The organism is Corynebacterium sp. CCUG 61414 (assembly GCF_024453945.1).
In the GTDB taxonomy this organism is placed as follows: Bacteria; Actinomycetota; Actinomycetes; order Mycobacteriales; family Mycobacteriaceae; genus Corynebacterium; species Corynebacterium pseudogenitalium.
In genome coordinates this window covers 1-57,671 of the sequence record NZ_JAGPYU010000010.1, presented here as the reverse complement: position 1 = coordinate 57,671, position 57,671 = coordinate 1, and the positions used below count along the sequence as shown (strand labels likewise).

The following is a 57,671-nucleotide window of genomic DNA, read 5'->3' as shown; positions in this document are numbered from 1 at the left end:
CAACAAAATGGGCTGGATGGACGCATGGAAGCTAGCCAAGCTCACTTACTACGTGCAGGCATGGAGTCTAGGCTGGTTTGGAAAACCGCTGTTCGCGGAAGAATTTCAGGCCTGGGCAGACGGTCCAGTTGAGCCAAAGCTTCATGCCGAGAACCGGTATTGCCGACGTGGGATTACAGACACGCAACTTCCGTCGGCGGACGTGTCAAGGCTCACTGCACAAGACATCGAAACCATCGATGCAGTGCTGGATTTTTACGGTGGCTTCACAAAAGAAGAGCTTATTAATCGCACGCATTCAGAAATGCCATGGCTTAAGGCCAGGGCCGGTCTTGCGGCTGGTGAGCGGAGCCGCAATCCTGTATCTCAGTCCTCTATGCGTAGGTTCTATGCCGATCAGGAGCTCAAGAAGGTCGATGGTCCTTGCCGCCCCAGAATGCTGGTTCACGGTAATCATGACCAAACTCGTGCACAGTTCCGCGGAGCAGTAGAACGATGGGAAACTGCACTTACGATTCTGGCTACTCGATGAACCAGTACTGTTTGGATGTAGCAGCAGTAATCGATTTGAATCGATCGCTAATTCGCCAGCACTTCAATGTCATTGACCAGTACAAGTTGGAAGGTGCCCTTGCCGCACCGCTTCGAACTTGGGCTGGTCAGTATTTGTACCAATCGCCGGTTGAACGAGCTGCGATACTCCTAGAGCGGTTGACAAACGCGCATGCCTTCTTAGACGGCAACAAACGCACTGCCTGGATTTGCGGAGCCGTATACCTCGAGCAGTGTGGATTCGTCCTGGAAGACGTGGCGGATGAAGAAATCGTGGAGTTTATGATCGAAGTGGCAGAAAACACCCTAGGAACAGAAGCCATTGCAGATTGGCTGATAGATCACCTGGCCTAGCCTCTGCCCACCCCCTGAAATACCTACGCATCCCCATGTCGTGAAATCGAGAGGTCAACCATGAGTTACACCACCCAGCCGCAATCGCAACGGTCTTCTTCGAAAACCAAAACAGTGTTCGCTTGGATCGCGATAGCGGTCGGCATCATCCTGTTGTTTTCAGGCGAAATTGGTGGCATCCTGCTCGCGGCGGCATTCATTGTGCCGGGTGCCTGGTGGATGTGGTGCGAGGCCCAAGATAAAAAGCACTACAACGAGACTCAAGAAGCCGCCGCGAATCACGAGCAGTTGCGCAAGCTACTCGATCCCCAGCGCGATTCGTTGGTCCTCAACAGCATGGGCGCTGCGCCGCAGTTCACCCCAGTAAACCGCAGGTGGCCTATTGTTTGGCTGACAGCACTGGTGCTGTTTATTGCCGGTGGTAGCCTCATTCCCGAATCTGGATCCACCACAAACACGGAGCCCACTCGGGCCAGCATGGACCCGACGACAACCACGTCTGCCACGAGTGAATCCACCTCAGCAGCAACCACTACAACACACACGTCGACGACCAGCTCTACTCACAACAGTTCTTCCCCGAGCAGTGTTACAACCGAGGAGACCACGGCAAGCATCGCCAAATTCGCCGACATCCCAGCCGAAGAACCTGCACAGGCTCCTGCACCCGAGCCCGTAATTGAACAACCAGTGCCAGCTGCGCCTGCCCCAGCGCCAGCCCGTGTTTACTACGCCAACTGCTCCGAAGCACGAGCAGCCGGAGCAGCACCTATTTACGAGGGACAACCCGGCTACAGCAGGAAGCTCGATCGCGACGGCGACGGAATCGCTTGCGAATAGTGGGCAAAGCCCGCTGACCAGCAGCCGCTTCCGACAATCATCCGCAGCTGCTCACGAAGGAATTTGACATGCAATTCGACTACTGGACGGTTCGAGCAGTCCCCCAGCCGATGGGAATCACCACCATCGGTGTGGGCGTAGTCGTGCTTGACCCTCGCACGGGAGAATCGCAATTCAAGTTCAAGGATGCCCACCGAACGCTCACTGATTCTGATAATCGAGACGCGATCAAACATGCGCTGCAAAATTTTAAGAACGAACTAGAGCAGCTTTCCGCTCCAACAGAACCTCTTTATCTTGGGGATCGCTATTCACTTCGTGGCTACTTAACTTTTGTCAGTAGCCATTGGATGAACATAATCCGGGTTGACCAGGTCAAAAGCATGGATGCAGCAAACATTTCCGAGGCAACCCAATTGCTTTTTGACACTTTGATTGGCGGCCAAGCGCAAAGCGATGTCAAGCCGGGAGTACGCCAGTTGAAGAGGGAAATCCGCACTGTGTACCGCTCATTCCCGGAACTCGGGAAAGCCACAGTACCGGATGCCGATGTCTCCGTTGCCAGGCGCGAGCTCGACCTCAACCTCGCCGTCGTGCGAGACGACACTGTCTTGGAACTGAATCAGGCTTTCAATTTCCAAGTAGATAACCCTGCTAAAACACGGTCCCACATCGATGCGTGGACGCTGAAGATCGATAAGCTGCGCCAGGAAGGAGGCAAGCTTAAGTACAACGACTCCTCACTTGAGATTGGCAAGGACCACCTTTCGGTCACTGCGGTCGCCCTTGACCCGGTTACAACTGCCCAGCGAAAGAATTACGCACTGTTCAGGGACTTTTGCCATGATCTCAACGTAATGCTCATTAGTAGCAGCCGAGTGGGAGAGCATGCCGAGAGTCTCAATCGCCAACTCAGTTCGTGACCGAAAACCATTGCGGCCGACGGCGTATGGCAGCGACTACTGTTGCTCCTCCTTACCCCTCCTGCAACAGCGCGTTCACGCGGCAAAACTCATCGTAAATAGCGCGCTCCTGTAACGTGAAGGAACCCGAGTCTGCAAGAAATCGTAGCCACCCCGGAGTGAGCCGGTGCTCTCCCAACTCCTCCCCGAGCCGAGTCATCAGGGTGTGCTTCCGCTCCAGAAGCTCAGCATCATTCGTGCGACGTAGCTCCAGTTGCATCTTGAACGCCTCCCTCCGCGCCGCAAATCAGCATACCGTCGCCCTACTCGCCCGCCCCAGTTACGCTGACCTCATCGATCCACCTGAACAACCGGAGCCGACCATTTCAAACGCAAATAACCTCAAGGCCCGCGTACAGCTCCTGGAGCGTGCGCTCGCGAAGCCCCCTAGCACCGATGATTTCGAAGCATTCCCCACCGAATGTCGATTTGAAGTGTCCTGCGTGTGCATGTATAACCACCAATCCATGGTGATGTGCTTCCAGCAGGTTTCTAGGCATTTTGTGTAGCGAGAGTTATTTTGAGCCCTAGGGCTTTCATGATTTTCGTGATAGCCGCAAAGGACGGGTTACCGTCTTTTGACAGTGACTTGTAAAGGGATTCACGGTTGAGTTGAGTTTCTTTAGCGAGCTGGCTCATGCCGTGTGCCCTGGCAATGTCACGCAACACCACCTGTGCGGTTTTCGTATCGCCGTCTTCGAGTGCGATAGCCAGGTAATCGTTCATTGCTTCTTGGCTATCGAGATATTTGCTTGCGTCGAACGCTGAAAACGTTACTTCCTTCACGACTGTTCCTCCCTTACCTGTTGTGCGAGCTGTTGAGCGGTTCGAATATCTTTAGCCTGGCTGGATTTATCTCCTCCGGCCAGTAGGAAAACCGTTACTGCGCCTAGTTGGGTGTAGTACACCCGATAGCCGGGTCCGAAATGAAATCTCATCTCGTCCACTTTCTCGCCAACGGGTTTGATGTCTCCAATCATTCTTCCGTGCGCTTCGCATCGAGCTACCGCGTACAAAATGCGCCGTTGAGCATGTTTGTCTTTCAGCTCAACTGGAAATAATTTACACACACCCAAGTGTAGCCTACAAGCTACAAAGGTCAAGGGGAGAAACCCCTCTCATGGCTGACTCCTCTTTCGGTTTGAGGGTTGGTTTGGAGGGTGAGCGGGAGTTTAAGCGAGCTATCACCGACACCAACCGCGAGACGCGGGTACTCGGGCCGACTCGCTCATGGTCAATGGCGCCCAACTCGCCCCGCCCCAGATACACTGACCCCATCGATCCCCCGAAAACCGGAGTCCGCCCATGCCAAACGCAGACGACCTCGAGGCCCGCGTACAGCTCTTGGAGCGTGCCCTCGCGAAGTTCCTTGGCACCGATGATTTCGAGGCATTCCTCACCGAAACCGAAACCGAAACCGAGCAGACCCGGCCCAAACCCACAAGGCCACCGCAACCACCGCAAGTATCACAAGCAACAGCACCCGAAGACCTCACCGCAGTCACCAACTCCTCCTCCCCCGACGCCAAGCTGCGCTTGTTCGCCGACTACTTCCGCGGCCGCAAGGACGTGTACGCCACCGCATGGCACAACGGCGAAAAGAAGGGCTGGTCGCCGGCATCCTACGGTCGTTACGACCGCAACAACCCAAACCTGAAGCCTCTCACCCCGCAAGTCCTTGAGCAGCACCTCCGCCGCGACAACAACCTCCACGTTGGGCTCTACCCGCTGTGCAAGGGCGACACCTGCTTCCTCCTCGCCTGCGATTTCGACGACGCCGACTTCCGCACCGCCGCCCGCCTGTACGCCAATACCTGTCGCGAGTACGGCCTCGACCCCCTCATCGAAGTCTCTCGCTCCGGCACTGGCGCTCACGTGTGGATCTTCTTCAGCGAGCCCGTCCCTGCTGCCCTCGCGCGTACCGTAGGAACGGGCCTGCTCGCCAAGGCCAGTCCGAAACAGTTCTTCACCAGCTTCGATCGCTTCTTTCCCTCCCAAGACACGCTGCCCGGCAAACGCCGCGGCTTCGGCAATCTCATCGCACTCCCGCTCGCGGGGCAACATCGCGCCGAGCACCGCACCATCTTTGTCGACGCCTCCTTCGAGCCCATCGAGGATCAATTCGCCACGCTCGCATCCACCGCCAAAGCGTCCAAATCCCAGCTCAAAAAGATTGCTGCTCGCCTGCAGCCAGATCCGGAGACCCAGCTTCCCCAACCACCGACCAAGGCCGAGCTCAAGGCGCTCAAACGAACCGGCAAGGCACTCGTCACACACGATTCCCGAGTGCACATCTCACTCGAAGGCGTCGACGGCACCACAGCCACCGCGCTTCGCCACCTCGGCGCGATCCCCAACCCACAGTTCTACATCCGCCAGGCCCAGCGCCTCTCCACTTTCCAAACGCCCCGCCTCATCATCCGCTTCGACGAGCACGACAACACCCTCACCCTTGATCGCGGCACGCTTGATCAGGCCATCACTATCCTCAAAACCGCCGGTTACACCGTGAGTCGCCGTGGCAAAACACCAAAGCCGCGCTCTATGCAGGCCGAATTCACCGGCGAGCTGCGCCCCAGGCAGCGCAAAGCCGTCGCAGCCATGCGAAAACACCCCACGGGTATACTCGTCGCTCCTCCTGGTGCTGGCAAAACTGTGATGGCCTGCGCGCTGATCGCACACCGCCAAGTACCAACCGCAATCATCGTTCCCAACGTAGAGCTCGCCACGCAGTGGCGCGAAGCTCTCACCAAGTTTCTCGACGGCCCCACCATCGGCCAATACGGCGGCAACTCCAAGAAACTCAGCGGAGACATCGACATCGTCACGGCCCAGTCGATCAGCCGAGCCGACTCGCGCACCGATTTCCTCGCCAACTACGGCTACATCATCATCGACGAATGCCACCGTGTCGGCGCCGCCGGCCTCACCCGTGTCCTTGCAGACCTCAATGTCCGATTCATCAACGGCCTTACCGCGACTCCGTACCGCTCCGACGGCCTCGACGCCCTCCTTCCTCTGATCTGCGGACCTATCCGCCACACGATGGAACTCGAGCATGCGGGTCCCAAGCATTACGTTGTGCAGACCACGGAGTTCACCTACGACGAGCCCCATCTCTACTGGCCAGACCTCGACAATGCCCTCGCCGCCGATAGCGACCGCAACGCACTCATCGCCGAGACCATCGCCCGCGCCACCGCCGATGGAACCAACGTTCTTGTGTTGGCCAAGCGCCGCGAGCACATCAGCGCTCTCGAAACCCTTCTTACGCGCGATCACCCCGACCTCCCCGTGCTGGTATTTACGCTCCACGGCGCGCAGAGCACCAGAGACCGCAGAGCCACCCGAAAGGCCCTCGACAGCACACCACAGTTCATCCTTATCGCCATGTCTCAGATCGCAGGCGAAGGAGTGGACCTTCCTACTCTCGGCGTCCTCGTCCTCGCAGCCCCAGTCGCGTTCAAAGGAAACGTCATCCAGCAGATCGGCCGCGTTACCCGTGGCACTGAGACTACTGCCACGGTTTACGATTTCCACGACCACCATGTCCCTGTACTCACCGCCGCGTTCCGCAAACGCAGCTCGGTCATTCGCAAGCAGGGCTTTCTTACTTTAGTTTGAGACTACGAAATCAAACGTTCTAATCAGTCGACTTCTGCGAATTGACTAGAGAAGTAATCAGGTTTGGAACTTCCTGCCAGAAACGCAAATCAAATCTCTGCACGACGGACTCTTGCAAAACACTCGATACCATATACCCTTAGAGTTCCGAACAATTTCAATATTACCGTAAGGATGGAACAGCCATGCGAGCATTCAACGAGAAGCACTACGTGCCCGCTTTATTTACAAAACGCGCTGAACTTACAGCGTTGTCAAAACTTGATATCGGACTTAAGTCCGATATTTCCCCTCTGTTTGTTATTCCACCCCTGGAAATTGACCACGAGACCGGAGAGCAAAGAAAGTCTACAGATCGTCACATAGAGAATGTTGCTACGGAGCTCACACAGAAGTGGGGTAAGAATCCAGCTTTCATCGACACACAGTACCTTGAAGATTCTATGCTCGCGAATGGTGAACATCCGCTCCAAGCGATTATCACTGAGGCCAAAGAACTTGAGCTTCAACTCGTACCTGTGGTTCCCGACAAACCCACTGCGCCCTTACTCAAGGCCTTGACAAATCTCAAGCCTGAAGAGATTTGCTTACGTGTCAACATCTCGGATTGGCTTGATTTCAAATCGGAGCCACTTTTGGAAGAACTCGGTGTCGAAAAAGATAGGGTACACCTCATTATCGACAGAAGCGACGACCAATCCGACCTCGCCCGCAAAATCACACGGACGATTGTTGAACAGTTACAATCTCCAACTGAGTGGAAAACTGTAACAGTTCTAGGAACTTCTATGCCCGATCCGCTCCCGAACGATAGTCTACTATTCGAGGTCGAACGTACTGAAGTAATCGACCATGACAGATTTCTAAACGGGGAAATACAGGTCCCCCGAAAGCCAAGTTACGGTGATTACACAATCACCGCCCCCACACCGTTCACCGTCGTCGATCCCCGCTTGATTCAAATTAGCGCCAAGTTCAAATATGCCTCTGACACCGCGTGGGTTATCGCTCGTGGAGACCTTTTCAAAGGACACGGTGGGAGAAGTAAAGGCGCCTCCGCATTTCTCCCAGTCGCAGAAAAGATTCTGCGACATCCAGCTTTTGACAATGAACCCGTCGGGCCCGACGAATGGCTTAGGGCGGCTGCAGCCGACCCTTCCAAAGGGGGAAGCCCCGAAGTTTGGGTCCGTGTAGGTGTTTGGCGCCACATCCTGAAAACTATAGAGCATTTGATGTGATTGGCTTTTGTCGCCAACCTGTACGATACTTGAGAGTGCAGCGTATGGCGCCTCGAAGTTCGTCCAATGACATCGTCTCAACTAAAACCCGCCCGATCATCTGGCGGGTTTTGCTTTTCATCCCTTTTGCAGCCCCCAACTTCTCCAGAATTTCGAGGGCTTCAGATTTCCAAAGCACTTGCGTCATGAGATAAGGGTCCAGAATTGGACTCATAGACGGTTGCTTTTGTGAAACTACCTCCAGCTTGCCATTCCTGTAGCCTACAACTTGGTATCCCCACCACGCAGGGAGCATTTCCAACGACTTCTCGAAATGACGTTCTGCAACAACCAAGTTTGAAAAATCAAGTACTTTCGAATACGTTGCGACCTGTTTTGGTAGACGCGCTAATGAGTCCGACTCACTTTTTAACTCAAACCCAGTTAGGTAGCCGTTAATTACTACTACATCGACTCGAGCTTTTCCGCATATCCCAAATTCATCCACCACGAATGTGGAATCCAAATCCTGCGAGTGCTTAGAAGCTAAACGCTCATGAAGTAAGAGCCTCACATCAACGTCACGCATTCCCGCCAAAGCTAGCAAGCCTCCAAAGTGCAGTAAACGTCATTTCACTGGAATCCTACTTGATTGAGGACCTCCGACCCAAACACAGCACGACTTGAGAGCTACCAGGGAGCAAAAGTTAATGAAGAAGACTTACCTAGCCAGTCGGAGCTAAGCAATCGTCGCAAGAATAAGTGAAAACCGGCCAAGGCCAGTTCACTAACGGCAGGACTTCTCAAAGCGAAAAGATCTAAGCAAGACACTTCAAGAAGCGCAGGGTTTCCCCTCAACCTTGTGGGGCCAGCGGGGCTCGAACCCGCGACCAGCGGATTATGAGTCCGCGGCTCTAACCGACTGAGCTATAGCCCCTTCTTTGAACAGGGCTGAATTGCACCAGTTCCGGAAACACATTACAACATGCTCAAAGCAATTTGAAACGGCCCCCACAGTTGCTACCATCAAACAGTTAAGGTATCAGCAAATTCAGCAGTTTCTAGAGCCAGATAAGGAATCCAGATGACCCCTGCAAAGATCATGGTTGTCTACGGTACACGCCCGGAGGCCATCAAGCTTGCACCGGTCATCAAGGAACTGCGCGCTCGCGATGAGTTTGAAACGCTGGTCGTCTCCACTGGGCAGCATCGCGAAATGCTCGCCCAAGTGACAGAGCTTTTCGGTTTTCAGCCAGACATAGATCTCGGTCTCATGCACAGAAAACAGCCACTGAACCGGATTATGTCGCGAGCACTCAAGCGCCTCGATAAGGTTCTAAAAGAATTTAAACCTGACGCACTTATCGTTCAGGGAGACACCTCAACCGCAGCATCTGCGGCTATTGCAGGTTTTAACCGCGAAGCCAAGATCGTTCACATCGAAGCAGGTCTCCGCTCATTCGATTTGAGCTCTCCATTCCCAGAAGAGGCGAATCGCAAGATCATTTCCGCGATCGCATCTTTGCATCTCACGCCAACAAACCGTGCGAAAAACAATCTCATTTCCGAGGGCATTTCGGAAGACGCGATTGTTGTAACCGGGAACACCGTTATTGACGCTTTACTTGAGACTGCAGCGAAAGAAAGCCACTTTACTAACGCCTCAGTTGAAAATGCTCTCCGTAACTTCGACCGCCGAGTCATCTTCACTTCTCACAGGCGAGAAAATCTTGATTCGCTCGCCAAGATCGGAATCGCGCTCGGAAATCTGGCAGAGCGCTACAGCGACACAGCTTTCTTCGTACCCATGCATTTGAATCCTCGGATTCGGGAACGTCTCCTCCCGGGCGTTGAACATCTCCCAAACGTAGTGGCCACCGGCCCACTCCCCTACGACGAATTCATTCACCTGATGAAGCAGTCTGACCTCATTATCACCGATTCTGGCGGAGTGCAGGAAGAGGCACCAGCGCTCGGACTACCAGCACTACTAATCCGAGACACAACGGAGCGCCCAGAGGCCATTGAAGCCGGCGTTGTGAAGATGATTGGCCCTGACCCTGACACCATCATTTCGGAAGCCACGGAACTCCTCGACAACCCGGATGCCCATGCCGCTATGAGAAACGCAGTGAATCCTTACGGTGACGGCCACGCAGCTGAGCGCACCGTGAAGGCTCTCGGTGACCTATTCAGCCTCACAATCGATTCTCAGGCCGCTGAGCTTCACTCATCGTTCTAGCCTCTTGTAGACTCGGCAGGCAAACACGCTAAACTATCAACGGCATCACCCCACAATCCAGTTGAGGAGCACCATGACCGTTGATCTACGCGACCACTTCGACATTGCCGTAATCGGTCTCGGATATATCGGGCTTCCGACTGCCGCGTTTTTCGCATCCACAGGCCTGCAGGTCTTCGGGTACGACATCAACGCGGATCGAGTAGCGACAATCGCGAAAGGCGAGGTCCCTTTTATTGAGCCCGGCTTCGATGAGCTACTCAAGAGCGTTGTCTTGTCTGAATCTTTATCCGTAGGAACAGAACTTATGTCTGCGGATGTCTATATCATTTCTGTCCCGACTCCACTCTCCTCAGACAAGTCGGTCGATCCCTCCTATGTTTTCGATGCAGCAAAATCGATTGCTCCACTGCTCCAGGGTGATGAACTTGTCATTCTGGAATCGACGAGCCCTCCCGGACTAACTGAAAAAGTGGCAGATCTTCTAGTGTCTGAGCGCGCAGATCTTACGATGGCCCCTGATCAGACGAACAGCATCTATGTTGCGCATGCGCCAGAGCGCGTACTCCCGGGCAAGATCATGGAAGAAATGACGAGCAACGCTCGAATTGTGGGCGGTATTAACGAGCCATCTTCAAAGCGGGCGAGAAAACTCTACGAGCGGTTCTGCCAAAACGATGTGCTCACCACCGATGCGCGCACTGCAGAGATGGCGAAACTCACGGAGAACGCTTTCCGAGATGTCAACATTGCTTTCGCAAATGAGCTTTCATTGATCTGCGATGAACTGGATATTGATGTTTGGGAGCTGATCTCGCTCGCAAATCGGCACCCGCGTGTAAATGTACTCCAACCGGGTCCTGGCGTCGGCGGGCACTGCATTGCGGTTGACCCATGGTTCATTGTTCATTCTGCACCGGAGCAAGCACAACTCATCAAAACCAGCAGACTGGTCAACGATTCCAAACCTGAATTTGTGCTGTCCAAAATTGATGACGCACTAGCTGAATTCGACTATAAATCCGAACACCCTCATATCGGCATACTTGGAATTACGTTCAAGCCAGATATTGACGATATACGGGAATCTCCAGCACTTCGCATAGCTGAGCAAATCGCGTTGAGGCATCCTCAGGCCTTTGTGGATATCGTGGAGCCCAACCTAAGCCATTTACCTCAAACCTTGAATTCCTTGGCCAACGTTCGCCGCGTAGACCTTGCAGAGACCTTAAAACAAGCAGACGTTCTTATCGTGTTAGTCGACCATTATCAATTTCACTTGAATGCTAAGGAGATCTCCGAACACCCATGTGTCATTGATACACGGGGGCTATGCATAAAGTAGCATTAATAGTTTTTGACTCCTGTTTTATGCGCCTCGAATCCGGAGACTTCGGTAACTAACCTCCATAGTTTCGAAGCAAACTTCACTCGGCAAAACACATAGATGTACCATCAACCACCTGCTAACAGTTTTCGAAGGCCCCTGCACCCAGCGTCTCCTCAATGCCCCAAGCGCTCATCTTTCCAGATTCATTTCTATGCCTAAACCTGGCCGTAAATACCAATAGCGATCCTAAAACAATTGGTATTTACGACCAGGCTTCGCAATTGTCATATCAATCGTCACGCTTACGATCGCCACCAGGTAGCGGCAATCGCTCAGTTAACACCTAATTCCTCAAATAGCTGGCGCCAAAGCTGCACAAAGTCATTCGGCCTATATTCACCGTTTTTCTCCATGCAAGCTTCAGACATATTCATCCTCAGCCTATTATCGATCAATAACAAGGCAACGGCATCCGCCAACTCTGCATAGTTGTCAAGATCGACCACGAATCCATTTTCTCCATCTTCTATGCCACTTCTCGCACCATACTTAAAGTCAAATGCGACCGGTACGCAGCCGTGCGCAATCGATTCAAAAAGTGACAGTGGCTGCCCCTCTCTTTGTGATGGAAAAACCGCTACTTGCGCGCTGGAATACACACCACCGGAATTCGGAACTGTGCCTTTAAGAGTCACATATTGCTCTAGACTATGTTCTTTTATGACACGAGCGATCTTGTCATGCTCTGGGCCGGAACCGTAGATTTCAAATCTTGGCTCAACGATGCCTGTACATTTTTCGATAACTCGAGCAAAGAACGGAACGAATTTTGCAATTCCTTTTACTTCACGAAGCTGTGACACTGACACTACGAGCCCAGGTTCTCGGGCAGACAGCTTCTGCTCAGGGATTTCCATGACATGGGGGATTACAGAAATATTACTGAGGGTGGGTTGACGCTTTTGCAAGTCAAACTTCTGCTGTTTTGTCAAAACCACGCATGAACTCATTGAAGGTATTTTTTCAACGGTTTCTTGATAGAAAGGTACTATGTAGTCTTGGTATCTTGGAGAGGTTGTCAAGATATGAGATCCATGAAAAACATAGATGTCACGGAAGTTTAGTTGCACCTTTGCTTCCTGCACTGCCTTGATCTGATAAGTCCATTCACTGATCAAGCAGTTATTCCGTAATATGTCTTCGTTGCAGGTCACAAGCCAATAAGCAATGAGCGCATCTAGATCGACAAATGCACGTTCCGTACCATTCCTATCGAAAGCCCTAAAAAAGTCAATTTCGCCATTTAAGTAAGTAACGGACAAATAGATTTGTCCCTGTTCGTTAAAGTATTGATCTTCTAGAACTTTCCCGTCACTGGAAAATAAGCGAGCACGGATCACTGAGTTGTTTTGCCTGATCCATAAGGTTTTATACTTCTTGCCACCATTAATCAGATTAACAACAGGAACAAATGATCCGTCACCCCAATTGGCGTACGCACGATAATTACCGTCTACGTCGTAGTATCTCGAGATAGACTCCTTTTCGGAATCCTTTACTTCACGAAAACCATCTAAATCCAAGCGAGCTCCAGGGTCTGTGCTCCCGGATTTATCGTCCCTAAGCCTCGCCAAATCTGTATACAGGCTACGCACTTTGGTACCCGACGAAAGTTCTCCTGTTGCTCTCAATTTCTCAATCTCACGATCGAACGCTGCATGAAATGCATGCACAAGCACTACAGGCTCAGCAAAGCCTAGTTCATCAAAGTACCGAGCTCTTGCAAGTGCAGAGCGCGTAACGCCGCTGAGTTTGGATGATAGGCTCCCGCTCATGAGCATAGGTATAACTGGCATAATTTTCCCCTTCCAGCGTTATAGATCGAGGGCAGATGCGAATTGATTGGTAGCTGTGGCTTGATAGTCTTCCGCAGAAAAGGCCTTTACATCCCAGTCGTCGCCTTTAACAAACGCAGCCATAGCTTCGGCCAGCCCTGATGCAGAGAGTTCTACTAATTTACCACCTCCGTGAGCCAATACCGATTTAACCCCCACAACGTTGCACCCGATTGCAGGAAGCCCTAACACAAGGCCTTCCACGAGGGCTAGGCCTTGGCCCTCGTAGCGCGAAGGAAACACGTAGCAATCATATTTTGTCACCAAGGCAAGTGGGTTTTCGAGATAACCAGGCAATAAAATTCGATCTTGCAGCCCAGCTCTGGCGACCTTAATACGGTATTCTTCCATTAACGGACCATCACCGATAATAACTAAGTATGATTTTTCGCACGAGTCAGCTATTTGACAAAAAGCGTCGATCAACAAATCATGACCTTTTTCTCTTGTGAGTCGGCCTGCGGTCACAAAAACTGTTGCATCCGCAGGAATATCAAGTTCTACGTCAGGAATCAGGTTAGCTTTCTCGCGGATGCTGTCGGCGTCGATGGCATTTTGCACGGTAACAAACTGCGACGGCTTGGCAAATTGTCGCTCTACTGCAAGTTCTGTACAGTTCAGGTCATTAACCGAAGGGCTTACAGATGCAAGCTTTCCGTAGTGGGAGTACAGTGCAAAAATCGCAGACAAATACGCAAAGCGATGTTCACGCTCTCTCTCCATATCGCTGTGTAGGTAAATCAACTTATGGTCTTGACTGACGGGAGCTGCAGCAAGCAAAGCTGCCCAGAAACGTGCATACCCCTCAAAGCAAACAACTCGGTCGAACTTTGCGTCGCCGAACATTCGCCTAAACTCGCGTCTAAACGCATGTAAGTAAATGTCACGGTGCATTTGAGACGAAAATTCAAAGTTCTTATTAAACTGGCTAATTAGCCACTCTTCCTCTGGAGTTTGGGCCATCCCACCGACTCGGCCAATAGCGCGAACTGAATCGTCCAGCTGCTCAAATTTTTCAAATCGATCCTCATGATTCCAGACTGCCTCAGGCTGCAAGACGACAGTTTGGCGAATTTGACTATTCTCCGCAAGCGTTTGGCTGAGATTGAGGAAAGAACTCGTTATCCCATTAGGGATAAAGGATCCTTGGAAAAAGAGAATCTCTTTGCTATTGGTACACGATACTGGCACCGTCCACTCATCGTTATCGTTAAAGAAAAACTCCAACGCCCTGTGGGTCGCCATACCGTCATCGAGCGGGGAAAAGTCGGATCGTGCAAGTTCTCCTTCTCGGACAGTGAATTCTTCCGCCTCAAGAATTCTCTGGATCTCAAGAATGAGCGAATCAATATTTTGGACTAAAATCCCCGGTAAATCTGCCATGTTGAAATAAGCACCGCGCTCAGCAAAGTACTCATCCTGGTCATATGCATACAACAGCACAGGTCGACCCGTCGAATAGAAGTCGAAGAAAACTGACGAATAGTCAGTGACTAGGACGTCCGTGAACCCCAGTAGGAAATTGGTATCTATACTTTCCGGCACAATTCTGACAGGTAGATCGAGATCTCTGATCTGATCTTCCATCAGAGGGTGCGGTCGAAACAAGATGGTTGCATCAAGCTCAGATAAGCGAGCAAGATCTTGCATTAACTTTCGAGTATCGAATTTCTTTTCGGCTAGCGTTCCCCTCCACGTTGGAGCATACAGCACTGTTGGTTTTCCCCCAGAACCAAGATCAAATTTACTGGAGTCGTTGCACCATTTGTCTGGATCCAAAGTGAGGTCGATGCGGGGGTATCCCGTGATCGCTGCCTTCCCAGCGAAGATTCCTTCAACATCGTAACGGTTCAATAGTACATGGCGAGTATGTTCATTCGGGAAAAGCATGTGGGTCGCCTGAAGAAAATTCCGGGCTGCATTTTTATGGTCCATGAGGCCAGACCGAATGTCTTTTCCTAGAGTTTTCAATGGCGTCCCATGCCAGGTATTCAGGTACTTCTGCTCTGGCCGCCTTATAAAATACGGGGCAAAGGTATTATTGTTGATTAGCCAACCTGCGGTAGCCAGATGAAGCGCATAACTATACTTATCCCGCTCAACCGTGACTACATTATCGTAACCCTTAAATTCATCCGGAAGCGAGCCACCTGAGTTTAAAACAACTACATGCATTTGGCTTTTCCCTCGTTCAGTAGAAAGGTTCTGACGAAGCAGCGGATAAATGTTACAAGTGATTTTCCCGCCATGATTGCTTTCGTAGAGGACCTTCGTCTCATCTACAGGCAACTCCTGGCTTAGCTCTGTATAAACCATGGGGATATAATCCCGTCGTTGGCCATATTTTGAGGTGTCTAGACCATGTGCTGAGCGAAAATCACGGGTCCCAAGGTAGTATTCTCGCGCCACATCTAGTTCACCCTCTAAAACAGAAATGTATGCAAGCAGCCGGTAATCCTCGGGCTCAAGCATCGACGCTGTATTGACAAGCCATTCAAGGTGTTCACCAGCAGCACCTAATTCACTAGTTGCGATCAGTCGCTTGGCCTCAGCTCGGACAACATCCCTGTAACGGTTCAGCTTTGCGTATCGAATGATCTCTGGGTCTGCCAACCGTTCAGGAACATCACTAACAAATTTCTGGTCATAGCGATTTCTTAAATAAATCGATAATTGCTCTGTCGCTCGAGTTTCCCCCACAACGAATCGTTCGACGTATAGTGCACGATACAGATGATAGGGAGCATCAGACATCAGGTATGCTGTCAGGTATGCGTTCAACGCAGCTTCGAAGTTGGCTAGTTTTTCCTCGCAGAAACCCAAATGATACATCCAAATCGGCTTGGATTCTGCGTCCGCAATGGCCTTTCTCAAATAAAATTTTGCATCCTCAAAACGGTAGCTTCGCATCAACGCAAATCCGGCCGCATGGTAATCGTTGCTAGCACTTTTTGCTGTCAACCGGTGCATTTTTGTTTGAGCAACGTTCTTCCATGCACCTTTTCGAAGCAGAACGCTTTCGAGGCCTTTCTCCTTGGCTCCCGCCCCCAACACACTAGCGTTTTTCTGGATACACTGCTCTGCAGAAGCAACGCCTTCAGTATGGAATAAAGCTTCAGCTAATTTCAGTGTCGTAGACTCGGTAGGTTTCTCAGAATTCAGTGTGGTAAGTAACTCTACAGCTTCAGGGAAGCGCTGCATCCGCATACGATAGTCTGCTAACTGAGTGAGCCACTTATCAGTCTTAATCCCCTCGGAGTACCCTTCCTCCAGGATTTCCAAGCGCCGCCAAACAGGTTCCTGAGAGTTAGCGTCCAAGAGCCCCTGCCAATACCGTGTATTACCGCTCTCTAACGCGACGGCACGAGCGGAAAACTTCTTGGCAGTCTTATAGTCTCCCAAGAGCTTGGCATTTCTCGCCAGCTGATAGTTAATCTCAGGATTATCTTTGAGTTCCCCAATTTCCAAAGCTTTTGCCAACGTAGCAGTAGCAGCAACATAGTCTTTTTGTTTTGATTGCAGATACGCCGTGTACGTATAAGCTTCTTTTGAGCTTGTTAACGCTAGGTTGGATTCCATCAGCCTGCGAGCAGAAACTTCATCCCCACTCTTGGAAAGCACCTTAGCGAGATTAAGCAACTGTCCTTGCGGCATGCGATTCGATTTGGCAAGTTCCACCAATTGCGCTGTTGGAATCCTGTCTACAACGTTTACAAGCGCTTTCTTGGCCACTTTTTTGAGTTCGACAGGGACTGGTTGCTTCATGTCATTCCTTTCAATGAAAGTTATGGGAAATCTCGCAGAGGCGCAAACTATTTGGTCAAATCAGTCTTGATTTGGGTTGTTGAGATTTCGGGAGTTCGCTTCAAATAAACGATCTCACAAAGTGAGCCGAGTTGCTGGTCAAACTTCCCTTCCCAATCGTCACCCATCACAAAGACGTCGACGTCATATCTTTCAATATCTTGCGGTTTCTGTTCCCATGATTCTTCAGGAATGACCATATCGACATAGCGGATAGCCTCTAGCATCCTTTTACGGTCGCTATAGGAAAAATATGCTCTCTTCCCTTTAAGTGCGTTAAACTCGTCAGCGGATAAAGCGACAATCAGATAATCTCCTAGAGCCTTCGCCCGCTTAAGCAACTCAATGTGGCCATAATGCAAAAGATCAAATGTCCCGTAGGTAATAACTCGACGCAAGGTGCACCTCTTAACTCGACAGGCAATTAGTTTGTATCTCTACGAATATTACGTCTTTTCCTGACCAGACGTAATATCGACGAGGTATAGGCTACTCAATCCTGGTGGTTTTTAGAAAGTGATCGGTCCGGGACAGGTGCCATTACGTAAAACGACTCGAACCCGCGATTTTACTTAGTGCTTTGAAAGCGCTTGCCCCCAAGTTCAACTGAAAGTATAACACCGGATTCATGGATAGATTAGGAAGATGGATGCCTGTTCACTCGGAAAACGATTCCGCTGTTCTACAGGCCAACCAAACATTCCTGAATGAATCAATCGCTATGCATTATTCTATTGCCAAGACTTTGAAAAGACTCAAGGATTAACGTCCGCCCTCGCAATGAAGACAAATAGTGAAAATGAATTTGAGCAACTCCCTACGCACACAGCTAAAACGGCTCCATACTGCCAGTGAGCAAATTAGACGTGGGAACACGGATTACGTTCGGGCCAAGATTATTGAAGAGATCGGTAATCAGAGCAGCAACCTGCCACGATTTGTAACACCCAAATTGCCGCGCTGCGTAATTGATTCATTGCTCCAACCACAAAAATTCGACCCAAAACAAAGCCCTGTGCTTCGGTGCTTGATTCCTGCGACCCCTAGTGGAGTCACGGTTGCAGTGATACTCGATGACTTCTCGTTGTTCTGCTGGCGTAGCGAGTTCCAAGTAGTCAACCCAACACCAGACAATTGGCAGCAAGTGTTTGAAGGCACTAGCATCGATTTTCTATTTGTGGAATCTGCCCACGCCGGCAACAGTGGCGCGTGGCGAAGCAGACTAAACAAGACTGATTCAGCAGATCCAGCTCTGAGTGAAATGCTGGACTGGTGCAAAGAGAATAACGTTCCCACCGTCTTCTGGAACAAAGAGGACCCTGCACATTTTGATGACTTCATTACCACCGCGTCGCTGTTCGATTACATCTTCACCACCGATTCGGACATGGTTGAACGGTACCGTGAGATCGCGCCGGATGCTGTCGTAGGAGTCATGCCGTTTGCTGCTCAACCTGCAATTCATAACCCTGCTCGTAACCAGCCAAATATGCCAGGTATCCGGGATAAGCGTTGGCAACGTGGTGATATTGCTTTTGCGGGAACTTACTTCAATCACAAATATCCGGAGCGCCGCCAACAGCTCGATCTCCTCCTTGAGGCAGCTGCCACCGCGGCGTCAAAGAACGGGTTCAACTTCTGCATCTTCTCTCGGCTTGGAAACGTGGACAAACGGTACCGTTTCCCGAAACAGATGCGCCGATACATCGTAGGGAGCTTGCCACCGGAGCGAATGCTCTCCGCGAACAAGGAACACAAAGTGTTCTTGAACGTGAACTCAGTGGTCACTAGCCCTTCGATGTGTGCCCGGCGGTTGTTTGAGCTTCCAGCTAGTGGTGCCGCAGTCGTCACTACCCCGAGCCCAGCAACAACGAATTTTTTCTCTCCCGATGCTTTGGCAGAGGTGCAGTCTGTGGAAGAAGCTACTGCAACAATCACTACACTAATTAATTCTCCCGAGTACCGCGAAAAAATGGTACACCGTGCCCAACGAACCATCTGGAACCAGCACTGTTATCGTCACCGTGCAGAGCAGCTTTTCACTGCAATTGGGCTTCAAACTCCCTCTCGGTCGTCCGGCCTCGTATCAGTCATTTGTTCATCCAACCGGCCAAAGAATGTGATCCATGCCCTGGCCCAATTCGCACGGCAGTCAATACAAGAGCGAGAACTCATCCTCATAACACATGGCTATGAACTGAAGCAGGCGCAGCTACACGAACTATGCCTCGACCTAGGCATCGACCCTTCCACAGTGACAATGTTGGAAGCGCCTCAAGCTTGGTCGCTCGGCAGCTGCTTGAATACTGCAGTTTCTCAGTCGAGCGGAGACTTCATAGCTAAGTTCGACGACGACGACTATTACCTGCCGCACTACCTCGAGGACATGCGCAATGCAGTGATGTACAGCGGCGCTAATCTCGTTGGGAAACAAGCAGCATATGCCTTTGTAGAAGGATCAAATGTCCTGGTTCTACGTCGACCTGACCAAGAACACTTGTGGACCAATTTCGTTGCAGGCCCAACGCTGTTCGGACCGCGCGAAACTTTTGAGCAACACCCATTTGAAGATAGAACCACCGGGGAGGATACTGCCTTCCTCAAGTCGATACTCGCAGCCAATGGACACATCTACTCCACAGACCGGTTTAACTTCATCCAGGTGCGTGGCAACAACCACACTTGGAAACTCTCCGATGCAGAGTTCATCGCCCAAGGTGAAGTTCGATCATTTGGTTTGAATGAAGCGCATGTAGAAGCCTAGGACTTCAACATTTGAATTATCCAGGTTTCTATCTGCTCAAGATTCTCAAGCACAGATTTTTGAATCGCAGCTTGCTGAGCTGATTCATCAGATTTGAACTGCGTGGTTTGCCTCAGCACCATCGCAATTTCTGATTCAAGCTCCTTGGTGGTGAGTGCAACTGGTCGCCCAGAGTCATAAGGCCAATCGCTATAGAACCCGCGCTCTTGAGTCTTGTACGCCTCTAAATCCGGTGCATACACAATCGATGGCTTACCAGTGAGCGCGTAGTCAAAGAAGATTGAAGAGTAGTCCGAAACTAGTAGATCTGCAATGGCAAGAAGCTCCTCCACACACGGGTAGGAGCTGACATTTTTCACGTTCTCGCCCTTTTTGTGCACTGCCTTCATATGATGGCCACGAACAAGCACTACCGCATCATTATCTTTCGCAATCCTATCCGCTGGAAAAGCTAAATCCTCACCTAAATAACGCCATGTAGGAGCCCATAAAATCACTCGCTTGCCCGGAGGAATCCCCAGCTTCGCCTTGATGCTTGCTGTTTTTTGCATCGCCCGAGCTAGAGCAAGGTTCCTCGGGTACTCTCCTTTCAGTACCGGGCCTGTGTAATACGCAGAACCTGCAATTCGTTGAGCTGCTTCAGCGGACTGTGCAAGCAACAAGTCCCAGTCACTTGCCTGGCGCTTCATCAAACGCCTATATGAAAGACCAACAAAATTAGGGTGTGCGTCAAAGAGCAGCCGCTTGATAGGCCAACCATGCCACGTTTGCAACCAATACTGACCCGGTCGCTTCCGAAACCACAGTGGGAAGTTGTCGTTTCCGACAATAACTTTGGCTCGAGTAAGTTTGTCGTACCACGCATCACTGCCAGTGATCACAGGAATAGCGCCGTCGGGGACCACAACCCTGTCATCGCGTACGGACACCCAAATCGGAAAGTCAGAATTCACGGAAAGCAGGTATTCGCATATAGCGCCCGGATTATCGGCAGTGTTTTTCCCGCTGAATGATTCGAAGAATAGTCCGGCCAACAATGGCTTAGTTTGTTCTGGAATGCCTTGATACGTTTCCCATGATGTTGAATGCGCAAGCGTAGTCGGAGGGAGAAAGTAGACCGCTGTAGTACCATTCTCGCGTGGTTCGATACGTATTGAGCGCACAGAACCATTCAGGAATGTGTTGCTTCTCAATTCGCCTGCTTCGATAGCGAAACGTGACGATCGATTTTTCGGTACGAGTGAAAACCTGAGAAAATATGCTCGATCCCGGGCATCTTGTACCTTGAATTGAGTCCTGAATTTATTATGTTTCCAAGTTGTCGTTCCCAGAAGTACGTCTCGAGACGAGCGAAGCCAAATAGTGGGTTTTATTGAAGTTGGAGTGCACCGACCTTCAACTATCAATACTCCATCATGCAGACTTGCAGAATCAGCAACGACTCGGATTAGTTTCTGATCAATGTATGCATGCCCATCCGGCGTCGAGCGAATAACAGTGCCGGTAAAGTCATCTGCTTTGTCTTCGGGTATAGATACATACTCAGTAGTCCGCCCTCCAATCTGTAATGGCGTCCTTTTCGACCACCCCAACAGGGCACGATAACCGATTGGTCTCAAAAAACGTACAAAATCAGTCGCTTCCGAACTAGCAGTCCCGAAGCCTGTGGTCGCCCCATGAAGCGCTAAAAGACTTACACGCCACTTCTTAAGCAGCAGTGCATCAGGTTGTACTTGGCGACGACACAGTTCAAATCGTGGTCCTCCGGGTGCACGCTCAGACTGGACATACCACCGTTCTTGGTTTCCAACTGGTCCAGCGCCCCTTGTAGCTGGTTCTCTACTCTGCTTTACATAATCAATTGAAACAATTCCATTCCATCGGGCAACCACTACGATTCCAAGATGTTGGTGCTGCCGAAGATCTAGAGAAAACTCAAACGAATCGCGTTCCCGATCAAACCAAGGGTCTTGGGTTTCAGCATTGTTACGGGTATCGGCAGTTCGCCGAGTATCCAGTCGTATCGCTCCGTCCAAATCCTCAATCCGCGGAACGGGAGGTAACTCTCCTTTGTTTTCGAGCGCATAAATGGCAATCTCTGTTTCCGCGCTGTCAACACCCGCCATGAAAGCTCTGATCTGAACCGACACGTCGTATGGCCCTGTCCAGCGCAATTCTTGGACTACAGCATGTACCGGTACATCTATCGGTTCTGCCTGGAGCAATTCCTTAGGAAGACCCTCAATGTCTGGAGTACAGGATGAAAGTAATGCCCCATCTGGACCGAATGCATACCTGTGTTTGAGATCCAGACGCAAACCTAACTCTTCAATGACATCCGCATCCGTTCCGTGAGCCAAAGCCCAGAACAGTGTGCGCCGCTGTATGGGGATTCGACTAAACACTCCGGAAAAGTCCCGGGACCACCCATCCATCTCGCTGGTTAAGTTTCGCATGACTTCTCTGTACGGATCCCCAGGAGCTTTGTGTGGCAGATGAACAGCGAACAAATACATGTCCCGTGCGATAAACCGCTCCAACATGAACTCTAGGAGCTCACCAGGCGCTCCTAGCTGAAAAGCCTCAACCCACATTTGCCGAGTAACAATCGCTCTATCCTCAATATCTTGGAGAGAAGCCTTGGCGTTAGAGCGTGATGTACCTACTTCAGACATCCTCCACGAATACACATCCCGCTTCAGCACATCAAATGAAGTTGCTGCACAGATCGCTCGCAGCACTGGAGGTTGGTCCTCATAATTCACATCCTCGGGAATTGGTCCGACGCGTGTATTCCAGAAGTCGGTGCGGAAAATCTTGTTCCACAGCACTGGTTCCTCAAACACCTGAGGAAATGTTTTCGCAGTCACCCTTGGTAGGTCTTCTCGGTGCGTCGCCTCAACAATCTGGGGGCGCGAAACCGAGCTGCCCTTATGGCGGACGTACCCACCAAAGACAAAGTCACTTCCTGTTGTTTTCAACGAATCAAGCATTGAAGAGTACGCACCTGGAAGCACGACGTCATCAGCATCGGCGAAAGTGAGAAACTCTCCCTGTGCTTGCTGTATCGCGAGATTGCGAGCCGCACCGGGGCCCCGCCCTTCACCATCGATGATCTTGATCCGCTTGTCGAGCAGCGCAAGCGAATTCAAGATAGCTCTGGAAGCATCGGTCGATGCATCATCGACTACCAAGATTTCTAGTTCATCGATGCCCTGGGACTGAATTGAGTGCACCAAGGTTGCAATCCAGCGAGCAGCATTGTGACAAGGGATAACCACGCTGAGGATCGGAGCCTTTGCCGCCTTCGTATGCACCCAAGTACCCGCGTGGCGAGCTTGCTTCAGCCACGCGCGCGCATCATGCGCATACGAAAGCGCTGTCCGGATGTTTCCCAATCCCACTCGTGTTCTCCGCTACTTAAAAACAATGTTGGGGCTAGAATATCCCAACCGAACCTGTTCGATAACTTCGTCCGCGGCAGCGAAATCATTCGCCCCCTTCAGCTTGACCCACTCTTGGTACTTTGCCGAAACCCCCTCCACGTCACCATCAGCAATGATCTTTCCTTCGTGAATCCACACTCCCCGATCACACATTGTCTCCAGCTGTTTCGGTGAATGCGAAACAAGCAAGACGGTGCCGGCACTATCGATCAGTGACTGCATTTTGGCTTCTGCGCGTTGTGCGAACGCCGCATCGCCAGTAGAAAGTGTCTCATCAACGATGAGAATTTCGGGGTTCGTTGCAAGTCCAATCGAGAATCCAAGGCGTGCTCCCTGTCCAGAGGAATACGTGTTCATTGGTCGGTCGATCGCATCTCCGATATCAGCAAGCTCGATGATCCCAGGGAATGCAGCCTCGGTTTCTTCAGGCGTCATCCCCATTGCAAGGCAGCCGATCCGAATGTTCTTTGCACCCGACAGGCGAGGCTGCAGCGCAGCACGCACGCCCATGAGCGTCGGTTGAGATTTCACACGTACTTCACCGCTCGACGGCCGCTCAGCCCCAGCGATGATCCGCATCATGGTCGACTTCCCAGAGCCGTTTTGGCCGAAGAATCCAACCGACTGACCTTCATACATCACGAGGTTGATGCCATCGAGTGCGCGAACTGTGTCCCAACCGAAACGCTTTTCCTCAGACTTCACTGGGTAGTCCATGGTGATGTTCTGAAGCACGATCGACGGAACCATCGCGCTGTCATTGCTATTTGACTGTGACATAGCGCTCTTCCGCCCTCCAGAAGAAAAGGAATCCAACCGCGAAGGTAGCAAACGACCATATAATGATCGGCCCCCAGAGATCCATCGACGGCACTTGACCATACATGACGCAATTGCGAGCGGCCATCAGGAACTGGTACCCAGGATTATTTTCCATGACTTCTTTCAGCACCGGTTGGTGGACAAAACGTTCAACGGAGAAGAACACACCGGAACTGTAGAACCAGAAACGCTGACCCAGGCGGAAGATAATTTCTGCGTCCGGATAAAAGGCGGTGACACGTGCAACGATGAACATGATGCCCGTACCGAAAATGTGCGCCAGGAAGAAAAGCGGAATGAGAAAGATGATCGTCCAGTGCAGCGGCTCATGGATCTGCGTTAGCAAGGTAAAGACCGTCGCAACTCCCACAGGTAGCATCGTCGAATAGAAAAGCCGCAAGCTCTGCGAAAGCACCAGCGCCGCACGTGGAAACATGAACGACTTGATCAGATTCTGCTGCTTCTTCACCAAATCATTACCGTCAGTGATGTACTTCTGGAAAATCTGGAAAACCGTGACCCCAAGCACCACATACCCAGGGAAATTCTGAATACCGTTACTCGTGCGAATGATTAAACCGAAAATTACGGCGTACATCATCGCGTCAATCAACGGCGAAATGATAAGCCAGACTTTGCCCATCCAGACGTCACGCGGCGTGCGAAACGCCTTCGCGGTGGCATCTGCGTGCAGGAAGTAGCGTCGCTGCCAGATCTCAGCAATGTACTGCCCGATAGGCGGCCGTGCTGAGAGCTTTTTCAACGACGACGTATCTACAACGACAGTGTTGGAAGGCTGGTGATTCTCTTCGTCACTGTTCGTATCAAGACTCATCAACAATCCTTCCACTGGCGGTGCAACAACTCTCCGTCATTCAAAGCCTAACTGTTACAGCTTAGTAAGCACGCAGTAGCAACGCTATTTTGTTCACTACCTGTATAGCGCGGCGTATTCCTGCGCTACAGCGGACCACGCCCTCGTTCGCGCCCATAATGTACGCCTTTCGTCATGTTCGAGGCTTGCCGCGACGCGGATTCCCTCCGCCAACGACATCGTATTCTCCGGTTCCACGTACGTTTCTATGCCACCTGTTACTTCGCGGAGCGCGGGTAGATCAGAAGCAACAACAGGAATGTCGAGTGCTTGTGCCATCACCGATTTAATAGGAGTCACGTTCCTACACACGACAGTGTCCTTGCGCGGCACTACGAATACGTCGAGCGCCCCGTACCATTTGTGAATGCTGCTCGCAGGCTGTCGGCCGACGAAACGCACTCGCTGTTCAATGCCTAGCGCTTGAGCCTGTTCCTTCAGCCCCTCCAGCGCTACCCCATCTCCCACTACGACACCAAAGAAAGACTCATCGAGCTTTGTGAGTGCCTCGAGGAAGTACTCCAGGCCTTCGTAGTCGACAACTGCGGTGATGGCTCCCACAAGCGTCTTGCCCTCGGGAAGATGAAGCTCCCGGCGTAGTTCAAGCTTCGAATCAAACTGTTGGAACGCATCATCGGGCACACCATTCGGCGCGACGACAATCTTTTCGGCACTAATTCCGTACTCAATCAGAGACCGTTTTGTAATCTCGCTCAGTACCACCACTGCAGCTGCCTGACGAGCCGCCTCGAGTTCCTGGCGGTGTGCCGCTTGATAGTACTCAGATTGCTTCGCTGTCTCGCGCTTGTCCGTTGGCTGCTTAGAAAGCCATGTTTGTTCCGGTGCGCCCCGCATCTCGTACACCCACGGGACGCCGAGCCGCTTTGCTGCGCGGCTGACGATCAAGGCATTTTCAAATCCCGTCGTAGTGTGCAGTGCTTCAGCACCGAACTTCCCTGCATACCGTACTAGCTGTTTTACAGCTCGGTCTTGCTGTGTAAAAAAGGAGTTCGATGGCCACAAGGGCAGCATCCGAAAATAATCAACACTATCTACACGCTCATGCTCACCGGCAGCTAGCTTTCCAACAATATTCGGATACCCGTACCGCGTCGCAGCTGCTATCTGAATGCCCGCGGACTGCATACATTCCAGCACAGCGTGGCTTCGCAGCGAATATCCCGCGCTCGTGTGCGGCAACGAGTTTGTCAGGTAGTGAAACACGCGCTCCGCTCCACGCAACGGCAGGGATGGCTCGATGTCCTGGTACAGTTTCGCCTGCTCAAACTCATAGCGTTGGCGTGTCAGCCGGTGACGTCGACTACCGACAAGCGCGTCGATAGCTTCCGAGAAATTACCAGATTCGAAGGCATGCCGAGCAGCCTTCGCGGTGTCCTCTAGATCATCGTCTTGGCTCGAAAGCACACGATGCTGCAGTACCGGACCCACGAACTGAACGTGTTTGAGTCGCTGCGCTACGTTGCGTGCAAACGCATCAGCGTCAGTTCTGCACTGCTGCGCGATAAATCCCGCAGTAAAAACGACTTGGCGCAGATACGAAACTTTGAGCAACGATTTCACGGTACTGCCTTAGTTCGAGAGGGCGTCGAGAAACTTCTGTAACGCAGCTGGACTCGCGACGTCTCGCTCGTGAATTACCCACTGAGCCGCATTACTCGGGACTTCCAATTCCTCCCGGTTATGTGCCAGCCGTACCCAGAGCTGTGCCAGCGCCTGTGGATCCTCGGCCGGCACAGTATGTCCCGCGTGCAGCTGTTCGATTAGGCGAGCAGGCTCGCCCTCCACTGCCCCACTGATATGGATCCCGGCTTCCATGAGCTCGTACGTTTTCGAAGGCACTGCGCGCTGTAGTGGTGCCCAATCAGCAAGATGTACCAATGCGGTATCAGCCCAGGCGTAGTACTGCTCGAGCGCATCTGCTGAGGTTCTAGGCAAAATTTCGATATCGGCGCCGAGTTCCCGTGCTTGGTTTTGTAGAGCTTCTTTGGTCACCCCAGCACCGATAAGCTTCAAGTGCACATCAACGCCTTGTCGGTGGGCTAATTCTGCTGCCTCGATCGCATTGCCAAGTTTCTGGGCTCGACCTAACGTGCCGGCGTACAACACATTGAGATACGGGCGGTCGCTCTGCACATGATGCACATGGGTCGCATGTTCCCTTGAATATGCGCTTTTGACTGGAAACACATTTCGCACGGTACAAACGTTCACCGGAACGCCTGCGCCTCTGCGAGCTAGCTTTGTCTGGAGCTGTTCCCCCAAATCATCGGCGGTAACAATCACACCAGCGGCGTTGCGCAACGACTGCTTCAACAAGTGCGAAACAATGACGATCACAATCTGCTTTGGCCCCTTACCAAAGATTCGTTCCCGCCACGAAGATTCACCCAGTCCAGAGTTCCAGTCATTCGAGTACTTCAACAAGTCCGGCCAGGCATCCCGCAGATCAATCACATACGGCACTCCAAGCAGCTTCGCAGCAAGCGGAGTAATGAATGCCGTAGGCAGCGCAGGAACCGTACCAATGATAAGATCAGGCGTCGCATCCTCCGCCTTATCGCGCTGTTTGGCGACTTTCAACAGCGTCGAGAGCGCAACAAATCCTTGGTTCAAAGCCTTCGCTGTCAGCCCGGAGCCACCAGTTAGATACTGTGTCCGAAAGATCCGCTCCCCCGATGGACCCCACTCGACTTTGTTTACCCCCCGAATGCGGCGCCGAGTGCGCACTCTTGCGTCCTTGGCGCGTTCCGCCCAATCATTCACGCGATTGTAATGCGGCGGTGGCGCGATGACACTGACGGAATGCCCCTGCTCGTGCAGCATCTCAGTGAGCCACGTCCACCTCCGCTGTGGGACCCCATTTTCTGGCGCCCAATAATGCGATAGCACCAAAATACGAGCCAACTTCATTCCCTTCTCACAGAGTGCACCAACAGTCATCGCAATATCGGCGTGTGCCTTGGCTTCCAGGATAACGGTTAGCTTTCTTAAAACCTTAATTGTGGCAGTACTGAAGCAAGATCGTAATCCTCTGTACTATGGCACCCATGATTCAATTCGTTGTCGGAGCAGCCGCCGGGTACGTGTTCGGCACGAAAGCCGGACGCAAGCGCTATCACCAGATTGTCAACGCCACACAGAAGGCAGTGAACTCGCCGGTGGCCAAACAGGTGGTGACCTCCACCCGTAAGGCGATTGCGAACAAGATTGATCCGGAACCCCGCATGCGCGAGATTAAGGATTTACGGGGTAAGCGGGGGCACCAAGACCAAATCCTGGAACCAGACGAGGACTAGCGTTTACTTGCGTTAAAGTTACTATTCGTGGCTTGCCAACGAGGCCACGATGCCGTCGAGGATGTCTTTCTCACTGATCACAATCGAGTCAAGACCAGTGAGATCCTCGGCGGCTTTTAATATTTCCTCGACGACAGCAGCGCCGGCGGGGATGACGTCGGCACGCCCGGGGTGGATCACCGGGTGGTCCTTGCGTTCCTGCACGCTCAACGCCTGGATCTCCGCGATGGTGGCACGCAGGTCCTCGAAGGTGAGGCGCGAGAGGTGGATGCGGGCTGGGTCGTACTCGGGGAGGCGCTGGGTGAGTGCGGAGAGCGTCGTAAAGGTGCCGGCGCACCCGACCACCGTGCGTGCCTTCGCCATGTTGACCACCGCTGCCGCGTGCTGGACCTGCTCGCGCGCGTAATCGCGGGCCGCGCGCAGCTCCTCGGGCGCTGGCGGATCCGAGCGCAAGAAACGCTCCGTGAGGCGCACACACCCCATCTGGGTGGAGATGCGCCCCTCGATGGTGTCGCCGTTGCCCACAACGAACTCGGTAGAGCCGCCGCCTAAGTCGATGACGCAGAAGGGGCCGTCGTCGGCAGGAAGGTCCATCGTGGCACCGATGAAGGAAAGCTGGGCTTCCTCCTCCCCCGTGATCACCTCCGCCTGTGCGCCGGGCTGGATCTGGCTGAGCAGCTCGCGGGTCATGTCGAAGAAGACGTCACGGTTGGAAGCGTCGCGAGTCGCGGAGGTGGCGACCATGCGCACACGCTGCACACCCTCGGCGAGCATGCGCTCAGTGTAGGTGGCGAGCGCCTTGCGGGTGCGCTCAATCGCCTCCGGGTTAAACGCGCCCGTCTCGTCCACGCCCTGCCCCAAGCGCACGATGATGTTGTCGCGGCAGACCTCCTCGAACGTGTTCGTCTCGGGGCCGAAACGGGTGATCAGGAGGCGAATGGAGTTCGTGCCGCAGTCGACCGCGGCGAGTGTTACCGGCTGGCTCATGCGAGGTGCTCCCCCGCCTCCGCGAGCGTGATGCCGAGGTCTTCGAGCGTCGGCCAGTCGGCAGGGATCGCGGTGCCGCGCAGGTTGCCGTGCTCAGCAGCGAGCGCCACAGCCTCCGTACCGAAACGGAAGTGCTCCGGGCCCTCCGCCAACGCGTACGCAATCAGCACGTGCAGGCACTTCACGCGATCCGGCATACCGCCACCGGAGAAGTCCGTACCCAAGTCCTCAATCTCGTTGCGCTTCGCCAAAAAGTACTCGTGGGCACGGCGGTAATCCTTCTGCAAGTCCTCGTCCTCGGCCAGGCGGGCCTCCATCCACTTCATCACCTGAGCGCCCTCCAAACGCGAAGCCTCGGCCGTGAGACGGCGGTCCGTCAGGTAGTAGAGCGTGGGGAACGGAGTGCCGTCGTCAAGCTTGGGTGCAGTCTTGACCACCGCAGGCTGGCCGTCCGGCGTGTGGTAGGAAATTTCCAGCACACCGCGAGGCGCGCGGCCGAGCTGCTCCTGAATGATGTTGAGATCCTCTTGAGTCGGTTGCATGAGCAACATTGTTCCACACGGGGTGGGCGGTGGTGGAACGGTGCGGCGGAGGTGGGTTGAGGCTTCAGCTGCTTCTTGCACAATCAGTCATGGGGGCATTGCCTAACTGACTAAGGTTGCGTAGAATGTGTATCACAGCACCAACCCGAGAAGGATACAGCTGGGTTCCCGAATGGGAGTAGGGTCAAACGACCTGAGAATTCCTTTGCTCCAAGGGTTGGTGTTTTACTTTTCGAAGGCGATTTGCGGCTCAGTTATTTTGTATTAATTTTCCTTCTTAACTGATCAAGACAGTGACCAGGGTCTTTTTCAACTTGATGCGCGATAAATTCGACTGCTGCCTCGGAATATATCCAATTGCTCGTTTTCTCTCCCGCAGTCTTACGGTCGTAGGAGAAGCGCTCATCGCCTTTCATCTCGTACGCTTTGGTAAAGAGTTGGAAAGCATACGTAGTAAACTTCTCTTTCACTGAACCATTGAAGCAAAAAGTAATGCCTCTTTTCTTTAACAAAGAATCGATCTTTTTAGTCGCGTTACCAGCAGTATAAGGATAAAAGCTAACGGCATCTTTCACATCCTTGACGATGGCGATGCCATGCTCCGATCCGTTTTGAATGTAAACATTCAAATCTGCATCATTCTTCTTTTTAACCAGCCTCAACGAGGTCTCGTACGTCGCCGCGATCCTCTGATTTCCTTCAGCCCCGATAGCATCCGCAACATCTTTCCGCCGGGCAAGTAGTTCCTGCGCAACTGCAGCGTCATACTTTGTCCGAATAACGTCAGGAACGATTGCACCTCTTCTCATTGCCAAGGCCAACCGATTGTCTGGGATGAGCTCGCTTACCGAACGGTTATGCAATTCCCAAAGCTTGTCCGCATAGTTTTCCACGCACGACTGCAAGAAGGGCCCATAAAACAAGTCGTACTCGTCTGTAATGAAGTGCGTGTTCGTATTACGAAACTCCATCACATTCTTCATGTTTACCCGAAGAGGATCCTTCTCATTCGTAAAAACCCTCTTCAAACAATCGGAAAGAGCAAGAGTCCTACTAGGATCATCTTTGAAGTAAATTGAATCAATGCCCCACTTTCTGATCATGTGAGCTTTCAGCATCAGCTCCCAAGCATTGCACAACAAAATCGAACAACTTTCCGCACCGTATTTTAAGCTCGGTCGATTGTACAGTTCGACAGCAAGAACAAACGCCTCCTCACTCTTATCCAGCAAGCGGGTAATTGTCTGCTCGTTTCCTTCATCGATACACATATCACCAAAGTCTACTCGAATCGATACGCAAAGACGTTCTAATATCGATCCCTTTGGTTTCGCTGCGCACCCTGTCCTGCCTGCGCTTTCTAAAACCTAATCCCCGATCAGCTGAAATTTGCTTCCTAAGTACTCTGCCTCCCTGCTAGCCCAATCGCTTTTCTTCACCAGGTTCTCAAAGGACTTATACGAGGCAGCGCCAAGAAGCCGCGCAGCATCTCTCTCAGGAATCTGTCCAGACTTTGCGGCAAAGGTGATCGTCTCGAAGAACCGCTCGCCGACGCGAGACCGAACGAGGACATGGAACGAAGGACCGCCGCTGCCTTCTTGTGTAGCTTTCTTTTCTTTCCTGACACGGACCAATCGCATAACTTCGTCGAACTCTTGTTGCTCGATCAGGAAAATATCTTTCAAGCGCAACAGCATCGCTTCCCTACTGATGCCAAACACGCTTGCCAGAGACGTGACGTTGTCGAGCAAAGAACACTTCTTGTTGTACCGTTCTTTCACTGCAGTCTCTGGGGCAATGAATGCCGCTGCAAACTCGTTACACCAGCGCTCTACCCGCAGGTGATCGCTGTGGTCAGAAATACCAGCCTTCCCCAAAGCAACATGACCCAACTCGTGGGCGAGACTGAAGAGCTGCGCAGTTTTAGCGTCACTTGTATTCACAAACACCAGGCAGAATTCCCCATCAATCAGGGTGAATCCGCGGAACTCATCAATACTGAAATGACGTTGCGTAGAGTTTCCGACAATGGAATTTCGGGATACTAAAATCCCTACATCTTCCATCTGATGCGCTAGTGTCGTCACTCTCTCTGGCCCAGGAATTGCAGAAGCCTCGTCAAACCCCAGCGCGATGCGAGCCTGGCGAGCAGCCAGGATGGAACTGGTGGAATCTTGGGCAGAGCGCAGAATCTCAGGACCAGGAATTCCAACTTCCTCCGCGTAATCCGAGTACCACCCCAAGCGCGCCTCGGCGGAGTGAATAACTTCCTGCAGATCAGGACTCAGCCCATCGAGACGCTCATTTCTGACAGTACGAAAATCAGGTACATCAGTCTCTTCGCCAGAAGGCGCCTGAAGAAGGAGCCTTCCAAATGGGATTCGTGCCTTCTTCGCTAGTTCCTTCGCTTGGTTGAGCGTCGGACGCTCCTCCCCTGAGCGCCAATCGTTTACCTTGGGAAACGTGGCACGGAGCTTTTCGTCACTGAGTCCTGTACGTCGCAGCGCCCAGTCCAGCACAGACGGTTCGATATCAACACGCAGAACCCCCATCGCTTCCCTCCTTTCAATCTTGGTAATGAAAACGGCGCAACAGAATTGAGAATACTTTAACTTGCCTGGTTAAACGTTAAAACCCAAGGACCCAGCCGAAGAACTCAGTGAGCTTCGAGCGCTTCTTTCTTTTCGGGAGCGTGAGGTAATCAATCAGCCACTGCTCCTCTCGTTGTCGCAAGCCGTTGGGTTGGTTTCAGGCTACACAGTTCTGGTTCTTGATTGCGCTTGTTGGACCCCAGCGTGGGCGTAAAAAGCGTGTGCTAGATGTCGTGCGATGCAGGTCGCGCTGTTTGGGCCGGGCTTGGCGGTTTTCGGCGACCAGCGTCGCACTCCTTTAATCGCACGCTGCTAATAGCACGCTGTTAGTCGGTCAACGGGAGCGCTCGGGGTGGGGTGGGGCTGGCAGCCTGGTGATTCTCCAAATGGGAGTAAAAGGATTGGAATAATCCAGGTGGGAGCGCGCAAAAAGTGGATTGCAGTAATCCTGTTGCTACCTTTTAGGCTCGGGCTACTGCGCTTCAGGCGCTTCAGGCGCCGCAGGTGCTTCCGCGGGCGCTTCGGGAGCAGGCGATTCTGCCGGGGCGGGCGATTCTTCAGGAGCGTCGGCGGGGACATCCTCGGGGACCTCGCGTAGGGAATCCCAGAGGAAGACGGCCCAGCCGCGGTCGTCCGGGGTCTCGTCGGAGGTGATCGTGGTGCCGTGGGTCATGCGGGGGTCGATAACTCGCCAGGCGGACTCGCCGGGTTCCATCACGCCGAGGCGGCGGCGGGCAACCTCGTTGAGGTAATCGGGGTCCTCGTACTTCGCGATTTCGCGCTCAAGGTCCGCCTGGCGGCGCTCCAAGTGCTCGATGTTTGCCTGGGCGCGCGCGATCTCGTTGCGGCCCTCGTAGAAGTTGCGGAGTGGGGCTGCTACTGCCACGAGTACGGCGATGAGCACGATGATGAGCAGGGCGAGCGTCGCTAAGTTGGGGGCGGCGAAGCGCGACTCCCTGTTTGCCTTCTGCTCGGCGAGCTGCTGCTTGCGCTGCTCGCGGGACGCCACAGGCACAGTGCGAGCCAGCCGCTTCCTGCGGCGCTTCGCTGTGTGCTTGTCGTGGGGCGTGCCAGTGCTCATAGTGCTCATTAGTGTACAGCAGGGAAAAACGCGACACCCCCTGCCACGCGCGAGCACGCGATGGGCAGGGGGTGCGTACGAATCAAGCGATTACTTGAAGCGTGGGAATGCGGAACGACCAGCGTAGACAGCGGCGTCGCCGAGCTCCTGCTCGATGCGCAGCAGCTGGTTGTACTTAGCAACGCGCTCGGAACGAGCCGGTGCACCAGTCTTGATCTGGCCGCAGCCCAGAGCCACTGCGAGATCCGCAATGGTGGTGTCCTCGGTCTCGCCAGAGCGGTGAGACATCATGGTGCGGTAGCCAGCGCGGTGAGCCATGTCCACAGCGTCGAAGGTCTCGGTCAGGGTACCGATCTGGTTGACCTTCACCAGCAGCGCGTTCGCAGCGTGCTCCTTGATGCCGCGTGCGAGGCGCTCAGGGTTGGTGACGAAGAAGTCGTCGCCAACAATCTGGACCTTGTCGCCGATGGTCTTGGTCAGGTTTGCGTAGCCCTCCCAGTCATCTTCCTGTAGTGGGTCCTCGATGGAGACGATTGGGTACTCAGCGATGAGCTCCTCGTAGACCTTGGCCATCTCCTCAGCGGTGTGCTCGCCGCCCTCGAACTTGTACACGCCGTCCTCGAAGAACTCGGAGGAAGCAACGTCCAGAGCAAGTGCGACATCCTCGCCAGGCTTGAAGCCAGCCTTCTCGATTGCCTCAACGATCAGGTCAAGCGCTGCGCGGGTGGAGTCGACGGAAGGAGCGAAGCCGCCCTCGTCGCCAAGGCCGGTGGACAGGCCCTTTGCGTTGATGACGGACTTCAGGGAGTGGTAGACCTCTGCACCCATGCGCAGAGCCTCAGCGAAGGACTCAGCGCTCAGCGGAGCAATCATGAACTCCTGGACGTCAACGCCGGAGTCAGCGTGCTCGCCACCGTTGACGATGTTCATCATCGGAACAGGCAGGATGTGAGCGTTCGGGCCACCGATGTAGCGGTACAGCGGCAGACCAGCGGACTCAGCAGCAGCCTTCGCCGCAGCGATGGACACGCCCAGGATTGCGTTCGCGCCCAGGCGGGACTTGTTGTCCGTGCCGTCGAGCTCAATCATCGCCTGGTCGAGCAGACGCTGATCGTCAGCCTCGATGCCGGCCAGTGCGTCAGCGATCTCCTCGTTGACGTTCTTGACAGCCTTCTGGACACCCTTGCCGCCGTAGCGATCGCCACCGTCACGCAGCTCGTGCGCCTCGTGTGCGCCAGTGGACGCACCGGAAGGAACACCCGCAATGCCGTGCGCACCATCGTCGAGGAAAACCTCAGCCTCAACGGTTGGGTTACCGCGAGAGTCCAAAATTTCACGAGCAAAGACGTGCATAATATCAGCCACTACAGTTCATCTCCTTGAGATTGGCCAAACCAAATTTCCGTTACCGATTGTTCCAGATCGCAGCAAAAAATGCTTGTTGGCGTTCGTCACACTCGCGCTTTGCCTGCATTTCCGTGTAACGATAGGCCCCCAACCACGCCATTTAAGGTCACACCATTTGAAATGTGATCTTGGTCAAACTTTTTGCCCATGCCCGGTTTCGCCCACTTTTGTGGCTTTTGTCGACGTTTCGCGTCGAGTTACCGGGAGGCCCTCTGGGTGAGCGCGTAGTTCGCGGCGGCATCGCGAACGTTGTCAAGATACTCGCGCGAGCGGTTATACGTCAGCACCGCGTCCGACCACCCCTCCGGCGTGGACAGGTCACGCCCGTTCGCACAGAGGAGGTTCGCGGCACTCAGGGCGGCGTCGTCAATTTGCTGCGGGTTTGCTACCCCATCGCCGTCGGCGTCGCGGCCATAGATCGCCCACGAGCCGGGGATGAACTGCATCGGCCCCACCGCGCGGTCGAACTCGGTATCACTATCGAGGGCGCCGCCGTCCGTGTCCGAAATGAGTGCGAAGTTGCCCGTGCCGTCGAGCGCCGGGCCGATGATCGGCGGCTGCGCCACCCCGTTCTCGTCGAGGCGACCAGCGTCGAACTTCTTACCCGTATAGGTGCCGTGGCGGGTCTCCACCCATCCGATGCCAGCGAGCGTATTCCACTGCAGATTGCAGGCAGGCCAGGCCTCCGCCGCGATCAAGGCGGCGTTGCCGTAGGCACGCACTGCCTGCGGGTCGACCCCGATCTCCTCCGCGATAGGGGTGGCCCAGGCATGGAGTTCGTTGGCGGTTCGGCCGGGCGCGTGGACGTCGATAGCAGGTGGTGGCGTGGCCGCAGCCGGGGGTATGTCTTCCGGGATGGGTTGGCGCTGCACGAACTGCTCGGGGCCGCCAAGCGCACTGAGCAGGAAGGCCACCAACGCAACAACCATCACCACCGCGCCGACAACGACAAGCAGCGCCACACACCCACACCCGCGCGCACGCCTGCCGGGACGGCCAGAAAACGTCATGGCAGAAGATCCTACACTACCCCCGTAATCCCCAATTTTCACTTGCGTCACACCAGCAACAGGTATGGTGTAATCCGTTCTGTTTTCAAACACCTATTTACAACCTGAAAGTGAGCACCCTATGCGCATTTCCACCCGCATCGCAGCCATCGGCGCCGCAGCCCTGACCGGCCTGGCAGGCCTCGCAGCACCAGCAGCACAGGCACAGGACGCCACCTCGCTCCTGCAGCTGGTCAACGGCAACGTCAAAACTATGAACTGCAGCACCCTGCGCGTCACCCTCAACGGCACCGGCGTCGCAGGCAAGGACACCACCCGTCAGCAGCTGGTCAACAACCTCAACGGCAAGATCGGCGACTCCATCGCCCTTCGCGTCATGTCCGGCGGCACCGTCCAGGCGGTTGCGGACCGTGCGCTGGAGTGCGGCATCGTGAAGCCGGACCCGGTACAGGACTGGGCGAAGCTCCTCGGCAGCTCCCAGACCAACATCCCGCCACAGCTGCAGCAGCTGTCCTCCAACCTGGACCTGGGCCAGCTCCTGGCACGCTAGGTATTAGGCGCTCGCCCCGTTGCTTGCGCACCAAATTCCCGTTTTTCTTCGCCGACTTTTGCGTTTCCCCAGGTCGCGCAAAGCACGGGAGGGAATGTGGTGTCAGTCCAAGCAGCACGCGCACCACATTCCACGATTCCGACCGGCGAGCGCGGCAAAAGCCCAGTTCGGGCGAAACCTGTGAGGGAATGTGGTGCGCACCCCCGCTAGCGTGCAATCCCCAAAGAAGCCCTACTCCACTACCAACTTGATCACGTCGGTGGGGCCTTCGTCGCCCGCGAACTCGACGGGCTGGACGGTGGGGGTAATCGGGGCGTTCACATCGACGGGATCGCCGGTGGTGGCGCCGGGGCAGGCGTCGATAATTGAGGGGTCGAACCACTCGATGGCGGGTGTGCGATCATCGCTGAAGATGACGCCTATGCCACTCCAGGTCTCCCAGCGCTGCGAGTTGTTGTTGATGCTGTAGACATCGTCGGGATCAAACCCCAGGGCCTCAGCCTGCGCCTTGTCCGTGTACGGGCAGAAGAGGTAGGCGCGCTCGGCCTGCTCGCCGACAACCTGCGACACCGTAAACGGTGCGCCCTCCTGCGCGGCGGCTGCGAAGCCCAGGTCCGTCGACTTCCCTGTCGAACACCCGGCTAGCGCCACGCAGCTCAGTGTAAGTCCAGCAAGAACCGTTGTACGCGCCTTCATGATGGTCTCCTATCCTTGGCGGGCGTGCTCACGTAACGCGAATTCTACCGCGTCGAGTGGCAGCTCGGGGGCGTGCTCATCGCGCCCGGCCTTGATGGCTGCCAGGTAGGTGCCGTATTCGTCGGCGGACCAGTCGCTGGTTACGTCCAGGCCGGCGCCCTTCGCGCGGTTGGAGCAGATGATGAGCGGCTTCTCGTCGGCGGCTTCCTGTGGACCTGCCAGGAAATAGATCAGGCCGGACGCGAACTTCGCGGGCAGGCCCGTGGCCACGACAGCTTCGTATTGCTGGACTGGTGTGAGCTCCCCGGAGCCGACCTTGCGCAGCGCCTGCAGCAGCGCGTTCGCCTTGCCCTTGTTGCGCAGGAACTGCTGCAGCTTCAGCTGCGCCTGCGCGTTCTTGCCGCCCTGGAATGCGAAGGACGCGCCCAAAAAGTCGATGATCTGGTCGCGGGCGAACTCGGAATCCACGACGTCCTGCGCGAAGGCGAAGACTTCGCGGCGGGTCAGGGTCGCGGTGGCGTCGTCGCGGAAGGGTGGGACGCGGCGCAGGTTGTGTGGCCAGCCGGTCTTCCAGCGGATCGGGGAAAAGCTGACGGTTTCTTGCGCGACGGCTTCCGCGGTTGGGGAAACGGCCTTGATGGCTTCTGCAATCTGGTTTGTCATGCGGACTATTGTTACACACTATGACCATCCTCGTGCTTGACCCTCGCTGGCCCGACATGCTGCCCGTTTCCGTAGCGCAACGTATCCGTGGCCCGGTGGAGTTCACCATGGAAGTCCCCGTCTCCGTGCGGTGGGACCTTGCCGACGCCACCGACGGCCCCTCCCCCTGGCTCCTCACCACGAACGAGGACGACGAGCTCGTGCGGGAGCGCATTGCGAAGGGTGAGCACGTCGAGCGGGTACCCTCGCTCGAGGACCCCGTCCACCAGGCAGTATCCGTCATGCACGCGGCGCGCACCCGCGGGCAGTGGGAGCGCTCCATGACGCACGAAACGCTGCTGCCCTACCTCCACGAGGAAACCGAGGAGCTCGCCGCCGCCATCACCGACAACGAGGGCGACGAAGCCTTGCGCAAAGAACTTTCCGACGTCCTGTTGCAAGTCCTTTTCCACGCCGAAATCGCGGCAGAGCGCGGCGCGTTCGGGTTCGCGGAGGTGGCGCAGGGGTTCGTCGACAAGATGAAGGCGCGCTCCCCCTACCTTTTCGACGGCAGCACCGGCACCATCGACGCCGAAACCCAAGACCGCCTGTGGCAGGAGGCCAAAGCCAAGGGCAACTAGCTTTGCGGCCCGTACGCCCCGCCGCGCAGGGCGCGGTCGTTGAGCTCGCGGCGCGCCTGCTCCAACGCCACCAAGTCGGAGAACAGCGCGTTGTAGGCTGCCTCGTCGTCAGAGGGGCGCATGCGCTGCAGCTGCGCCTTCAATAGCGCAATCTGATCCCCCACGCGGGTCTCCTGCAGGCGTGAAAGCACCGAATCCACGTAACGGTCAATGTCGTCCGGGTGCATCGGCTCCACCGCCAACTCGGACACGAAGTTGCGGCCCACCAGGTCCAGCATCTCCTGCGCCACCTTCGCCAAAAACTGCGGTCCCACATGCGCGCCGGTCACTCCACCAGCCTTCTCAATCGCGTCACGCACCTGCCGATACGCCGGGTTCGTAAACGCCTCCGGCGAAATGCCCTCAAAGTAACTGCCGGCCTTCTCCGGGTACTGCAACGCGATCTTGAGCGCCTCGCGCTGCGGCCACAACAGCGGATCCTGTGGGTTCGGCGGCACCAACGCGGGCAGCTGGCCCGGCGCGGCCTGCTGCTGGTTGCGCTGTGGTTTCTGCCAGGTGCGCTGCTGCTTCTTCGGCCGACGCGCCTCCTCGCGGACCTGCTGGAGCACCTCGTCCGGGTTCGGCCAGCCCACCCAGCCGGCGAGCCTGCGTGCGTACTCCGTCTGCAGCACCTTGTCGCTGATCCCGGCGACGACGGGAACGGTGCGTCGCAACGCCTGCAAGCGCCCCTCCGCCGTGTCCAGCGAGTAGTCCTTCAGCAGGGACTCAATCACGAACTCAAAAATCGGGATTCTCGACGCCACCAAGTCCCGCAACGCGGAATCCCCACGCTCAAGGCGCAGGTCACAAGGGTCCAGGCCGTCGGGGGCGACCGCCACAAACGACTGCCCCGAAAACTGCTGATCCCCCTGGAACGCGCGCATCGCCGCCTTCTGGCCGGCCTCGTCGCCGTCGAAGGTGTAAATCAGCTCGCCGCGGAAGTAGTTGTCATCCAGCATGAGGCGGCGGATCACCGCCATGTGGTCCTTCCCGAACGCCGTACCACACGACGCCACCGCCGTCTTCACCCCCGCGGCGTGCATCGCCATCACATCCGTGTAGCCCTCCACCACCACCGTCTGGTGATCCGTAGCAATGTGCTTCTTGGCCAAATCCAGCCCAAAGAGCACCTTCGACTTGTGGTACAACATCGTGTCCGCGGTATTCATGTACTTGCCCATCGGGTCATCATCAAACAGCTTGCGAGCCCCGAACCCGATCACGTTGCCGGCCACGTCCTTAATCGGCCAAATCAGGCGGCGCCGAAACTTATCAATCGGCCCACGACGCCCCATACTCGAAATCCCAGCATCCTGGAGCTCTTGGGCGTCGAAACCCTTGCGAAGCAAGTGCTTCGTCAACGTATCCCAACCATCCGGGGCGTACCCGCACTCGAAGTGATAAATCAGCTCCTTCGAAAACCCGCGCTCCAGCAAGAAATTCCTACCGACCTCCGCCTCCGGGGTCTCCAACTGCTCACGGTAAAACTCGTGCGCCGCCTTATTCACCGCCAACAGGCGCGCGCGAGTCCCCGGCTTGACATCACGCCCACCAGTTGTCCCGCCCTGGTAATTGATGTGGTAGCCGATCTCCTGAGCAACCGCCTCCACCGCCTCCGGGAAGGACATCTGCTCCATCTCCATCAGGAACGAAAAGACGTCCCCGCCCTTGCCCGTAGAAAAGCAGTGGTAGTAACCACGCGCCGGACGCACGTGGAAAGACGGCGTCTTCTCATCCTTAAACGGGCTCAAGCCCTTCAGCGAGTCATAGCCAGCCGGTTTCAGCTGCACATACTCGCCAACGATGTCCTCGATCGCCGCCCGCTCACGAATAGCCTCAATGTCACTATCCGGAATTCTGCCCCTAGCCATACGCACATCCTAACCCCCGGCTCCGACATTCAGGATGTGCGTACCGCTCCTAGAACAATTTCTCCACACGCGGCGTGCCGACCGGCACAAGCCGCTGGCCGTCAACACGGTACGTGCCCTCGATGATCAGCGACGGCGTCGCTGCGCTATCGCCTTCATCCAAGGCTCTGTATTTCAAACTAACTGTATCCCCATTAGTTTCGAAGACATAGAACGGCCTACGCGCTAGAGGCCGCCGAGGTTCGATACTGAGTCCAGTATCGTTTGTTCCTGTTGCTACGAAATTGAGATTCTCATCCAGCAGGAAGAGGCTTTGTGGCCAAGCAGTGCCTCCTGCGTAGCACTGCGTTACCAGCAGAATACGATCCTTCCCGTCGACGTTGATCCACTTCGCATTAACGCCCAATGGCTCGTCGAACGATTCCCCGATGCGGGTATTAATGTCTACAAACCCATACTTATACCGGACAGCAGACTCCTCCAGGCGCCCGTTAATAAGGCGTCCACCATAATGCCCGCACACCGCCGGGATCGTCATGTTCAGCATCTTGCGCTTTAGATCGGCCGAGACATCTCCCTTGTGATGGGATTCTTCCTTGTTTTGATCCTGATCTTGGGCATTACTCTTGCTTGGGTCCTTGGTACACCCAAGATCCCACTCCCCCTTCAACAATTCATTAGTCAGTTTCAGACTTAAGAATTCCATTTCCGCCCATCCACCGAGCAATCCACCGAGTGGCGATTCCACAGTGATCTCGCCCTTCGGCGCGTTCAGGGTCAACGACGCAGTGCATGTGTCGTTCTTTTGCTCGGCCTGTCCTTCCAAACTTGCGCCAAGTGCGCCCTTGAATGTCTTCCACATGACAGCAGCAACCTGGGCACCGGGCTCAATCCGTGCAGTCAACGTACCGGCCTCTTCACTAAACTCTGGATTGAGCTGCCAAGGAGAAACCTCACGAGAGATCTGTTTCAAACTCCGATTGTCTGCGTCAAACTTGAACCCGATGACGTTCTCTTTAGAGGCTTCCAAGAAAAAGCTCCTACCTCCCTCGGCAGACAGCTCAAGCTCAAACGTTGGCTCAATAACCGTCTCCATGTAGACCAACACGGGCCCCACTGGAAACGCCCACGGCCTACTAGCTGAGATTCTCTTCTGAAGATATCCCTCTACTGCCTCTCCTAATTCCTCTCCTACATCAAGTTTTGCCCCAGTTTCCAGCTTCAGCTCGGTCGTGATCTTCGTTTTGAGTTCAAAGCTCTTATCTGCTTCTTTCTCAATAGCTTCCTTATTGACGCCCAACTCCGTGTTTAAACCGATACCACCAGTGAGATCCGCCTTCAGCAACGAATCCTTCTCCACCAACCCCTTCGATTCCGCAAGATCTTTGAGGTTGGCTTCAAGCTCAAGCTTTGCTTCCTTTTCAGCATCCGCAGCTGGCATCGCGTTGATCTGCGCGCCGGTCACCGGGTCAATGATCGTCATCGGCTCGGCAGTAAACAGGCGACCCTGGAACTTCACATCACCCTTCGTGTACTCAATGATGTCATCCAAGATCGCTGGCTTCGTCTCCACCGTGACGGCGTTTGCTCCCTCTTCAACCTTGACGATCTTCGCCATCGCCGCACCCGGGAACTTCGCGCTCGGAGGGATCGAAAGCACGTCACCCTCGCGAAGGTGCAACTGCTCGAATGCCTCCTTGCTCAGTTCGAGAGTCGAACCGATCTGCCCGGCGCCTCCCGGGAACAGTTCGGTGGCTTGCTGCGTCGAAAAGTTCCGGGCCTGCGGATTCACCTTATAGACGGCCCCGTTATCCGCCCGGTACTCATCCGGCTTCAGCCCCAACCGCGAGCTTCCATCGCCACCCGAGGATCCGTCCTGCCCGCCCTGGGCCTTCGTCACCGTTGCCGCAATCGTCGCGATGATCGCCAACAACCCAAGCACCGAAGCGACACCGACCAGCTCCCCAGGCAAGACGACATTCCCAATCCGCAACGGCTGCATCTTCGGCAGCTGCACACCTGCCGCATACGGATCCTCCACACTCGAACCAAACTCAGGCTCACTTGGCGCAGCCTGAACCGGAGCGGTCATCGAGCCCGCCCCCAATGCCAACGACACACCCGCCGCAACGGTCGCGCGACGCCAGCCCCTCACATTTCTTCTCATGAGTTCCCCTTTACAGCGAATAGCTCCGCAACCAGCGCAAAGCCAAAGTCTTTTCAATTGTTGAAAGCAGCCTACAACAAATACACAGCTCCCACTACGACTTCTGCAAGGCAGTTCCTAACTGTTCTGCGGAGCCTGTGCCACAATGACTCAGCGTGAGCCGAAAACCGAAGAACACCGCCGTCGGTGCCGTCATTGTCGCCGCGGCGCTCCTGATCAACACGTTCCTGCCCAACAATGACGAGGGCGCCGCGTCGGGAGACCCCACCTCCTGCCCGAACCTCCCCGCAGAGGCCTGGGACACCATCAACCTCATCGAATCCGGCGGACCCTACCCACACCCGGAGGACGACTCGCGCTTTGGCAATTACGAGCGCACCCTCCCCGAGGTGCCACTCGGCTACTACCGCGAATACACCGTGGACACCCCGGGTGTGCACCACCGCGGGCTGCGGCGCATCGTCACCGGTGGCGGTGCCGACGGCGTCGTCGACGAGTGGTACTACACCGACAACCACTACGACACCTTCTGCGAGGTGCAGCCGAGGTAACCAACTGGGGGGAAGGTGGCGTCTCGAGCGCACTCGGGAATTTGTGAACAAAATTGCTACACTGCCAACGCATGGGGGAATTTGCAGCGCTGCGCGCACACATTCACAGCCTTCGGGGACGCACAGTACAAGCTCAGCGGCTCAAACGAGCCGTCGCGAGCGGGACTATGGTGCAGATTGGGAGGTATGGGGCCGTCGAAAAGCAGTGGTGGGGCACGCTAGACCCCGACACCCGCCGCATCGCACGAGCCCTCATCCACGGCCGCGAAAACCGCAAAGCCGCCATCGTTGGGCGCACCGCCGCGCGCCTCCACCGCCTCCCCGTGCCGCACCTCGGCCAACAGCCCGAACTCACCGAAGTCGCACTGCCCAACGGCACCTCCATCACCCGCAGCAAATGGCGCCCCGGCCTCCACTATCGACGCCAAATCCTCCACACCACCGACACCATCGCCGAAATCCGCGTCGCACCCCTGGCCGAAACCATCGCGGGCATCTTCAAATGGGAGCCACGCGCACAGCTCTACCCCGTCCTCAACCACCTCAAACACGTCGGCGGCCACGAGGACACCATCACCGCAGCCATCTGGGCCCTGCCCCGCCAACGCGACCGCAACACCCTCCAACTCTGCTGGGAGCGCGCCACCCACCACCCAATCGCGCCCGAGCTCAGCTACCTCGCCACCGCCCTCCTCTCCCACCCCGCACTCCCCGCGCACTACTGGCACACCCAACCGCACCGCGTCATGTACGGCACCCACTTCGCCCTCACGCTCACCGACGCCCCACTTTTCGACGACCACTGCGCCCCCACCGAAACCAGCTGGGTCCGCACATTGCACGTCCCCGTGGAAGCACTCCACCGAGACCTCCGCGGCACGATCAACCTCATCGCCGACACCGTGCGCGCCACCTACCGCGGCCGCCCGCATTGCGACATCTGCCGGGGCCCGCGAGAACCACTGCAATATGTTGACAGCTCCCCACGCGACGCAAGCATTGAAGCCTACATCGCACGGATTAGCAGATTCCCCGACGATGATCGGCCCGAAGGCCTTCTTCCCGCATGGTGATTTTGGGGGTGGCATGTGTGCTCTCGAGCGGAGTCGGGAATTTGTGAACAAAATTGCGTGTGGTTGGAGTCACAAAATGCGCAATTCTATTCACGATTTTCCGAACAGTCTCGCGAGGCATATCCCCACCCCACGCGAGCCGTCGCCGAGGAGAACCTCCGGGAGGGTTCAGAAAACGCCGGAAATGAGCTGTGAGGTGTGGCATACTTTCCGCAGTTGTGACTCAAGACACTGAAAGAAAGGCGACCGCATGAACTCGCTCTTCCTCGTACTCATCGGGCTGGCGATGCTGCTCACTGGGTACCTGCTCTATTCAAAGTTCCTGGGCCAGCGGGTCTATAAACTCTCTGAGAGCTATGAGACCCCGGCGCACACTATGGAAGACGGTGTGGACTACGTGCCCACCAACAAGTACGTGCTGTGGGGCCACCACTTCACTTCCGTGGCGGGTGCCGCGCCGATTATCGGCCCGGCGGTCGCGGTTATCTGGGGTTGGCTGCCCGCATTCCTGTGGGTGACCTTGGGAACGGTGTTCTTTGCGGGGATGCACGACTTGGGGGCGTTGTGGGCGTCGCAAAGGCATAGGGGCCAGTCGATTGGCACGTTGTCGGGGCGCTACATCGGCGCGCGTGGGCGCAATCTCTTCCTCGTGGTGATTTTCCTGCTGCTGCTGATGGTGAATACTGCGTTCGCGGTGGTGATTTCGAACCTGCTGATCGCGACGCCGTCGGCGGTGATTCCGACGTGGGGCGCGATCCTGGTCGCGGTGCTGATTGGGCAGGCGATTTACCGCCTGAAGTGGAATCTGCCGCTGGTGTCGGTGGTTGGTGTTGTGGCGCTGTACGCGCTGATGGTGATTGGTGACCGCGTGCCGCTCGCGCTGCCGGAGACGGTGATGGGCATTCCGGACCGCGGTATCTGGATCATTTTGCTGTTCGTGTACGCGTTCATTGCGTCGATGCTGCCGGTGTGGGTGCTTTTGCAGCCGCGTGATTACATCAATGGTCTGCAGCTGTTTGTTGGTCTGATTATTCTGTACGCTTCGTTCTTTATTGTGCGTCCGGAGATTGTGGCGCCGTCGATTAATGAGGCGGTGCCGGAGGGCACGCCGAGTATCTTCCCGCTGCTCTTCGTGACGATTGCGTGTGGTGCGGTGTCTGGCTTCCACGGCATTGTTGCTTCGGGTACGTCGGCGAAGCAGTTGGATAAGGAGACGGACGCGCGCTTCGTCGGGTACTTCGGTGCGGTTGGTGAGGGCCTGCTGGCCCTCGGCACGATTGTGGCGACGACGGGCGGCTACAAGACGATCGCGGATTGGGAGAACGTGTACAACGAGTGGAACGCCGGTGGCGTCAACGCCTTCGTCGAAGGCGGCGGTGCGTTGATGAACCAGGGCCTGGGCATCCCGACGTCCCTGTCGGCCACGATTCTGGCCACCATGGCTGTCCTCTTCGCTGCGACCACGATGGACTCTGGTGTGCGTCTGCAGCGCATGGTCGTCGGCGAGATCGGCCAGATTATGGGAGTGAAGCTCTCCGGCCTGGCAGCCACGATCATCGCGGTAGGTGCCGCACTGGGATTGACGTTCTCGACGGGCCTCGACGGGTCCGGCGGCATGATCATCTGGCCGCTGTTCGGCACCACGAACCAGCTGATGGCCGGGCTGACCCTGGCAGTCCTGGTGGTCATCCTGACCAGGCTGCGTCGCCCAACGCTGCCACTGCTGATCCCGCTGGCGTTCGTCACGCTCATGTCACTGTGGGCGGCGGTGCTGCAGCTGCGCACCCTCTTCGAGGCAGGCAACTGGCTGCTGCTCGCTATCGACGTCGTCATTATTATCTGCGCGATCTGGGTCATCGTTGAGGCGATCACCGCGATCAGCAAGGCGCGCCGCGAGCCAGCCGTCGACTGGGAGGACACGCCAGTCCATGAGCCTGCGCAGTAAGCTGGCCGCGCTCGGCGCGGGCCTCAGCGAGTTCTACCAGGCGCCCTACCGCCGCGAATTCGCCCGCGCCGCACGCGAGGAGGACGACCTGTTCACCCTACTCGTCGCCTCCGAAATGCTCGGCATCCCGAACCCCGCCAGCTACTACACACTCGAACTCCTCCCCCTGCTTTACGACGACTTCCACGCCTGGCACACCCGCATGGGCATGGAACGCTCACCACTCGATGGGATCTCATGTTGCTAGACGCCCCAGTCATGTTCTTCGGTGGCAAAGGGGGCGTCGGTAAAACGACGATCTCCGCCGCCACGGCCGTACGCCTCGCCGCGCGCGGCGGCCGCGTCCTGTTGGTCTCGACGGACCCCGCACACAACCTCGGGCACATTTGGGGCACCACGCTTGACGACGCCCCCACCGCCCTCGAACCGAACCTCCACGCCATCGAGCTCGACCCGGCAACCATCACTTCACAGCACCTGCGCGCGGTAGGCGAATCGATGCGCGCCATGATGCCCGAACGCCTCCACCGCGAAGTGGACCGCCACCTGGCGATGTCACGGCACTCCCCCGGCATGCACGAGGCCGCACTCCTCGAGCGCATCGCGGACCTTGTCGCAGAGCGCGGCGACTACGACCACATTATCTTCGACACCGCCCCCTCCGGCCACACCTCCCGCCTCATGGCACTCCCCGAGGTCATGGCCGCCTACACCGACGGCCTCTTGGCCCGGCGCGACAAGTCAGACAAGTTCAGCGAGCTCGTCCGCGGGATGGGCGGCACTTCCGGAGACAGCGGCTCCCCCGTCGACCGCCGCAACCAGCAGATCCGCTCCACGCTGCTGAAGCGCCGCCGCAAGTTCGAGCGCCTGCGCGCCGTCCTCACCGATCCCGCCCAGTGCGTCTTCCACATCGTGCTGACCGCCGAACGCCTGCCGGTCATGGAGTCGATGGAGTTCTACGAGGAGCTCACCTCCCACGGTGTGCACGTCGGCGGGGCCGTGGTGAACCGTCGCACGCCAGATGAGGCCGGTTCATTTTTGGCGGGACGGCGCGAGGTGGAAGCGCGAGCGCTGGAGCTGCTGGACCTGCCAGTGCCGATCCTTGAGCTTCCGTGGCTTCCGGGCGAAATTGGCACGCGGGATGCGCTCGAGCAGATCGCCGGATTCCTCTCCGCGTAGAGGTAGAAGGTGTTGTCTCGAGCGGAGTCGGGATTTTGTGAACAGATTTGCTTGTGTTCTGAGTCACAAAAACTACAATTTTGTTCACGATTTCCCGAATAATCTCGCGAGGCATACCTCTAGTAGAAGCCGTCGAATGCGGCGGCCTTCTTCGCGGTGCGCTCGAGGCGCGACTCCGTCATCGAAGCGATCTGGTCCACGATGACGCGCTCGCGCTCCAGATCTGTCTCGGCGGCCTCGAACCACTGCTGGAACATCGTGTCCAGGGTGCCCGGCGCGCCGGCGCGCAGGTACTCGTGGACGTGGAAGATGCGGTCGCGTTGCCGGTCCTGGCGAGCGAGGTGCGCGGGCTCGTCCATCACGTAGAGCACGGCCACCGTTTTGAGGAGACGGACCTCTGCCTCCACGTCGGGCGGGACGACGAGGTTGCCGTGCTGCCTGCCCAGTACTCGGTTTGCTTCGTCGGTGAGCGTTGCCTGCGTGACCCCACCGACGTAACGGCCCACCAGCTGTGAGGTCAGCGCTTTGAGTTGGGTCCAGGACTGGAGGGTGAAGTCGAAGTCGGCGGCTGCGGCGATGGCGGGCAGGGCGCGGAGGCGGTCGGCGGCGTCGATGAGGGAGTCGGCGGTGCCGCCGAACGCGGCGGCACCTTTCTCGGCGAGGGCTGCGAGCTCGACGAAGTCCCAAAGTACTTGGAGGGACACGCGAGAGGAGACGATGCCGTCTTCGACGTCGTGGACGGAGTAGGCGATGTCGTCGGAGAAGTCCATCACCTGCGCTTCCATGGGTGGGCGCGAATCGGTGTGCCCGGCGCGTGCCCAGGCGAGTATGTCGGCGTCTTCGTCGTAGGCGGAGTATTTACGGTTGGTGGAACCGTCGGGGTTGGTGCGGGTCCACGGATATTTGGTGGCGGCGTCGAGGCTGGCGCGGGTGAGGTTGAGGCCGTAGGTGGTGGCGTCGATAATTATTTTTGGTTCGAGGCGCGCGAGGATGCGCAGTGTTTGTGCGTTGCCTTCGAAGCCGCAGGGGGCGACTTCGTTGAGGGCGTTTTCGCCGTTGTGGCCGTAGGGCGGGTGGCCGATGTCGTGGGTGAGGCCGGCCATTTCGCATAGGTCGGGGTGGAGGCCGAGTCCGGTGCCGATGCCGCGCGCGATCTGCGCGACTTCCAGCGAGTGCGTCAGGCGTGTGCGTGGTGTGTCGCCGTCGCGGGGGCCGACGACTTGGGTTTTGTCGGCGAGACGTCGTAGCGCTGCGGAGTGGAGAACGCGGGCGCGGTCGCGGGCGAAGGCGTCGCGGGTGTCTGCGTGGGGCGCGGTTTGGGCCCCTTTGGGGGCTTCGGGGGCGCGGCGTTCGAGGTCTGCGGCGTTGTAGGTGTACACGCCTACTGAGCGTAAACGGTTCCGGCACGTTTCTGTGTGAGCGACTACCCTCATTGGCATGACTAAGCGCAACTACCGTCTCTTGGCCGCTGCCCCGCTGTTCGTTGGGGGCGCGTTGTTGGCCGTCGCCCCGGTGGCGCAGGCTGCAGCGCCGTCTATTTCTGTGCAGGCGCTACAGCCCAGCTTGTTGACGTCGCCGGTCACCGACGAGGCTGGCGTCCTGACTCCTGGGGAGATCTCCCAGGTTGAGGACGCTATCGCGCAGGTCAGCGCGCAGAAGGGCCGCTCGGTGCGGGTGGTGTTCCTCGATTCTTTTGCGGGCACGCCGCCGTCGGAGTGGACGGAGCAGGCGGTGCGGGCCAACGGGCCGAATACGGCCGTCATCGCGATTTCGCCGAATGAGCGCGCCTACAGCGTGACTACTGGCGAGCAGTGGTCGTCCGCGGAGGCGGACGCGATTGACCAGGCGGCGTACGCGAAGTTGGTGCAAAGCGATTGGGCCGGCGCGGCGCTCGCCGCGGTTGAGGCGGCCGGCAGCTCGGGTGCGGGCTCGGGCGGTACTGGCTCGGGCTCAGGCGGCGGCGAGGCAACCGGCCTGATTGCTGGCGGTGCCGGGCTCGCCGCGGTTGCTGGTGGCGGGTACTGGGCTGTGTCGCGCCGTAAGAATAAGCAGCACCGGGAGGCGCAGGTGGCGTCGGCACGCGAGCTTGCACCCGGCGATGCTGATTCGCTGAACCGCCTGCCTACCTCCACCCTGGACGCGGTGGCGCAGGAGGCGCTCGTCGCTGCCGACGAGTCCGTGCAGCAGGGCCAGGAGGAGCTGCGCCTGGCTACCTCTGAGTTCGGCGCAGACCGCGTGCGCCCGTTTACCGCCGCGATGAACTCGGCGACCACCGCCCTGCAGCGCGCGTTTCGCACCCAGCAGGCGCTGCACGACGCCATCCCGGAGACCGAGCCGGAGCGCCGCGCCATGCTCATCGACATCATTACGTCCGCCCGCACGGCTGAGGCGTCGCTGCGCGCGAAGACGGAGGAGTTCAACTCGATGCGCGGTGTGCTGATGCGCGCGCCGGAGGAGATCGAGAAGGTGATGCAGCGCACCGTGGATCTGCGCTCGCGGCTGGAGCCGGCGAAGCAGCAGGTGGCGGCGCTGCGGGAGCAGTACCCTGCCCAGATGCTGCACTCCATCGACGGCAACGTTGAGCTCGCCGCCGAGTCCCTCGACGAGGCCGAGGCGCAGTTGGACAAGGCCCGCGGGCTCGCCACACGCCCGGCCGGTGAGCAGGGCCCGCTTCTCGACGTCCTCTCCGCCGCCACCCGCGCCGTCGAGCTTTCCGACCATAACTTGTCCGCCATCGAACACGCCGACGCGAACATCCGCACGGCGAAGGAGAACCTGTCCTCGCTCATCCAGGAAATCCGCGACGAGATCGAGCAGATCGCGCAGCTCAAGGGGGCACGCGAACAGGGTGCCGACATTGACGTGACCGCCCTCGACCGCGTCACCGCGACCGCCCGCGAGGCCATCGCCAACATCGGCGACCGCAACACCACCGACCCACTGAGCCTGTACGCCGACTTGAGCGACGTGGACGCCCAGCTCGACGCAGAAATCGAACGCGCCGAGGGCGCCGCCCACGACCAGTCGCGGGCGCTGACCATGTTCGACCAGCAGATGCAGGTGGCCACCACCCAGATCCAATCCGCCGAGGACATGATTCGTTCCCGCGGCAGGATTATCAGCTCGCAGCCGCGCACCCTGCTGGCCCAGGCGCAGCGCGAGTACGCGGAAGCCCAGCAGCGTCGCACCAGCAACACCCGCGAGGCAATCGAGTACGCCCGCCAGGCGACCACCACCGCGCGTCGCGCGATCCAGGCTGCAAAGGACGACCTGGACCAGTACCGCCGCGCCCAGGCCCGCGATACCGCGAACTCCATGGCGCAGGCCGTGCTGTGGGGATCGATCCTGTCCAGCGGCGGCAACCGCGGGGGCGGCTTCGGGGGCGGAGGATTCGGTGGAGGCGGCGGCTTCTCCGGTGGCGGCGGTGGCGGCGGGATGACCACCCGCGGCGGCACCTTCTAACCGCGCGGACTGCCCTAGTAGCGCAGCCTGCGCGTGGGCGTATCCACGTACGTGAGCGCCCACGTTATAAACAGCAGATCCCCCACGAGCGCCTCGGAGGCGCAGTCCCCCAGAACGGTCACCTCTAACTCACCGTTGAGGTGGCCGTTTGTTGTTGCGACGGTGGTGCCGCGCGCGTCGATAATGGCGCGGCGGCGCCCCCGGGTCCTGCGCACCGTGTAAGGCCTGCCGCCGCATTCGGCGGTGTAGCGCGCCACGGTCAGGCTGGTCTTGCGCAGCAGGTAGCGCTGGCCGCGCTCGTCGACTGCGCGCAGCGACGCAGGGGACGTCGACACCATGGTGATGCGGTGGCCGTCCGCGGTGATCGTGGCGCCCTCCACGGTTGCCACCGCCGCATCGGTTCCTTCGAGCGCCGCACCGCGCCACCACACCGTGGTCATTAGAGGAACATCACCAGCACGATGATTCCCGAGAACAGCAACAGCGTGCCGATCAGCGCGTTCGAAATCCCGAGCTTCTTCGCCTCCAGGACCTCGCGGCTCACCCACGCCAACCCCGCCACATCAGTGGCAGGCAGGGTGGTCTCGCCCTCAAACTCGAGGATCGCCTTACGCACCCCGTTGTGGTCCTGGGTGAACTGCGCGACCTTCTCGCCGGCGGCGTCGTTGACCACCCAGTTCTTGCCCCACTCGTTGACCAGCACGTAGGAGCGCTCCCCGATGTGCACAGGGATCTCCTTCGCGCGTGCCAAGGAAGCGGTGGCTTCCACCACTGTCTCACCGTTACACTTCGCCACCGCGCCGGACTCAGGGGCGACCAGCAGGTCCCACTGCTGCCCGCCCACCGTTGCGGACTCGTGCGTGAACTCGCCGAGTACCTCCGGGCCGGCCTCAGCCAACAGCTTCGGGGCGTCGCGCTGCGTGCGGTCCCAGCTTACGTAATGCATGGCGAGTGCCCCCTAGCAGCCGATCAGGCGGGTAGCCAGGTATGCCTCGAGCTCGTCGATCTTGACGCGCTCCTGCTCCATCGTGTCACGCTCGCGGACGGTCACGGCGCCATCCTCAAGCGAGTCGAAGTCGAAGGTCACGCAGAACGGCGTACCGGTCTCGTCCTGGCGGCGGTAGCGGCGGCCGATCGCGCCGGAGGTATCGAAGTCGACGTTCCAGTGCTGGCGCAGCTTCGCGGCGAGCTCCTCAGCGGGCTCGGCAAGCTCGGACTTCTTGGACAGCGGCAGCACAGCAACCTTCACCGGCGCCAGGCGGCGATCCAGCTTCAGCACCACGCGGGTATCCGTGCCACCCTTGGCGTTCGGGGCTTCTTCCTCATGGTAGGCGTCGACAAGGAAGGCCATCATCGCACGGCCAAGGCCAGCGGCTGGCTCGATGCAGTACGGCGTCCAGCGCTCGTTTGCTGCCTGGTCGAAGTAGGACAGGTCCTCGCCGGACTTCTCGGAGTGCGTGCGCAGGTCGTAGTCCGTGCGGTTCGCGATGCCCTCGAGCTCGCCCCACTTGGAGCCGGTGAAGTTGTAGGCGTACTCGATGTCGACAGTGCGCTTCGAGTAGTGCGACAGCTTCTCCTTCGGGTGCTCGTACAAGCGCAGATTATCCGGGTTAACGCCCAGGTCGATGTACCACTGCAGGCGGTTATCAATCCAGTACTGGTGCCATTCTTCGTCCTCACCCGGCTTGACGAAGAACTCCATCTCCATCTGCTCAAACTCGCGGGTACGGAAAATGAAGTTGCCCGGCGTGATCTCGTTGCGGAAGGACTTACCAATGTTGGCGATGCCGAACGGCGGCTTCAGACGCGCGGACGTCATCACATTCTTAAAGTTCACGAAGATGCCCTGCGCCGTCTCCGGGCGCATGTAGTGCAGGCCCTCCTTGTCGTCGACCGGGCCGAGGTACGTCTTCATCAGACCCGAGAACTCACGCGGCTCAGTCCAGTTGCCCGGCTGGCCCGTCTCCGGGTCCTTGATGTCAGCCAAACCGTTTACTGGTGGGTGGCCGTGCTTCTCCTCGTAGGCCTCCAGCAGGTGGTCAGCACGGTAGCGCTTGTTGGTGTACAGCGACTCCACCAGCGGGTCCGTGAACACCTCCACGTGGCCCGAAGCCTCCCACACCTGACGCGGCAGAATAATCGACGTATCCACGCCGACCGTGTCCTTCCTGGACTGCACCATGTGCTTCCACCACTGGCGCTTAATGTTTTCCTTCAGCTCGACACCGAGCGGACCGTAGTCCCATGCAGAACGCGTACCGCCGTAAATTTCACCGGCCGGGTACACAAGGCCACGGCGCTTGCAAAGGTTAACAACGGTATCGATCTTGCTGGCTGACATGAACACTCCTCATATATGGGTGATGCAAAAACTACCCGCTTAGTGTAGCCAATCCCCCAGACACTTAGCATCTGCCCCACCACTTTGGCGCCGTCCGCTACTCTGGGACGCACTATGCCAAGCTCGAATAACCCCGTCAGGAAACTCGGCCCGCGCATGACCCGCCAGCGCCAGGCCGTCGTGGACGCGCTGAAAGACATTGACAAGTTCAGCCCCGCCAAAGACATCCACGCAGCGCTGGTCGACCGCAACGAGCAAGTCGGGCTCACCACCGTCTACCGCACATTGCAGGGGCTCGCGGAAATCGGCGCCGTCGACGTCATCCAAAGCCCAGAGGGCGAAACCCTCTACCGGCACTGCCTCACCGAGCACCACCACCATCACCTCGTGTGCGTCAAGTGCGGCACCAGCGAGGAGATCGAAGGTGGCCCCGTCGAGTCCTGGGCTGAGGCCACCGCCAAAGAGCACGGCTTCACGCTCGTCGCCCACGAGGCCGAAATCTACGGCATCTGCAGCGCCTGCCAGGCCTAATCAAACTTATCGACGGCCCCTCCGAACCTCCTGTCCCGCTTCGCATACTCGTAGACGGCGTCGAACATGTCGTCCTTGGTGAAGTCCGGGAAGAGCTTGTCCTGGTAGACCATTTCCGCGTACGCCGACTGCCACAGCAAAAAGTTCGACGTCCGCTTCTCCCCACTCGGCCGCAAAAACAGGTCCACGTCCGGCATATCCGGGCGATACATATACTTCGCGAACGTCTTCTCCGTAATATCCCCAGGCGCAATCTTGCCGTCCCGGGCGTCCTTGGCCAGCTGGCGGGCGCCGTCGATAATCTCGGCGCGACCACCGTAATTAATGCACATCGCGAGCGTCAGACCCGTGTTGTCCTGCGTGAGCTCCTCGGCGGCCTCGAGCTCGCGAAGCACCGAGCGCCACAGCCGCGGGCGGCGCCCCGCCCACACGATGCGCACGTTCTTCTCGTGCAGCTCCTCGCGCTGGCGGTGCAACACATCGCGCGAAAAGCCCATGATGAACCGCACCTCCGAGGCCGCGCGGCGCCAGTTCTCCGTCGAGAACGCGTACGCCGACAGCCACTCCACCGACCCCATCTCAATGCAGGCATCCACGCAGTCCAGCAGCACCGCCTCACCACGCTTGTGGCCCTCGGTGCGCTTCATGCCGCGCTCCTGCGCCCACCTGCCGTTACCGTCCATCACCAACGCGATATGACGAGGAATAAACTCCGGGGAAATCTGCGGTCTGCTCATGGGAAACATTATGCCTGCTTCATCACTCGCAAACTTGTTAACCCCGCCCCCAAATAAAACTGCAGGTGAGCAGACGTCGCCCGGTGCACCTGCTCCGCGAACTCCTCCGAACACACATGGTCATGCTCCAACAGCCACATCGAATGCAGCACCTCCGGGTCCACATCCATCGCCCCCGGCGGCCTGCACAGCGTGCACACCGCGCCGCCAGCCGCCGCGTGAAACGCCTTATGCGGCCCCGGCGCCTGACAGTTCGCGCAGTTAAACAGGCTCATCTTCCAGCCCGCGTGCGCCGCCGCCTTCAACAAAAACGCGTCCAGCACCAAGCTCGGGTGCGTCGGCGACTGCAGACGCTCAAAGCCCTCCTGCAGCAGCGCAAATAACTCCGGATCCTCCTGGTCAAAGGACAGCTTCTCCGCAGCCTCCAACATCGCGCAACCCGCCGCGTACCTATCGAAGTCATCAATGATCGCGTGACCATAAAACGCGACGGTATCGGCGCTAGTGATCGTCGATAAGCCTCTGCCCGGATAAACCTGCACATCCACCTCGACGAACGGCTGCAAGCGCGACCCGAACCGCGACCGCGCCTTGCGCACCCCCTTCGCCACACCCCGCACCAAGCCATGATCGCGCGTCAACAACACAACAACGCGATCCGCCTCCCCGAAATCGTACGTGCGCACCACAAACGCACGATCACGCCACGACGGCCTCCCCGCGCCGCGACCTCTCCTAGAAGCCAAGACGCCCCAACGCCTTCGGGTCCTCCTGCCAATTCTTCAACACCTTCAAACGCACATCCAGGTACACGTTCTGACCCACAAGCTCCATAATCTGCTTCCGCGAACGGTGCACAATCCCGCTCAAACGACGCCCACCAGGCCCCTCAATAATCCGCTTCTGGCCCGGGCGCTCCAAAAACATCACCGCGTAAATCATCATCCGATCCGGACGCTCCGGATCCGGATGCATCTCATCAATCTGCACCGCCACCGAGTGCGGCAACTCCTCACGCAGCCCACTCAGCGCCTCCTCACGGATCAACTCCTCAATCCGCGCCTCAACGCCCTCATCCGTCACCTGATCAACCGGATAAAACCGCGGGCCCTCCGGAAGCTTGCTCACCAACACATCCATCAGCACGTCCAGCTGCACCCGGTCCTTCGCAGACACCGGCACCAACTCCACGTCCTGCCCCAGATACTCGTGCATCTCCAACAGACGCTCCCCCACCACGTCCTTCGGCACCTTATCCAACTTCGTCACGATGCCCACGATCGGCGTCTTCGGCTTCGCCGCCCGAATCTCCTCCAAAATGTAGCGATCCCCCGGCCCCAACTTCTCATCCGCAGGCACCGTAAACCCAATCACGTCCACATCCTGGTACGTATCCTTCACGATCTCATTCAGCCGCTGCCCCAACAACGTCCGCGGCCGGTGCACCCCCGGCGTATCCACCACAATCACCTGCGCATCCTCCCGATTCACCACCCCACGAATCGGCCGACGCGTCGTCTCCGGCTGATCCGCCATAATCGCGATCTTCTCGCCCACCAACGCATTCATCAGCGTCGACTTGCCCGTATTCGGCCTGCCCACAAAACTCACAAAGCCCGACCGAAACCCCTCCGGGGTCTGCGTGAAGCCGGCGTAGTCGGGAGTGCTCGCGTTTGCGTCTGCTGGTGCGTTGGACAGATCTGGGAACTCCGGGAAGTTTTCGCTCATGGTGCAGAAGTCTACCCTGCGCGGTTGGCAGTACGGTGTTGTCGCTGTTTTAGCTCGGGCCGTTTTCGTTTCGTTTTAGCTCCGGTGGAGGTGTTAAAGGAGTGAGCGACGCTGGTCGCTGAAAATCAGCCCGGCAGGGTGAAAAAGCGCGACCTGCATCGCACGCTTCTAAGCGCACGCTTTTAGCAATTTGGGGTGCGCTGGAGGCAAGTTGTAGCGCTGCTGGGTGTCTACGACGGTGCGGAAATGGCGTGCTGCCATCTGAATTCGCGTGACTCTCGTGCCGCTTTCACTCCGGTGGAGGTGTTAAAGGAGTGCGACGCTGGTCGCTGAAAATCGGCCCGGCAGGGTGAAAACACGCGACCTGCATCGCACGCTTCTAAGCGCACGCTTTTAGCAAAATGAGCGGGAAAACGGGCGCAATTTGAGCGCGAAAGCGGCGCGAAACAGGTTGCGAAAGCGGCGCAAAACGGGCGCGAAACACGTGGCGAAAACCAGAGCGAAACGTGGAACGAAACGGACGCGAGCTACCGGCGGGCGCGGTTCAGGGCGGAGTGGACCGTCGATAAGAAAGAGGCGGGGTTGCCTTCGACATCAGTGGGCGAAAAGCGGACCAACTCGTAGCCGAGATTGCGCAAGGTATCAGCGCGGCGTTTCTCCTTCAGCAGCACATCTGCCGTATCCACGTCGGGGCCAATGTACTTCATGTTCCCATCGATTTCGATGATCAGTGCGTTTTCCACGAGAAGGTCTACACGGTAGCGCGTCGAGTCTATCCATACGTTGGACAACACGTTCCTGAAGCCCGCGTCTAATAGCACTGCTCTGGTATAGGACTCCGGCGCAGACTCCGGACCGAGCACCGCATACTGAACAGCCTTCCGAGCTGCCCCAATCCCATGAAACTGGGGAGTCGTGCGCATTAAATACTGCAGCTGTGGCGCGATGAGCGTGCGCGAATAGAGCAGCCAGTCCGCGGCTACGAGTGCGTGCTTGAACCCTGCCTCGCGGGCAATCTCCAAAAAGGTCCGGTACGGAGTTGTTGTGCTCAGATGCTGGCCTTGCACCACCTCATCCGGCCGAAATCGCGACCGCACGTAGCGTACATCCGGCTGCCGAGTCGGCTTCGGCGGCGGGTTGTGCGTCAACATCGAGACCTGCGGCATCGGCTGATTGACCGTCCACATCCCCAGCAGGTGCGCCGCCGCCCGCCCCGTCACCACCGCAGTCTGCGCAACCGCACCGACAGCGAAGCTCCGCGCCCAGTCACGCTGGTACTGCGGGACCTCCTCAATTATCGACGCCGGCACCGCCACCCCCGACGACAACCTCACTAACTCGCCAGAGTCCAAGCGCTCCCGCACCTCTCTACTCACATTCACGCAGCTCCGAACGTCAACGAACTCTGAGCGCAACCGTGTTTTCCAGTCCCCCGTATCCATGCGCCTCATTGTGGCAGGTATGTGGTCACCGGCGCCAGGGTTTTTCGGCTTTGCACACCATGGTGTGCATCCGGGGGCACCCGACCTGGCCGCGAGCGCTGCCTCGAAAACGCCTCAAATACCACCTCGAAAACGTTCCGGTGGAGGTATTAAAAGCGTGCGACGCTGGTCGCCGAGAATCGGCCCGGCAGGATGAAAACACGCGACCTGCATCGCACGCTTCTAAGCGCACGCTTTGAGCAAAACGGGCGCGAAAACGGGCGCAAATTAAAGGCAGTTGCGACCCTGCTTTGGCCAAAAACGAGCTGTTTACAGTACTTTCTCCTGCAGTTTTCGCCCCGGTGGAGGTATTAAAAGCGTGCGACGCTGGTCGCCGAGAATCGGCCCGGCAGGATGAAAACACGCGACCTGCATC

Annotated in this window: 50 protein-coding genes and 1 tRNA gene (1 of these 51 running past the window's edge); 19 read left to right on the top strand and 32 right to left on the bottom strand. The window is 56.9% G+C overall.

All coding sequences use genetic code 11. The features are described from left to right. From KBX14_RS08080 to KBX14_RS08065, 4 genes are all read left to right on the top strand, one after another. Window positions 1-532, top strand: the 3' portion of a protein-coding gene (locus KBX14_RS08080) for a Panacea domain-containing protein (protein WP_070362131.1). It extends 35 nt beyond the left edge of the window; the window shows 532 of its 567 coding nt (coding positions 36-567); its start codon lies off the left edge, out of view; its stop codon occupies window positions 530-532. Continuing rightward, window positions 529-906 carry a type II toxin-antitoxin system death-on-curing family toxin gene (locus KBX14_RS08075; protein WP_070975290.1) on the top strand — a complete coding sequence of 126 codons (378 nt, stop codon included), beginning with the start codon at window positions 529-531 and terminating at the stop codon, window positions 904-906. The genes KBX14_RS08080 and KBX14_RS08075 overlap by 4 nt, the downstream gene beginning before the upstream one ends. Before the next feature lie 60 nt (window positions 907-966). Beyond that, window positions 967-1,746, top strand: coding sequence for an excalibur calcium-binding domain-containing protein (locus tag KBX14_RS08070; protein ID WP_256001307.1), 780 nt, complete (start codon window positions 967-969; stop codon window positions 1,744-1,746). Between the two features lie 68 nt (window positions 1,747-1,814). Beyond that, window positions 1,815-2,669 (top strand): DUF3037 domain-containing protein, encoded by an 855-nt coding sequence (locus KBX14_RS08065; RefSeq protein WP_070362128.1) that lies wholly within the window; start codon window positions 1,815-1,817, stop codon window positions 2,667-2,669. 52 nt (window positions 2,670-2,721) lie between these two features. Here KBX14_RS08065 and KBX14_RS08060 read toward each other — a convergent pair whose 3' ends face one another. The 3 genes from KBX14_RS08060 to KBX14_RS08050 form a co-directional block, all read right to left on the bottom strand. Then, window positions 2,722-2,928 carry a hypothetical protein gene (locus tag KBX14_RS08060; RefSeq protein WP_070362127.1) on the bottom strand — a complete coding sequence of 69 codons (207 nt, stop codon included), beginning with the start codon at window positions 2,926-2,928 and terminating at the stop codon, window positions 2,722-2,724. 272 nt (window positions 2,929-3,200) lie between these two features. Beyond that, the gene (locus KBX14_RS08055) at window positions 3,201-3,494 is read right to left on the bottom strand and encodes an addiction module antidote protein (RefSeq protein WP_256020904.1); all 294 of its coding nucleotides are present in this window, start codon (window positions 3,492-3,494) and stop codon (window positions 3,201-3,203) included. Then, the gene (locus tag KBX14_RS08050; protein WP_256042271.1) at window positions 3,491-3,778 is read right to left on the bottom strand and encodes a type II toxin-antitoxin system RelE/ParE family toxin; all 288 of its coding nucleotides are present in this window, start codon (window positions 3,776-3,778) and stop codon (window positions 3,491-3,493) included. The genes KBX14_RS08055 and KBX14_RS08050 overlap by 4 nt, the downstream gene beginning before the upstream one ends. A gap of 235 nt (window positions 3,779-4,013) precedes the next feature. Here KBX14_RS08050 and KBX14_RS08045 point away from each other — a divergent pair, with 235 nt between their 5' ends. Continuing rightward, a complete protein-coding gene (locus KBX14_RS08045; protein ID WP_256042270.1) occupies window positions 4,014-6,332 on the top strand; it encodes a DEAD/DEAH box helicase in 2,319 nt (772 codons plus the stop codon). Between the two features lie 185 nt (window positions 6,333-6,517). Next, on the top strand, window positions 6,518-7,570 hold the full coding sequence (locus KBX14_RS08040; protein WP_256042269.1) for a beta family protein: 1,053 nt from the start codon (window positions 6,518-6,520) through the stop codon (window positions 7,568-7,570). On the opposite strand, the gene KBX14_RS08035 is transcribed toward KBX14_RS08040, so the two are convergent. Beyond that, window positions 7,551-8,138 carry a sce7726 family protein gene (locus KBX14_RS08035; RefSeq protein ID WP_256042268.1) on the bottom strand — a complete coding sequence of 196 codons (588 nt, stop codon included), beginning with the start codon at window positions 8,136-8,138 and terminating at the stop codon, window positions 7,551-7,553. The two genes, KBX14_RS08040 and KBX14_RS08035, sit on opposite strands and share 20 nt — an antisense overlap. A 274-nt stretch (window positions 8,139-8,412) precedes the next feature. Continuing rightward, window positions 8,413-8,486: transfer RNA gene (locus KBX14_RS08030), tRNA-Ile, on the bottom strand. 147 nt (window positions 8,487-8,633) lie between these two features. On the opposite strand from KBX14_RS08030, the gene wecB reads away from it, so the two are divergent. Both wecB and wecC read left to right on the top strand, forming a co-directional pair. Beyond that, window positions 8,634-9,791, top strand: a complete 1,158-nt coding sequence (gene wecB / locus KBX14_RS08025; protein ID WP_256042267.1) for a non-hydrolyzing UDP-N-acetylglucosamine 2-epimerase — start codon at window positions 8,634-8,636, stop codon at window positions 9,789-9,791. 73 nt (window positions 9,792-9,864) lie between these two features. Beyond that, window positions 9,865-11,136 (top strand): UDP-N-acetyl-D-mannosamine dehydrogenase, encoded by a 1,272-nt coding sequence (gene wecC, locus KBX14_RS08020; RefSeq protein WP_256042266.1) that lies wholly within the window; start codon window positions 9,865-9,867, stop codon window positions 11,134-11,136. A 317-nt stretch (window positions 11,137-11,453) separates the two neighbouring features. On the opposite strand, the gene KBX14_RS08015 is transcribed toward wecC, so the two are convergent. Genes KBX14_RS08015 through tagD form a run of 3 tightly spaced genes read right to left on the bottom strand, consistent with a single transcriptional unit; the run spans window position 11,454 to window position 17,218 of the window. After that, on the bottom strand, window positions 11,454-12,977 hold the full coding sequence (locus KBX14_RS08015) for a glycosyltransferase (protein WP_256042265.1): 1,524 nt from the start codon (window positions 12,975-12,977) through the stop codon (window positions 11,454-11,456). Window positions 12,978-12,995: 18 nt separating this feature from the next. Continuing rightward, window positions 12,996-16,781 carry a glycosyltransferase gene (locus KBX14_RS08010; RefSeq protein WP_256042264.1) on the bottom strand — a complete coding sequence of 1,262 codons (3,786 nt, stop codon included), beginning with the start codon at window positions 16,779-16,781 and terminating at the stop codon, window positions 12,996-12,998. Between the two features lie 47 nt (window positions 16,782-16,828). Continuing rightward, complete coding sequence (tagD, locus tag KBX14_RS08005) at window positions 16,829-17,218, bottom strand: glycerol-3-phosphate cytidylyltransferase (RefSeq protein ID WP_256042263.1); 390 nt, start codon at window positions 17,216-17,218, stop codon at window positions 16,829-16,831. A 401-nt stretch (window positions 17,219-17,619) separates the two neighbouring features. Between tagD and KBX14_RS08000 the strand changes: the two genes are divergently transcribed. Next, complete coding sequence (locus tag KBX14_RS08000; protein ID WP_256042283.1) at window positions 17,620-19,584, top strand: glycosyltransferase; 1,965 nt, start codon at window positions 17,620-17,622, stop codon at window positions 19,582-19,584. On the opposite strand, the gene KBX14_RS07995 is transcribed toward KBX14_RS08000, so the two are convergent. The 5 genes from KBX14_RS07995 to KBX14_RS07975 form a co-directional block, all read right to left on the bottom strand. After that, the gene (locus KBX14_RS07995) at window positions 19,581-22,988 is read right to left on the bottom strand and encodes a CDP-glycerol glycerophosphotransferase family protein (protein ID WP_256042262.1); all 3,408 of its coding nucleotides are present in this window, start codon (window positions 22,986-22,988) and stop codon (window positions 19,581-19,583) included. The genes KBX14_RS08000 and KBX14_RS07995 overlap by 4 nt on opposite strands. Window positions 22,989-23,000: 12 nt before the next feature. Next, complete coding sequence (locus KBX14_RS07990; protein WP_256042261.1) at window positions 23,001-23,810, bottom strand: ABC transporter ATP-binding protein; 810 nt, start codon at window positions 23,808-23,810, stop codon at window positions 23,001-23,003. After that, window positions 23,794-24,687, bottom strand: coding sequence for an ABC transporter permease (locus tag KBX14_RS07985; protein ID WP_256042260.1), 894 nt, complete (start codon window positions 24,685-24,687; stop codon window positions 23,794-23,796). The genes KBX14_RS07990 and KBX14_RS07985 overlap by 17 nt, the downstream gene beginning before the upstream one ends. 96 nt (window positions 24,688-24,783) lie before the next feature. After that, the gene (locus KBX14_RS07980) at window positions 24,784-26,307 is read right to left on the bottom strand and encodes a glycosyltransferase family 4 protein (RefSeq protein ID WP_256042259.1); all 1,524 of its coding nucleotides are present in this window, start codon (window positions 26,305-26,307) and stop codon (window positions 24,784-24,786) included. Window positions 26,308-26,316: 9 nt separating this feature from the next. Further along, window positions 26,317-27,657 (bottom strand): glycosyltransferase family 4 protein, encoded by a 1,341-nt coding sequence (locus KBX14_RS07975; RefSeq protein WP_256042258.1) that lies wholly within the window; start codon window positions 27,655-27,657, stop codon window positions 26,317-26,319. A 137-nt stretch (window positions 27,658-27,794) separates the two neighbouring features. On the opposite strand from KBX14_RS07975, the gene KBX14_RS07970 reads away from it, so the two are divergent. Continuing rightward, window positions 27,795-28,043 (top strand): hypothetical protein, encoded by a 249-nt coding sequence (locus KBX14_RS07970; protein WP_070363455.1) that lies wholly within the window; start codon window positions 27,795-27,797, stop codon window positions 28,041-28,043. A 21-nt stretch (window positions 28,044-28,064) separates the two neighbouring features. Here the strand turns inward: KBX14_RS07970 and KBX14_RS07965 are convergent, their stop codons facing one another. From KBX14_RS07965 to KBX14_RS07935, 7 genes are all read right to left on the bottom strand, one after another. Continuing rightward, window positions 28,065-29,030: a Ppx/GppA phosphatase family protein gene (locus KBX14_RS07965; RefSeq protein ID WP_256042257.1), complete on the bottom strand. Its 966-nt coding sequence runs from the start codon at window positions 29,028-29,030 to the stop codon at window positions 28,065-28,067. Then, on the bottom strand, window positions 29,027-29,572 hold the full coding sequence (locus tag KBX14_RS07960) for a DUF501 domain-containing protein (protein WP_256042256.1): 546 nt from the start codon (window positions 29,570-29,572) through the stop codon (window positions 29,027-29,029). Before KBX14_RS07960 ends, KBX14_RS07965 begins: the two co-directional genes overlap by 4 nt. A gap of 254 nt (window positions 29,573-29,826) precedes the next feature. Continuing rightward, window positions 29,827-30,843 carry a DUF3644 domain-containing protein gene (locus KBX14_RS07955; protein ID WP_070362111.1) on the bottom strand — a complete coding sequence of 339 codons (1,017 nt, stop codon included), beginning with the start codon at window positions 30,841-30,843 and terminating at the stop codon, window positions 29,827-29,829. A gap of 96 nt (window positions 30,844-30,939) precedes the next feature. Then, entirely contained in the window at window positions 30,940-32,124 is a 1,185-nt protein-coding gene (locus KBX14_RS07950; RefSeq protein ID WP_256042255.1) for an ImmA/IrrE family metallo-endopeptidase, read from the bottom strand. Between the two features lie 511 nt (window positions 32,125-32,635). Then, on the bottom strand, window positions 32,636-33,244 hold the full coding sequence (locus KBX14_RS07945; RefSeq protein ID WP_256042254.1) for a septum formation initiator family protein: 609 nt from the start codon (window positions 33,242-33,244) through the stop codon (window positions 32,636-32,638). A gap of 90 nt (window positions 33,245-33,334) precedes the next feature. Beyond that, window positions 33,335-34,609 (bottom strand): phosphopyruvate hydratase, encoded by a 1,275-nt coding sequence (gene eno, locus KBX14_RS07940; protein ID WP_256008006.1) that lies wholly within the window; start codon window positions 34,607-34,609, stop codon window positions 33,335-33,337. Window positions 34,610-34,848: 239 nt separating this feature from the next. Beyond that, on the bottom strand, window positions 34,849-35,661 hold the full coding sequence (locus KBX14_RS07935; RefSeq protein WP_256042253.1) for a lytic transglycosylase domain-containing protein: 813 nt from the start codon (window positions 35,659-35,661) through the stop codon (window positions 34,849-34,851). 121 nt (window positions 35,662-35,782) lie between these two features. Here KBX14_RS07935 and KBX14_RS07930 point away from each other — a divergent pair, with 121 nt between their 5' ends. Next, window positions 35,783-36,211, top strand: a complete 429-nt coding sequence (locus KBX14_RS07930) for a hypothetical protein (protein ID WP_256042252.1) — start codon at window positions 35,783-35,785, stop codon at window positions 36,209-36,211. 231 nt (window positions 36,212-36,442) lie between these two features. Here KBX14_RS07930 and KBX14_RS07925 read toward each other — a convergent pair whose 3' ends face one another. Next, a complete protein-coding gene (locus KBX14_RS07925; protein ID WP_256042251.1) occupies window positions 36,443-36,907 on the bottom strand; it encodes a hypothetical protein in 465 nt (154 codons plus the stop codon). Window positions 36,908-36,916: 9 nt separating this feature from the next. Next, entirely contained in the window at window positions 36,917-37,570 is a 654-nt protein-coding gene (locus tag KBX14_RS07920; protein WP_256042250.1) for a hypothetical protein, read from the bottom strand. A gap of 20 nt (window positions 37,571-37,590) precedes the next feature. Between KBX14_RS07920 and KBX14_RS07915 the strand changes: the two genes are divergently transcribed. Further along, entirely contained in the window at window positions 37,591-38,190 is a 600-nt protein-coding gene (locus KBX14_RS07915; protein ID WP_256042249.1) for a MazG nucleotide pyrophosphohydrolase domain-containing protein, read from the top strand. On the opposite strand, the gene dnaG is transcribed toward KBX14_RS07915, so the two are convergent. Continuing rightward, a complete protein-coding gene (gene dnaG, locus KBX14_RS07910; RefSeq protein ID WP_256042248.1) occupies window positions 38,187-40,100 on the bottom strand; it encodes a DNA primase in 1,914 nt (637 codons plus the stop codon). The two genes, KBX14_RS07915 and dnaG, sit on opposite strands and share 4 nt — an antisense overlap. 49 nt (window positions 40,101-40,149) lie before the next feature. Then, a complete protein-coding gene (locus KBX14_RS07905; RefSeq protein WP_256042247.1) occupies window positions 40,150-42,267 on the bottom strand; it encodes an LppP/LprE family lipoprotein in 2,118 nt (705 codons plus the stop codon). A 155-nt stretch (window positions 42,268-42,422) separates the two neighbouring features. Between KBX14_RS07905 and KBX14_RS07900 the strand changes: the two genes are divergently transcribed. The 5 genes from KBX14_RS07900 (at window position 42,423) to KBX14_RS07880 (ending at window position 47,015) form a co-directional block, all read left to right on the top strand. Next, a complete protein-coding gene (locus tag KBX14_RS07900; RefSeq protein WP_256042246.1) occupies window positions 42,423-42,818 on the top strand; it encodes a ribonuclease domain-containing protein in 396 nt (131 codons plus the stop codon). Window positions 42,819-42,889: 71 nt separating this feature from the next. Continuing rightward, window positions 42,890-43,891, top strand: coding sequence for a hypothetical protein (locus tag KBX14_RS07895; protein ID WP_256042245.1), 1,002 nt, complete (start codon window positions 42,890-42,892; stop codon window positions 43,889-43,891). A 250-nt stretch (window positions 43,892-44,141) separates the two neighbouring features. After that, on the top strand, window positions 44,142-45,836 hold the full coding sequence (locus KBX14_RS07890) for a carbon starvation protein A (protein ID WP_256042244.1): 1,695 nt from the start codon (window positions 44,142-44,144) through the stop codon (window positions 45,834-45,836). Next, window positions 45,820-46,083 (top strand): cory-CC-star protein, encoded by a 264-nt coding sequence (locus KBX14_RS07885; protein WP_256042243.1) that lies wholly within the window; start codon window positions 45,820-45,822, stop codon window positions 46,081-46,083. The genes KBX14_RS07890 and KBX14_RS07885 overlap by 17 nt, the downstream gene beginning before the upstream one ends. Continuing rightward, complete coding sequence (locus tag KBX14_RS07880; RefSeq protein ID WP_256042242.1) at window positions 46,074-47,015, top strand: ArsA family ATPase; 942 nt, start codon at window positions 46,074-46,076, stop codon at window positions 47,013-47,015. Before KBX14_RS07885 ends, KBX14_RS07880 begins: the two co-directional genes overlap by 10 nt. Window positions 47,016-47,134: 119 nt before the next feature. Here the strand turns inward: KBX14_RS07880 and KBX14_RS07875 are convergent, their stop codons facing one another. Next, window positions 47,135-48,448 carry a deoxyguanosinetriphosphate triphosphohydrolase gene (locus KBX14_RS07875; protein WP_256042282.1) on the bottom strand — a complete coding sequence of 438 codons (1,314 nt, stop codon included), beginning with the start codon at window positions 48,446-48,448 and terminating at the stop codon, window positions 47,135-47,137. Between the two features lie 4 nt (window positions 48,449-48,452). Here KBX14_RS07875 and KBX14_RS07870 point away from each other — a divergent pair, with 4 nt between their 5' ends. After that, the gene (locus KBX14_RS07870) at window positions 48,453-50,477 is read left to right on the top strand and encodes a YgcG family protein (RefSeq protein WP_256042241.1); all 2,025 of its coding nucleotides are present in this window, start codon (window positions 48,453-48,455) and stop codon (window positions 50,475-50,477) included. Between the two features lie 14 nt (window positions 50,478-50,491). Here the strand turns inward: KBX14_RS07870 and KBX14_RS07865 are convergent, their stop codons facing one another. The 3 genes from KBX14_RS07865 to KBX14_RS07855 are packed head-to-tail and all read right to left on the bottom strand — an operon-like array spanning window position 50,492 to window position 52,818. After that, window positions 50,492-50,917, bottom strand: a complete 426-nt coding sequence (locus tag KBX14_RS07865; protein WP_256042240.1) for a hypothetical protein — start codon at window positions 50,915-50,917, stop codon at window positions 50,492-50,494. Continuing rightward, complete coding sequence (locus KBX14_RS07860; RefSeq protein WP_070362095.1) at window positions 50,917-51,423, bottom strand: hypothetical protein; 507 nt, start codon at window positions 51,421-51,423, stop codon at window positions 50,917-50,919. The genes KBX14_RS07865 and KBX14_RS07860 overlap by 1 nt, the downstream gene beginning before the upstream one ends. A gap of 12 nt (window positions 51,424-51,435) precedes the next feature. Beyond that, the gene (locus tag KBX14_RS07855; protein ID WP_256005347.1) at window positions 51,436-52,818 is read right to left on the bottom strand and encodes a glycine--tRNA ligase; all 1,383 of its coding nucleotides are present in this window, start codon (window positions 52,816-52,818) and stop codon (window positions 51,436-51,438) included. A gap of 114 nt (window positions 52,819-52,932) precedes the next feature. Between KBX14_RS07855 and KBX14_RS07850 the strand changes: the two genes are divergently transcribed. Continuing rightward, window positions 52,933-53,349, top strand: a complete 417-nt coding sequence (locus KBX14_RS07850) for a Fur family transcriptional regulator (RefSeq protein WP_256042239.1) — start codon at window positions 52,933-52,935, stop codon at window positions 53,347-53,349. On the opposite strand, the gene KBX14_RS07845 is transcribed toward KBX14_RS07850, so the two are convergent. From KBX14_RS07845 to KBX14_RS07830, 4 genes are all read right to left on the bottom strand, one after another. Further along, a complete protein-coding gene (locus tag KBX14_RS07845) occupies window positions 53,346-54,086 on the bottom strand; it encodes an isoprenyl transferase (RefSeq protein WP_240492792.1) in 741 nt (246 codons plus the stop codon). The genes KBX14_RS07850 and KBX14_RS07845 overlap by 4 nt on opposite strands. Window positions 54,087-54,094: 8 nt before the next feature. Beyond that, the gene (recO, locus tag KBX14_RS07840) at window positions 54,095-54,832 is read right to left on the bottom strand and encodes a DNA repair protein RecO (protein ID WP_256042238.1); all 738 of its coding nucleotides are present in this window, start codon (window positions 54,830-54,832) and stop codon (window positions 54,095-54,097) included. Continuing rightward, window positions 54,822-55,814 carry a GTPase Era gene (gene era / locus KBX14_RS07835; protein WP_256005352.1) on the bottom strand — a complete coding sequence of 331 codons (993 nt, stop codon included), beginning with the start codon at window positions 55,812-55,814 and terminating at the stop codon, window positions 54,822-54,824. Before era ends, recO begins: the two co-directional genes overlap by 11 nt. 527 nt (window positions 55,815-56,341) lie before the next feature. Then, on the bottom strand, window positions 56,342-57,256 hold the full coding sequence (locus KBX14_RS07830; protein ID WP_256042237.1) for an endonuclease domain-containing protein: 915 nt from the start codon (window positions 57,254-57,256) through the stop codon (window positions 56,342-56,344). Window positions 57,257-57,671: the final 415 nt, after the last annotated feature.

Coding starts and splice junctions, on each gene's coding strand:
- KBX14_RS08075 (WP_070975290.1), top strand. CDS start 529: ATGAACCAGTACTGTTTGGATGTAGCAGCAGTAATCGATTTGAATCGA.
- KBX14_RS08070 (WP_256001307.1), top strand. CDS start 967: ATGAGTTACACCACCCAGCCGCAATCGCAACGGTCTTCTTCGAAAACC.
- KBX14_RS08065 (WP_070362128.1), top strand. CDS start 1,815: ATGCAATTCGACTACTGGACGGTTCGAGCAGTCCCCCAGCCGATGGGA.
- KBX14_RS08060 (WP_070362127.1), bottom strand. CDS start 2,928: ATGCAACTGGAGCTACGTCGCACGAATGATGCTGAGCTTCTGGAGCGG.
- KBX14_RS08045 (WP_256042270.1), top strand. CDS start 4,014: ATGCCAAACGCAGACGACCTCGAGGCCCGCGTACAGCTCTTGGAGCGT.
- KBX14_RS08040 (WP_256042269.1), top strand. CDS start 6,518: ATGCGAGCATTCAACGAGAAGCACTACGTGCCCGCTTTATTTACAAAA.
- KBX14_RS08035 (WP_256042268.1), bottom strand. CDS start 8,138: ATGCGTGACGTTGATGTGAGGCTCTTACTTCATGAGCGTTTAGCTTCT.
- wecB (WP_256042267.1), top strand. CDS start 8,634: ATGACCCCTGCAAAGATCATGGTTGTCTACGGTACACGCCCGGAGGCC.
- wecC (WP_256042266.1), top strand. CDS start 9,865: ATGACCGTTGATCTACGCGACCACTTCGACATTGCCGTAATCGGTCTC.
- KBX14_RS08015 (WP_256042265.1), bottom strand. CDS start 12,977: ATGCCAGTTATACCTATGCTCATGAGCGGGAGCCTATCATCCAAACTC.
- KBX14_RS08010 (WP_256042264.1), bottom strand. CDS start 16,781: ATGAAGCAACCAGTCCCTGTCGAACTCAAAAAAGTGGCCAAGAAAGCG.
- KBX14_RS08000 (WP_256042283.1), top strand. CDS start 17,620: ATGAATTTGAGCAACTCCCTACGCACACAGCTAAAACGGCTCCATACT.
- KBX14_RS07990 (WP_256042261.1), bottom strand. CDS start 23,810: ATGTCACAGTCAAATAGCAATGACAGCGCGATGGTTCCGTCGATCGTG.
- KBX14_RS07985 (WP_256042260.1), bottom strand. CDS start 24,687: ATGAGTCTTGATACGAACAGTGACGAAGAGAATCACCAGCCTTCCAAC.
- KBX14_RS07975 (WP_256042258.1), bottom strand. CDS start 27,657: ATGAAGTTGGCTCGTATTTTGGTGCTATCGCATTATTGGGCGCCAGAA.
- KBX14_RS07970 (WP_070363455.1), top strand. CDS start 27,795: ATGATTCAATTCGTTGTCGGAGCAGCCGCCGGGTACGTGTTCGGCACG.
- KBX14_RS07965 (WP_256042257.1), bottom strand. CDS start 29,030: ATGAGCCAGCCGGTAACACTCGCCGCGGTCGACTGCGGCACGAACTCC.
- KBX14_RS07960 (WP_256042256.1), bottom strand. CDS start 29,572: ATGCAACCGACTCAAGAGGATCTCAACATCATTCAGGAGCAGCTCGGC.
- KBX14_RS07955 (WP_070362111.1), bottom strand. CDS start 30,843: ATGTGTATCGATGAAGGAAACGAGCAGACAATTACCCGCTTGCTGGAT.
- KBX14_RS07950 (WP_256042255.1), bottom strand. CDS start 32,124: ATGGGGGTTCTGCGTGTTGATATCGAACCGTCTGTGCTGGACTGGGCG.
- KBX14_RS07945 (WP_256042254.1), bottom strand. CDS start 33,244: ATGAGCACTGGCACGCCCCACGACAAGCACACAGCGAAGCGCCGCAGG.
- KBX14_RS07935 (WP_256042253.1), bottom strand. CDS start 35,661: ATGACGTTTTCTGGCCGTCCCGGCAGGCGTGCGCGCGGGTGTGGGTGT.
- KBX14_RS07930 (WP_256042252.1), top strand. CDS start 35,783: ATGCGCATTTCCACCCGCATCGCAGCCATCGGCGCCGCAGCCCTGACC.
- KBX14_RS07925 (WP_256042251.1), bottom strand. CDS start 36,907: ATGAAGGCGCGTACAACGGTTCTTGCTGGACTTACACTGAGCTGCGTG.
- KBX14_RS07920 (WP_256042250.1), bottom strand. CDS start 37,570: ATGACAAACCAGATTGCAGAAGCCATCAAGGCCGTTTCCCCAACCGCG.
- KBX14_RS07915 (WP_256042249.1), top strand. CDS start 37,591: ATGACCATCCTCGTGCTTGACCCTCGCTGGCCCGACATGCTGCCCGTT.
- dnaG (WP_256042248.1), bottom strand. CDS start 40,100: ATGGCTAGGGGCAGAATTCCGGATAGTGACATTGAGGCTATTCGTGAG.
- KBX14_RS07905 (WP_256042247.1), bottom strand. CDS start 42,267: ATGAGAAGAAATGTGAGGGGCTGGCGTCGCGCGACCGTTGCGGCGGGT.
- KBX14_RS07895 (WP_256042245.1), top strand. CDS start 42,890: ATGGGGGAATTTGCAGCGCTGCGCGCACACATTCACAGCCTTCGGGGA.
- KBX14_RS07890 (WP_256042244.1), top strand. CDS start 44,142: ATGAACTCGCTCTTCCTCGTACTCATCGGGCTGGCGATGCTGCTCACT.
- KBX14_RS07885 (WP_256042243.1), top strand. CDS start 45,820: ATGAGCCTGCGCAGTAAGCTGGCCGCGCTCGGCGCGGGCCTCAGCGAG.
- KBX14_RS07880 (WP_256042242.1), top strand. CDS start 46,074: ATGTTGCTAGACGCCCCAGTCATGTTCTTCGGTGGCAAAGGGGGCGTC.
- KBX14_RS07875 (WP_256042282.1), bottom strand. CDS start 48,448: ATGAGGGTAGTCGCTCACACAGAAACGTGCCGGAACCGTTTACGCTCA.
- KBX14_RS07870 (WP_256042241.1), top strand. CDS start 48,453: ATGACTAAGCGCAACTACCGTCTCTTGGCCGCTGCCCCGCTGTTCGTT.
- KBX14_RS07865 (WP_256042240.1), bottom strand. CDS start 50,917: ATGACCACGGTGTGGTGGCGCGGTGCGGCGCTCGAAGGAACCGATGCG.
- KBX14_RS07860 (WP_070362095.1), bottom strand. CDS start 51,423: ATGCATTACGTAAGCTGGGACCGCACGCAGCGCGACGCCCCGAAGCTG.
- KBX14_RS07855 (WP_256005347.1), bottom strand. CDS start 52,818: ATGTCAGCCAGCAAGATCGATACCGTTGTTAACCTTTGCAAGCGCCGT.
- KBX14_RS07850 (WP_256042239.1), top strand. CDS start 52,933: ATGCCAAGCTCGAATAACCCCGTCAGGAAACTCGGCCCGCGCATGACC.
- KBX14_RS07845 (WP_240492792.1), bottom strand. CDS start 54,086: ATGAGCAGACCGCAGATTTCCCCGGAGTTTATTCCTCGTCATATCGCG.
- era (WP_256005352.1), bottom strand. CDS start 55,814: ATGAGCGAAAACTTCCCGGAGTTCCCAGATCTGTCCAACGCACCAGCA.
- KBX14_RS07830 (WP_256042237.1), bottom strand. CDS start 57,256: ATGGATACGGGGGACTGGAAAACACGGTTGCGCTCAGAGTTCGTTGAC.